Annotated in this window: 56 protein-coding genes (1 of these 56 cut by a window edge); 4 read left to right on the top strand and 52 right to left on the bottom strand. The window is 61.1% G+C overall.

Features of this window, described 5'->3' with window-relative positions:
• From gmk to pyrR, 8 genes are all read right to left on the bottom strand, one after another.
• Nucleotides 1-385 carry the 5' portion of a guanylate kinase gene (gene gmk / locus DW870_RS04550; protein WP_006236131.1) on the bottom strand. The gene continues 185 nt to the left of window position 1, outside the view, so 385 of the gene's 570 nt are visible here — the first part of the coding sequence; it begins with the start codon at nt 383-385; its stop codon lies beyond the left edge, outside the window.
• Nucleotides 386-694 carry an integration host factor, actinobacterial type gene (gene mihF, locus DW870_RS04545; protein WP_006236130.1) on the bottom strand — a complete coding sequence of 103 codons (309 nt, stop codon included), beginning with the start codon at nt 692-694 and terminating at the stop codon, nt 386-388.
• Nucleotides 695-933: 239 nt separating this feature from the next.
• A complete protein-coding gene (pyrF, locus tag DW870_RS04540; RefSeq protein ID WP_117770322.1) occupies nt 934-1,650 on the bottom strand; it encodes an orotidine-5'-phosphate decarboxylase in 717 nt (238 codons plus the stop codon).
• On the bottom strand, nt 1,644-2,552 hold the full coding sequence (locus DW870_RS04535; RefSeq protein WP_006236128.1) for a dihydroorotate dehydrogenase: 909 nt from the start codon (nt 2,550-2,552) through the stop codon (nt 1,644-1,646). The genes pyrF and DW870_RS04535 overlap by 7 nt, the downstream gene beginning before the upstream one ends.
• 14 nt (nt 2,553-2,566) lie before the next feature.
• Nucleotides 2,567-3,334: a dihydroorotate dehydrogenase electron transfer subunit gene (locus DW870_RS04530; RefSeq protein WP_117770351.1), complete on the bottom strand. Its 768-nt coding sequence runs from the start codon at nt 3,332-3,334 to the stop codon at nt 2,567-2,569.
• A gap of 116 nt (nt 3,335-3,450) precedes the next feature.
• Entirely contained in the window at nt 3,451-4,740 is a 1,290-nt protein-coding gene (locus DW870_RS04525; RefSeq protein WP_117770321.1) for a dihydroorotase, read from the bottom strand.
• Entirely contained in the window at nt 4,724-5,668 is a 945-nt protein-coding gene (locus DW870_RS04520; protein WP_035138537.1) for an aspartate carbamoyltransferase catalytic subunit, read from the bottom strand. Before DW870_RS04520 ends, DW870_RS04525 begins: the two co-directional genes overlap by 17 nt.
• A gap of 4 nt (nt 5,669-5,672) precedes the next feature.
• Entirely contained in the window at nt 5,673-6,257 is a 585-nt protein-coding gene (pyrR, locus tag DW870_RS04515) for a bifunctional pyr operon transcriptional regulator/uracil phosphoribosyltransferase PyrR (RefSeq protein ID WP_117770320.1), read from the bottom strand.
• A 452-nt stretch (nt 6,258-6,709) separates the two neighbouring features.
• Between pyrR and rpmB the strand changes: the two genes are divergently transcribed.
• The 3 genes from rpmB (at nt 6,710) to DW870_RS04500 (ending at nt 10,916) form a co-directional block, all read left to right on the top strand.
• A complete protein-coding gene (rpmB, locus tag DW870_RS04510) occupies nt 6,710-6,898 on the top strand; it encodes a 50S ribosomal protein L28 (RefSeq protein WP_022094725.1) in 189 nt (62 codons plus the stop codon).
• Between the two features lie 516 nt (nt 6,899-7,414).
• Nucleotides 7,415-10,063 (top strand): bifunctional acetaldehyde-CoA/alcohol dehydrogenase, encoded by a 2,649-nt coding sequence (gene adhE / locus DW870_RS04505; RefSeq protein WP_117770319.1) that lies wholly within the window; start codon nt 7,415-7,417, stop codon nt 10,061-10,063.
• Between the two features lie 88 nt (nt 10,064-10,151).
• The gene (locus DW870_RS04500) at nt 10,152-10,916 is read left to right on the top strand and encodes an aminoglycoside phosphotransferase family protein (RefSeq protein ID WP_006236119.1); all 765 of its coding nucleotides are present in this window, start codon (nt 10,152-10,154) and stop codon (nt 10,914-10,916) included.
• 172 nt (nt 10,917-11,088) lie between these two features.
• Here DW870_RS04500 and DW870_RS04495 read toward each other — a convergent pair whose 3' ends face one another.
• The 26 genes from DW870_RS04495 to rpsP all read right to left on the bottom strand — a co-directional run bounded on the left by DW870_RS04495 (nt 11,089) and on the right by rpsP (nt 37,806).
• On the bottom strand, nt 11,089-12,810 hold the full coding sequence (locus DW870_RS04495) for a proline--tRNA ligase (RefSeq protein ID WP_233502345.1): 1,722 nt from the start codon (nt 12,808-12,810) through the stop codon (nt 11,089-11,091).
• Nucleotides 12,811-13,893, bottom strand: coding sequence for a flavodoxin-dependent (E)-4-hydroxy-3-methylbut-2-enyl-diphosphate synthase (ispG, locus tag DW870_RS04490; protein WP_117564267.1), 1,083 nt, complete (start codon nt 13,891-13,893; stop codon nt 12,811-12,813). It lies immediately after the preceding gene.
• A 13-nt stretch (nt 13,894-13,906) separates the two neighbouring features.
• The gene (locus tag DW870_RS04485) at nt 13,907-15,268 is read right to left on the bottom strand and encodes an RIP metalloprotease (protein WP_117564266.1); all 1,362 of its coding nucleotides are present in this window, start codon (nt 15,266-15,268) and stop codon (nt 13,907-13,909) included.
• Between the two features lie 25 nt (nt 15,269-15,293).
• Nucleotides 15,294-16,481, bottom strand: coding sequence for a 1-deoxy-D-xylulose-5-phosphate reductoisomerase (gene dxr, locus DW870_RS04480; RefSeq protein ID WP_117564265.1), 1,188 nt, complete (start codon nt 16,479-16,481; stop codon nt 15,294-15,296).
• Nucleotides 16,481-17,395 carry a phosphatidate cytidylyltransferase gene (locus DW870_RS04475; RefSeq protein WP_233502344.1) on the bottom strand — a complete coding sequence of 305 codons (915 nt, stop codon included), beginning with the start codon at nt 17,393-17,395 and terminating at the stop codon, nt 16,481-16,483. Before DW870_RS04475 ends, dxr begins: the two co-directional genes overlap by 1 nt.
• 2 nt (nt 17,396-17,397) lie before the next feature.
• Nucleotides 17,398-18,192 (bottom strand): isoprenyl transferase, encoded by a 795-nt coding sequence (locus DW870_RS04470; protein WP_117876994.1) that lies wholly within the window; start codon nt 18,190-18,192, stop codon nt 17,398-17,400.
• A 1-nt stretch (nt 18,193) separates the two neighbouring features.
• Complete coding sequence (frr, locus tag DW870_RS04465) at nt 18,194-18,730, bottom strand: ribosome recycling factor (RefSeq protein WP_006236112.1); 537 nt, start codon at nt 18,728-18,730, stop codon at nt 18,194-18,196.
• A gap of 2 nt (nt 18,731-18,732) precedes the next feature.
• Nucleotides 18,733-19,455, bottom strand: coding sequence for a UMP kinase (pyrH, locus tag DW870_RS04460; RefSeq protein WP_040359955.1), 723 nt, complete (start codon nt 19,453-19,455; stop codon nt 18,733-18,735).
• A 117-nt stretch (nt 19,456-19,572) separates the two neighbouring features.
• Nucleotides 19,573-20,442, bottom strand: a complete 870-nt coding sequence (gene tsf, locus DW870_RS04455) for a translation elongation factor Ts (RefSeq protein ID WP_022094736.1) — start codon at nt 20,440-20,442, stop codon at nt 19,573-19,575.
• A gap of 45 nt (nt 20,443-20,487) precedes the next feature.
• Nucleotides 20,488-21,216 (bottom strand): 30S ribosomal protein S2, encoded by a 729-nt coding sequence (gene rpsB / locus DW870_RS04450; RefSeq protein ID WP_006236109.1) that lies wholly within the window; start codon nt 21,214-21,216, stop codon nt 20,488-20,490.
• Between the two features lie 219 nt (nt 21,217-21,435).
• Entirely contained in the window at nt 21,436-22,344 is a 909-nt protein-coding gene (locus tag DW870_RS04445) for a tyrosine recombinase (protein ID WP_369831641.1), read from the bottom strand.
• A gap of 8 nt (nt 22,345-22,352) precedes the next feature.
• Entirely contained in the window at nt 22,353-23,690 is a 1,338-nt protein-coding gene (gene trmFO / locus DW870_RS04440) for a methylenetetrahydrofolate--tRNA-(uracil(54)-C(5))-methyltransferase (FADH(2)-oxidizing) TrmFO (RefSeq protein ID WP_117803149.1), read from the bottom strand.
• Between the two features lie 14 nt (nt 23,691-23,704).
• Complete coding sequence (locus DW870_RS04435) at nt 23,705-24,640, bottom strand: DNA-processing protein DprA (RefSeq protein ID WP_369831640.1); 936 nt, start codon at nt 24,638-24,640, stop codon at nt 23,705-23,707.
• On the bottom strand, nt 24,637-26,160 hold the full coding sequence (locus DW870_RS04430; RefSeq protein WP_117803148.1) for a YifB family Mg chelatase-like AAA ATPase: 1,524 nt from the start codon (nt 26,158-26,160) through the stop codon (nt 24,637-24,639). The genes DW870_RS04435 and DW870_RS04430 overlap by 4 nt, the downstream gene beginning before the upstream one ends.
• A complete protein-coding gene (locus DW870_RS04425) occupies nt 26,160-26,645 on the bottom strand; it encodes a YraN family protein (protein WP_035138570.1) in 486 nt (161 codons plus the stop codon). The genes DW870_RS04430 and DW870_RS04425 overlap by 1 nt, the downstream gene beginning before the upstream one ends.
• Nucleotides 26,646-26,834: 189 nt before the next feature.
• Nucleotides 26,835-27,623: a ribonuclease HII gene (locus DW870_RS04420; RefSeq protein WP_117639929.1), complete on the bottom strand. Its 789-nt coding sequence runs from the start codon at nt 27,621-27,623 to the stop codon at nt 26,835-26,837.
• Nucleotides 27,624-27,716: 93 nt separating this feature from the next.
• The gene (gene rplS / locus DW870_RS04415) at nt 27,717-28,058 is read right to left on the bottom strand and encodes a 50S ribosomal protein L19 (RefSeq protein ID WP_006236098.1); all 342 of its coding nucleotides are present in this window, start codon (nt 28,056-28,058) and stop codon (nt 27,717-27,719) included.
• A 211-nt stretch (nt 28,059-28,269) separates the two neighbouring features.
• A complete protein-coding gene (ppdK, locus tag DW870_RS04410; protein WP_117876990.1) occupies nt 28,270-31,020 on the bottom strand; it encodes a pyruvate, phosphate dikinase in 2,751 nt (916 codons plus the stop codon).
• Between the two features lie 326 nt (nt 31,021-31,346).
• Nucleotides 31,347-32,222: a pyruvate, water dikinase regulatory protein gene (locus DW870_RS04405; protein WP_117876988.1), complete on the bottom strand. Its 876-nt coding sequence runs from the start codon at nt 32,220-32,222 to the stop codon at nt 31,347-31,349.
• A gap of 34 nt (nt 32,223-32,256) precedes the next feature.
• Nucleotides 32,257-34,353 (bottom strand): glycine--tRNA ligase subunit beta, encoded by a 2,097-nt coding sequence (glyS, locus tag DW870_RS04400; RefSeq protein WP_117876986.1) that lies wholly within the window; start codon nt 34,351-34,353, stop codon nt 32,257-32,259.
• Nucleotides 34,354-34,356: 3 nt separating this feature from the next.
• A complete protein-coding gene (locus tag DW870_RS04395; RefSeq protein WP_006236091.1) occupies nt 34,357-35,268 on the bottom strand; it encodes a glycine--tRNA ligase subunit alpha in 912 nt (303 codons plus the stop codon).
• A gap of 59 nt (nt 35,269-35,327) precedes the next feature.
• Complete coding sequence (gene lepB / locus DW870_RS04390) at nt 35,328-35,891, bottom strand: signal peptidase I (protein ID WP_117876984.1); 564 nt, start codon at nt 35,889-35,891, stop codon at nt 35,328-35,330.
• A 2-nt stretch (nt 35,892-35,893) separates the two neighbouring features.
• A complete protein-coding gene (trmD, locus tag DW870_RS04385; protein WP_089573450.1) occupies nt 35,894-36,652 on the bottom strand; it encodes a tRNA (guanosine(37)-N1)-methyltransferase TrmD in 759 nt (252 codons plus the stop codon).
• 10 nt (nt 36,653-36,662) lie between these two features.
• Nucleotides 36,663-37,184 (bottom strand): ribosome maturation factor RimM, encoded by a 522-nt coding sequence (rimM, locus tag DW870_RS04380; protein WP_089573449.1) that lies wholly within the window; start codon nt 37,182-37,184, stop codon nt 36,663-36,665.
• A gap of 4 nt (nt 37,185-37,188) precedes the next feature.
• Nucleotides 37,189-37,434 (bottom strand): KH domain-containing protein, encoded by a 246-nt coding sequence (locus DW870_RS04375; protein WP_171021534.1) that lies wholly within the window; start codon nt 37,432-37,434, stop codon nt 37,189-37,191.
• Between the two features lie 42 nt (nt 37,435-37,476).
• On the bottom strand, nt 37,477-37,806 hold the full coding sequence (rpsP, locus tag DW870_RS04370; RefSeq protein WP_117876982.1) for a 30S ribosomal protein S16: 330 nt from the start codon (nt 37,804-37,806) through the stop codon (nt 37,477-37,479).
• 201 nt (nt 37,807-38,007) lie between these two features.
• Between rpsP and dinB the strand changes: the two genes are divergently transcribed.
• On the top strand, nt 38,008-39,261 hold the full coding sequence (dinB, locus tag DW870_RS04365) for a DNA polymerase IV (protein WP_197032155.1): 1,254 nt from the start codon (nt 38,008-38,010) through the stop codon (nt 39,259-39,261).
• Between the two features lie 98 nt (nt 39,262-39,359).
• On the opposite strand, the gene rsfS is transcribed toward dinB, so the two are convergent.
• The 18 genes from rsfS to DW870_RS09485 all read right to left on the bottom strand — a co-directional run.
• Nucleotides 39,360-39,815, bottom strand: a complete 456-nt coding sequence (gene rsfS, locus DW870_RS04360) for a ribosome silencing factor (protein ID WP_117876980.1) — start codon at nt 39,813-39,815, stop codon at nt 39,360-39,362.
• 28 nt (nt 39,816-39,843) lie between these two features.
• Entirely contained in the window at nt 39,844-40,377 is a 534-nt protein-coding gene (yqeK, locus tag DW870_RS04355) for a bis(5'-nucleosyl)-tetraphosphatase (symmetrical) YqeK (protein ID WP_199409670.1), read from the bottom strand.
• A gap of 87 nt (nt 40,378-40,464) precedes the next feature.
• The gene (gene nadD / locus DW870_RS04350; RefSeq protein ID WP_055285119.1) at nt 40,465-41,142 is read right to left on the bottom strand and encodes a nicotinate-nucleotide adenylyltransferase; all 678 of its coding nucleotides are present in this window, start codon (nt 41,140-41,142) and stop codon (nt 40,465-40,467) included.
• A gap of 3 nt (nt 41,143-41,145) precedes the next feature.
• Nucleotides 41,146-42,612 (bottom strand): GTPase ObgE, encoded by a 1,467-nt coding sequence (obgE, locus tag DW870_RS04345; protein ID WP_199573599.1) that lies wholly within the window; start codon nt 42,610-42,612, stop codon nt 41,146-41,148.
• Nucleotides 42,613-42,697: 85 nt separating this feature from the next.
• Entirely contained in the window at nt 42,698-42,955 is a 258-nt protein-coding gene (gene rpmA, locus DW870_RS04340; RefSeq protein ID WP_006236075.1) for a 50S ribosomal protein L27, read from the bottom strand.
• A 33-nt stretch (nt 42,956-42,988) separates the two neighbouring features.
• Nucleotides 42,989-43,363 (bottom strand): 50S ribosomal protein L21, encoded by a 375-nt coding sequence (rplU, locus tag DW870_RS04335; RefSeq protein ID WP_035138585.1) that lies wholly within the window; start codon nt 43,361-43,363, stop codon nt 42,989-42,991.
• 67 nt (nt 43,364-43,430) lie between these two features.
• Nucleotides 43,431-44,243, bottom strand: a complete 813-nt coding sequence (locus DW870_RS04330) for a TIGR03936 family radical SAM-associated protein (RefSeq protein WP_117876974.1) — start codon at nt 44,241-44,243, stop codon at nt 43,431-43,433.
• Nucleotides 44,240-46,117, bottom strand: a complete 1,878-nt coding sequence (locus DW870_RS04325; RefSeq protein ID WP_117876972.1) for a TIGR03960 family B12-binding radical SAM protein — start codon at nt 46,115-46,117, stop codon at nt 44,240-44,242. The genes DW870_RS04330 and DW870_RS04325 overlap by 4 nt, the downstream gene beginning before the upstream one ends.
• Before the next feature lie 10 nt (nt 46,118-46,127).
• Complete coding sequence (locus DW870_RS04320) at nt 46,128-47,057, bottom strand: YcjF family protein (protein ID WP_117876970.1); 930 nt, start codon at nt 47,055-47,057, stop codon at nt 46,128-46,130.
• Nucleotides 47,058-47,075: 18 nt separating this feature from the next.
• Nucleotides 47,076-48,302: an FtsW/RodA/SpoVE family cell cycle protein gene (locus tag DW870_RS04315; RefSeq protein ID WP_117876968.1), complete on the bottom strand. Its 1,227-nt coding sequence runs from the start codon at nt 48,300-48,302 to the stop codon at nt 47,076-47,078.
• A 9-nt stretch (nt 48,303-48,311) separates the two neighbouring features.
• Nucleotides 48,312-50,381 carry a penicillin-binding protein 2 gene (mrdA, locus tag DW870_RS04310; protein WP_117876966.1) on the bottom strand — a complete coding sequence of 690 codons (2,070 nt, stop codon included), beginning with the start codon at nt 50,379-50,381 and terminating at the stop codon, nt 48,312-48,314.
• A 13-nt stretch (nt 50,382-50,394) separates the two neighbouring features.
• Nucleotides 50,395-50,961 (bottom strand): hypothetical protein, encoded by a 567-nt coding sequence (locus DW870_RS04305; RefSeq protein ID WP_117735138.1) that lies wholly within the window; start codon nt 50,959-50,961, stop codon nt 50,395-50,397.
• An 11-nt stretch (nt 50,962-50,972) separates the two neighbouring features.
• Nucleotides 50,973-51,914 (bottom strand): rod shape-determining protein MreC, encoded by a 942-nt coding sequence (gene mreC / locus DW870_RS04300; protein WP_082421788.1) that lies wholly within the window; start codon nt 51,912-51,914, stop codon nt 50,973-50,975.
• Between the two features lie 78 nt (nt 51,915-51,992).
• Nucleotides 51,993-53,024: a rod shape-determining protein gene (locus DW870_RS04295; protein WP_006236061.1), complete on the bottom strand. Its 1,032-nt coding sequence runs from the start codon at nt 53,022-53,024 to the stop codon at nt 51,993-51,995.
• Nucleotides 53,025-53,151: 127 nt separating this feature from the next.
• Complete coding sequence (locus DW870_RS04290; RefSeq protein ID WP_233547388.1) at nt 53,152-54,456, bottom strand: tetratricopeptide repeat protein; 1,305 nt, start codon at nt 54,454-54,456, stop codon at nt 53,152-53,154.
• An 11-nt stretch (nt 54,457-54,467) separates the two neighbouring features.
• Nucleotides 54,468-55,010 (bottom strand): peptidylprolyl isomerase, encoded by a 543-nt coding sequence (locus DW870_RS04285; RefSeq protein WP_006236059.1) that lies wholly within the window; start codon nt 55,008-55,010, stop codon nt 54,468-54,470.
• Between the two features lie 107 nt (nt 55,011-55,117).
• On the bottom strand, nt 55,118-56,260 hold the full coding sequence (locus DW870_RS04280; RefSeq protein ID WP_158551271.1) for a zinc ribbon domain-containing protein: 1,143 nt from the start codon (nt 56,258-56,260) through the stop codon (nt 55,118-55,120).
• A 103-nt stretch (nt 56,261-56,363) separates the two neighbouring features.
• The coding region (locus tag DW870_RS09485) for an HAD-IC family P-type ATPase (RefSeq protein ID WP_233547387.1) at nt 56,364-57,671 on the bottom strand (1,308 nt) is incomplete at its 5' end.

Here is a 57,671-nt window from a genome sequence, read left to right as displayed (position 1 = left end):
CAAGCGAAGGCGGCTTGATAAAGATCAACACGGCCTCGGGGAAACGCTCCTTCACCTGCAGGGCGCCCTGGACATCGATCTCCAAAATCAGAGATGCGCCAGAGGCGAGCTTGGATGTGACCTCGCTCACCAACGTGCCGTAGCAGTTACCGTGGACCTCGGCCCACTCAACAAACTCACCGTTTGCCACGCGGCGGTCGAACTCCTCGCGCGTCAGAAAAAAGTAGTTGACGCCGTCGACCTCACCTTTGCGTGGTGCTCGCGTGGTAGCCGAAACCGTCAGGCCCAGGTTCGAGCGGCGCTCGCGCACACGAGTGACGAGCGTACCCTTCCCTGCGCCTGACGGTCCAGAAATCACAAAGAGCTTGGAATCCTGAGCGCTCACTTATTTGGTCAGCTGCTCGAGGAGCTGCTCGCGCTGACGGACGCCGAGGCCCTGGACGCGACGGGTAGCGGAGATACCAAGCTCCTCCATGATCTTGGCGGCCTTGGCCTTGCCATAACCAGGAAGAGACTCGATGAGGGTGGAAACCTTCATGCGGGAAGCGATGGGGTCATCGGAGTTGAGCACGGACTCGAGGGACTTCTCGCCCTTCTTGATCTGCTCGCGAAGCTCAGCGCGGGCGTGACGTGCGGCAGCAGCCTTCTCAAGAGCCTGCTTACGCTGCTCATCGGTAAGCTGAGGGAGTGCCATTCGTACCTCCAAATAGTTGGGTTATATCTGATTCAATAATTGGCATTTTAGCACGTAGAACGTACAAAATGCCCAATCGCGGCTCCATAGGTTAGACGATACCCGCAAAAAGTGCAATATACTGCGCCCAAAGTTAAGCCCCTGACCTGCGATTCCACACAAAGGATGGGAAAGTTTACGCAGGCACAGGGGCTATTTTGTGCTAATGAGACCCAAAAGTGGTGACTTAGGGGAATCTTTTACGCGATGTTTTCGACCAGCTCGGCGACAATGGCGTCAAAGGCGGCAACCGGATCGTCGGCGCCGGTGATGGGACGGCCCACCACAATGTGGCTTGCGCCACGCTCGATAGCCTGGGAAGGCGTCGCCACGCGGGACTGGTCGCCTAAGGCGGCACCCACCGGACGCACACCCGGAGTCACGATCAGGGCATCAGGACCCAGCAGCTCACGCATGTCGTGAGCCTCCATCGGCGAGCACACGATGCCATCGATGCCGTTGGCCTGAGCGAGCTTTGCCAGGCGGGCGGCCTCCTCGGCCACCGGCGACTCGACGCCAATCTCGCTCAAGGCATCCTGATTCATGCTCGTGAGCACGGTGATGGCGACGAGCTTGGCGCGGTCCTCGCGCGCCTCCTCGGCACCCTCGCGGCAGGCAGCGAGCATGGCGCCCGAACCCAAGCCGTGAACCGAGAGCAGGTCGGCACCGGCAAGCGAGGCCGAACGGGCGGCACCGCGAACCTGATGCGGAATATCATGGAACTTAAGGTCAAGGAAGACCTTAAAGCCCAGGTCCTTAAAGGTCTTGACGATCTCGGGGCCCTCAGCGTAATAGAGCGTCATACCAACCTTAAGCCAGGCGGCATGGCCCGAAAGCTCGTGGGCAAGCTCGAGCGCACGCTCGCGGTCGCAGTCGAGAGCGACGATTACGCGGTCGCGGGCATCGGTCTCTAGCATTCGAAAGCACCTACCAGTTCGTTGATGTCCTTCACGCCTTGGGACTCAGCCCAGGCCTCGAGCTCGTGCGCGATCTTGAGCGAAGCGCACGGATCGACGAAGTTGGCCATGCCGACCGACACGCAGGTGGCGCCGGCCAGGATAAACTCAGCCGCATCCTCGCCGGTCATGACACCGCCGACACCGTTGATGGGGATATCGACGGCCTGGGCAACCTCCCAGACCATGCGCACGGCGATGTGGTGGCACAGCGGGCCCGAAAGGCCGCCCTTGGGCTTGGCCACGCGGGACTTGCGGGTATGGACGTCGATGGCCATGCCCTGGATGGAGTTGATGACTGAAAGGCCGTCGGCGCCGGCAGCCTCGAGGGCCTTGGCGATCTCGGCGACGTTGACCGGAGCCATCTTCACGAACAGCGGCTTATCGGTCACCTTGCGGCAGGCAGCCATAACGGAAGAGGCGCCCTCGGGCGTGGAGCCCATGGCGGCACCGCCGGCGGCGATATTAGGGCAGCTCACGTTGATCTCGTAGCCGGCAGCCCAGGGGCACAGCTCGACATACATCTCGAGTGCGCGGACAAACTCGTCAACGGAGTGGCCGGCAACCTGACAGATGACCTGGCAGCCGTCCTTGGACAGCTGTTCGAGCCACGGACCGGACTCGCGGGCAAAGGCGGCCACGCCGGGGTTCTGAAGGCCCACGGAGTTGATCATACCGCCGGGAATCTCGGCCATGCGGGGCGCGGGATTGCCGGGCCAGGGCTCGGCAGCGCAACCCTTGGTGGTGATGGCACCCAGCTGGGAGACATCAAAGAAGTTCTGGAACTGCCAGCCGTAGCCAAAGGTACCGGCTGCGGTGTTGATGGGGTTTTGCATCTTGACGCCGCCGAAATCGACGGCCATGTTCACGGTACCCACTAGAAGACCACCACCTTGGAAGCATCGAACACGGGGCCGCACATGCAGGCGCCCTTCATACCGTCGACCGTCTCGACATTGCAGGTGTTGCAGGCGCCAAAGCCGCAGCTCATCATGCGCTCGAGCGACACCTCGCAGTACGCGCCGGCCTCGGCGGCAGCGGCGGCGACCTTCTTCATCATGACGGCGGGGCCGCAGCTGGCCACATAGTCGTAGCCGCCCTCGCCGAGCAGCTCGGATGCCGGGTCGGTGCAAAAACCGTGCGTGCCCAGCGTGCCATCATCGGTGCACACGTTAACCGTATCGCACAGCGCGCGGAACTCATCGACGCCCACGGCCTTGGACGCGGTGCCAAAGCCCAGGCACACGTCGACGGCTACACCCTGCTCGGCAAGCTTGTCGGCAAGGCACAGCACGGGCGGAACACCGATGCCACCGGCGACGAGCAGGGCCTTCCTGGTGCCCTCGGGTACCATCCAGCCACGGCCACCGGGGCCCAGCAGGTTAGAGGTGGAGCCAGGGCCCATCTGGGACAAACGACGGGTATCGTCGCCCACGACGGCGTACCACAGCTCGACGGTGCCAGCCTCGGCGTCGGCGCGGTAGTAGCTCAGGGGCACGCGAAGCAGCGAGGACGCATCGCCGGGTACGGCGATGTTCACAAACTGACCGGGCTTGAGCGCACTTGCAAGCTTGGGGGCCGAGATGACGAGCGAGAAGATGCCGTCGGCAATCTCCCGGTTCGAGACGACCTCGAAGTCGTGCATGCGTGCAGTGGAAGGTGTGGGCATAGACGCTCCAATCCCCCATGCGGTTGCATGGTCCAAACGAACAGAAAGCGCGGCACCGCAAGGGCGCCGCGCACAAAAGCGATAAGGCTATGCTAGCAGATGCAGCCGTCGGCAAGCGTCTGCTTACCGCCGACAAACACATCGGTGGCACGACCGGTGAGCGTGCGGCCGGCAAAACCGGAGTTCTCGGCGCGCGACTCGTAACCGTCCTCGCCAACCGTCCAGGTGGCGGACGCGTCGAACACGGTCAGGTCGGCAACGGAGCCCGCCTTGACCTGAACCTGGTCGAGACCCAGGATCTCACGCGGCTTGATGGCCATGAGCTCGACCATGCGGCCCATGCTCATCTTGCCCGTGTTGACCAGCTCGGTGAGTACGAGCGACAGCGAGGTCTCGAGGCCGATCATACCAAAGGGCGCAAGCTCGAACTCACGGGCCTTCTCCCACGGGGTGTGAGGAGCGTGATCGGTGACGATAACGTCGACGGTGCCGTCGATGACGCCCTGACGGATGGCCTCGGCATCCTCCTCGGTGCGCAGCGGCGGATTGACCTTGAGCGAGGTGTTGTAGGTCTCGTCCAAGTCGTTCTCGGTCAGAAACATGTGGTGCGGGGTGGCCTCGCAGGTCACCTGGACGCCAGCGGCCTTACCGGCACGCACGAGCTCGAGACCGTGAGCGGTGGAGATGTGCTGGATGTGCAGCTTGGCACCGGTCAGCTTGGCGATCTCGATGTCGCGGGCGATCTGGAGCTCCTCGCCGGCAGCCGGCCAGCCCTCGAGAGCCAGACGGGTCGAGACCTTGCCCTCGTTGATCTGGCCGTGGCCGACCAGGTCCTCGTCCTGGCAATGGCTCATAAAGACCTTGCCGAACATCTTGCCGTAGTCCATGCAGCGACGGAGCATACCCGCGCCCTGCACGCCGCGACCGTCGTCGGTGAAGGCGACGGCGCCGTGGGCGACCATATCGCCCATCTCGGACATGGCCTCGCCCTTAAGACCGCGGGTCATGGCGCCCGACGGATAGACGCGGCAGTGACCGACCTCGGCAGCGCGGGACTTGACGAACTCCACGACGGTGCCGTTATCGGTGACGGGATCGGTGTTGGGCATGGCGCACACGCCGGTAAAGCCGCCCTTGGCAGCTGCGCGGGTGCCGCTCTCGATGTCCTCTTTGACCTCGTAGCCGGGCTCGCGAAGGTGAACGTGCATATCCACCAGGCCAGGGACGAGGTACTTGCCGGAAAGGTCGCGGACCTCGGCTCCCTCGACGGCGAGATTCTCGCCGACCTCGGCGATCTTGTCGCCGTCAATCAGGACGTCAACGACACCGTCAAGCTCGACGGACGGGTCGACGACGTGGGCATTCTTAAGAAGCAAGGCCATTATCGGCACCTCCAAGCAGCAGATACAGGATAGCCATACGCACGCAGATACCGGCGTAGACCTGCTCCAGGATGACGGAGCGTTGCGGGTGGTCGGCCATATAGGAGTCGAACTCGACGCCGCGGTTGATGGGGCCCGGGTGGCAGATGATCGCATCGGGCTTCATGAGCTTCTCGCGGTCCTTGGTCAGACCGAAGAGCTTGTGGTACTCACGAATGGTCGGGAACGGGGCACCCTCGAGGCGCTCCTGCTGCACGCGCAGCATGTAGACGACGTCCAGCTCGGGCAGGACGGAATCGAGGTCGCTCGTCACGTGGTCGCAGCCCAGGACCTCGGGCGCCGGCGGCAACAGCGTGCCGGGGGCGACGGCGTAGGTCTCGCAGCCCATGATCTTAAGGGCGGGAATCAGCGAGCCGCAGACACGGGAGTGCGCGATATCGCCGACGACAGCGACCTTCAGACCGTGGAAGTCACCCTTGTGCTCCCAGATGGTGTACAGGTCGAGCAGGGCCTGCGTGGGATGGTTGTGCTTGCCGTCGCCGGCGCAGATGACGCTCGCGGGCGAGTTCTGCGTGACGATGTAGGGAGCACCGGCGTGCTTATCGCGCACGACGATGCAGTCGATCTTATAGGCGTTGAGGGTCTCGACGGTGTCGACGAGGCTCTCGCCCTTGACCGTGGAGGTCGAGGAGCCGCCAAAGTTGAGGCTGTCGGCCGAAAGACGCTTCTCGGCGAGCTCGAAGGAGCTACGGGTGCGCGTCGAGGGCTCGTTGAACATGTTGACGATGGTCTTACCCTTGAGCGTGGGGACCTTCTTGATCGCACGCTCGTTGACCTCAGAGAACGCCTTGGCGGTCTCGAGGATGAGCTTGATGTCCTCTTCGGAGTACTCGGTAATGTCGATCAGGTGCTTATGGTTGAACGCCACGGTACTACTCACCTCCCAGCGGCGCGGAGCCCACGTGGGAACCCGGCGCGACGTCGTTAATCTCGACGGCGGTGTGGCCGTCGACTTCCTTCATATATAGGTGCACGTTCTCCTCATGCGACGAGGGAACGTTCTTGCCGACAAAGTCCGGCGAGATGGGGAGCTCGCGGTGACCGCGGTCAACGAGAACTGCCAGCTCAATACGGCTCGGACGGCCCAGGTCCATGACGGCGTCCAGAGCAGCGCGGATGGTACGACCCGTGTACAGGATGTCGTCCACCAGCACGACGCGCTTGCCGTCGACGCTAAAGGGAATGTTGGTGGCGTGGATCGCGGGAGCGAAATTGGTCGCATAGTCATCGCGGTAGAAGCTGATGTCCAGGCTGCCGAGCGGAACTTCGACGCCCTCGATCTCCTTGATCTCCTCGGCGAGCTTCTTTGCCAGAAGGTCGCCGCGCGTGACGATGCCGACCAGAGCGAGGTCTTCACAGCCCTCGTTGCGCTCGAGAATCTCGTGCGCGATGCGGGTCATCGCTCGATTGACGGCGGTCTCGTCCATGATGACCGCCTTGGGGGAAGTCGTGCCCATCGATCTCCTTCCTCACATGTCTTGACTGCTGACACAGTCAAAAAAATAGATGCCCGACCGCTTAAAGCGGACCAGACACCCACAGGAAAGGCTGCTCGCATGGCAGCTATGTAATTCCATGTGGGTATCTCGTACCCCTTTAATGGTCAAGGGATAGTGTAGCCAACCTCGAGCTTAATTGCGAGCATAAATACAGAGCAATCCGTAAACGGAGCCCAATGCTCCATAAACCTATATATATTTGTGGGACGAGCTTGAAAACGCACGCACGAGCTGGCATAATCCCCTCTGCTGCACGCAAATCGGATCTACGTCCAGGGCCGTGGCGTGGGCACTATCGCCAAAAGAGGAATATCTCTGTGTAGATTGCGCACAGGGAGCGACTTCTGTGCTATAGTTCAGGCTTGTTTGTTAACGCGACATGTTCGTTTGTCGCCCAAGGAGGGTCAGTTATGTCCAAAGTTTGCGAAGTTTGCGGTAAGCACCCCGTTGCCGGTCGCTCCATCAGCCACTCTCACCGCGTCACCAACCGTAAGTTCCGCCCCAACATCCAGCGCGTCTACGTTGTCGTCGATGGTCACCGTCGCAAGATGAACGTTTGCTCCACCTGCCTCAAGTCTGGCAAGGTTGCGCGCTCCTAAATAAGGTCTTACCAACAAGTACCTCGGACTCTCCGGGTCAAAGACCTCGCGTTCATATAGAACTTACCAAAGGCGTCCTCCCCTACGGAGGGCGCCTTTTTGCACTCATTGGGGACAGACTTACATGAGTGTTTGCAGATGTCAAAGGGATCGTAACCCAGCTGGTATGCCCTGTAGCTTGACCAGCGGTACGCCTCGATTGAGCCAAGCGCACCTTTCACGAGATTGAGACGAATATAGTCGAGCAGCTGCACCGCCTGCGTGTCTGACTCAACCGCGACCCGCGAATAGCAATTGTCAAGAAGATGCCCCGTTCTTCCCGTTTTCCGATTGAAATTCTCATGTAAGTCTGTCCCCAATGAGCGGGGCGATGCAGCAGGCAGATAGTTTTAGTTAAAGCGTTTCAGTTTATTGAAGCGTTTTAGTGTGCCTTTTACGGGAATCTTACCGTTCGCCGAATAATTTCTTGCTATCATGCAAGGCGTAGGGTAAATCTCCGATCGCAAGGAGACACAAATGGTGAAAAAGTCACCGGAAAACACTACTCCCGCAATTGTGGACAACGTAGAGGCGCTTGAGGCTAAGCTCGCTCAGATGCGAGAGGCCCAGGCGCTTTTTGCTACGTACACGCAGGAGCAGGTCGACAAGATCTTCTATGAGGCCGCCATGGCCGCCAACAAGGCTCGTATCCCGTTGGCGAAGATGGCCATCGAGGAGACCGGCCGCGGCGTTCTTGAGGACAAGGTCATCAAGAACCACTACGCCGCAGAGTACATCTACAACGCTTACAAGAACACCAAGACCTGTGGTGTCCTGGAGCGCGACGAGGCTTACGGCATCACCAAGATCGCCGAGCCCATCGGCATCGTGGGCGCCGTCATCCCGACGACCAACCCCACCTCCACCGCGATCTTCAAGACGCTGATCTGCCTGAAGACCCGCAACGCCATCATCATCTCCCCGCACCCGGCTGCCGCCAAGTGCACCATCGCCGCCGCCAAGCTCGTGCTTGACGCCGCCGTCAAGGCCGGCGCCCCCGAGGGCATCATCGGCTGGGTCGATGTCCCCTCCATCGAGCTGACCAACATGGTCATGCGCGACGTCGACATCATCCTCGCCACCGGTGGCCCGGGCATGGTCAAGGCCGCTTACTCCTCGGGCAAGCCCGCCCTGGGCGTTGGCGCCGGTAACACCCCGGTCGTCATCGACGACACCGCCGACGTGCTGCTCGCCGTCAACTCCATCATCCACTCCAAGACCTTCGACAACGGCATGATCTGCGCCTCCGAGCAGTCCGTGACCGTCATCGACACCATCTATGACCAGGTCAAGGCCGAGTTCCAGAAGCGCGGCTGCTACTTCGTCAAGCAGGGTGCCGAGATGGAGGCCCTGCGTGCCGCCATGTTCAAGAACGGCGCTCTCGATCACCGCATCCCCGGCATGGCCGCTGCCAAGATCGCCGAGCTCGCCGGCATCGAGGTTCCCGCCAAGACCAAGATCCTGATCGCCGAGGTCACCTCCACCGACCCCGCCAAGGAGGAGTTCTCCCACGAGAAGCTCTCCCCGGTCCTGGCCATGTACCACGCCAAGGACTTCCAGGAGGCCGTCGACAAGGCCGAGCACCTGGTGCTTGCCGGTGGCCCGGGCCACACCGCCTCTCTGTACGTGCACCCCGCCCAGGCCGAGAAGATCAGCCTGTTCGAGCACGTCATGAAGGCCTGCCGTATCGTCATCAACACCCCGTCCTCGCACGGCGGCATCGGTGACCTGTACAACTTTGGCATGAAGCCGTCTCTGACCCTGGGCTGCGGCTCCTGGGGCGGCAACTCCGTCTCCGAGAACGTTGGGGTGAAGCACTTGATCAACGTTAAGACTGTGGCCGAGCGCCGTGAGAATATGCTGTGGTTCCGCGCTCCCGAGAAGGTCTACTTCAAGAAGGGTTCCACGCCCGTCGCCCTCGACGAGCTGGGCAACGTCATGGGCAAGAAGCGCGCCTTCATCGTCACCGACCAGTTCCTCTTCAAGAATGGCAACACCCGCGCCATCGAGGCCAAGCTCGACGAGATGGGCATCGCCCACGACTGCTTCTACGACGTCGAGCCCGATCCGTCGCTGCAGTGCGCACGTCGCGGCGCCAAGCAGATGGCTCTCTTTGAGCCGGACGTCATCATCGCCGTCGGCGGTGGCTCCGCTATGGACGCCGGCAAGATCATGTGGATGATGTACGAGCACCCCGAGTGCAAGTTTGAGGACATGGCCATGGACTTCATGGACATCCGCAAGCGTATCTTCACCTTCCCCGAGATGGGCAAGAAGGCCTACTTCGTCGCCGTCCCGACCTCTTCGGGTACCGGCTCCGAGTGCACGCCGTTCGCCATCATCACCGACAAGGAGACCGGCATCAAGTGGCCGCTCGCCGACTACGCGCTGCTCCCCAACATGGCTATCGTCGACGCCGACAACTGCATGACCGCCCCGCGCGGCCTGACCGCTGCCTCCGGCATCGACGTCATGACCCACGCCATCGAGTCCTACGTCTCCATCATGGCTTCCGACTACACCAAGGGCCTCTCCGAGCGCGCTGCCAAGCTCGTCTTCGAGAACCTGCCCTCCAGCTTCACGAACGGCGCCAAGGATCCGCACGCCCGCGAGGAGATGCACAACGCCTCCTGCATGGCCGGTATGGCCTTCGCCAACGCCTTCCTGGGCCTCAACCACTCCATGGCCCACAAGCTCGGCGCTTTCCATCACCTGCCCCACGGCCTCGCAAACGCTGTCATCCTGACCCGCGTCATGCGCTACAACGCCGCCGAGGCACCCGTCAAGATGGGTACCTTCTCCCAGTATCCTTACCCCAACGCGCTGCACAACTACGCCGAGATGGCCAAGTACTGCGGCATCGAGGGCAAGGACGACAAGGAGGTCTTCGAGAACTTCATCACGAAGCTCGAGGAGCTCAAGGACTTCATCGGCGTCAAGAAGACCATCGCCGACTACGGTGTTGACGAGCAGTACTTCCTCGACACCCTCGACGAAATGACCGAGCAGGCATTCAACGACCAGTGCACCGGCGCCAACCCGCGCTACCCGCTCATGAGCGAGATCAAGGAGCTCTACCTGGACGCCTACTACGGCCGCGAGCCCCAGGATTACGCCGTCTGCTAGTTTTAGCACGGTTTTTAACGGCGGGGGTGCACGGGTGTTTCACACACCCCCGCCGTCGCTTCTATCGCATCGTTGAAAGGATGCAACCATGCTGCTACCCGATTCCAAGACCGAGCTCGTCCGCCGTGGCAACAAGGTCGTTTACGACCTGGGCGACAAGATTGTCAAGGTCTTTAACGAGACCAAGCCTGTCTCCGACGTGTTCAACGAGGCTTTGAATCTTGCCCGCATCAATGAGTGCGGCATCCGCAGCCCCAAGGCGCTCGAGGTTTCCCAGCTCGAGAACGCCAACGGCTGGGCGCTCGTGACCGAGAAGGTTCCGGGCACCACCCTTGCCGAGAAGATGACTGCCGAGCCCCAGCGCTTTGGTGAGTACCTCGAGATGTTCGTCGACCTCCAGATCGAGATCCACGGCTATACCTCCCCGCTGCTCAACCGTCAGCGCGACAAGTTCGCCCGCATGATCGACAGCCTTGATCAGCTCAATGCCACCACGCGCTACAACCTTCAGGAGCGTCTGGACGGCATGACCAAGGAGTTCAAGGTCTGCCACGGCGACTTCAACCCCTCCAACGTCATCGTCGGCGACGACGGCCAGCTCTATGTGTGCGACTGGGCACACGCCACCCAGGGCTCCCCTGCTGCCGACGTTGCCACCACCTACCTGCTCTTCGCCCTCAACAGCAAGGACCAGGCTGAGGCCTACTTGGAGCTCTACTGCGACCGCGCCGATATGCCCATGCAGGTCGTGCGTCAGTGGACGAGCATCGTCGCCGCTTCCGAGCTCGCTCGTAAGCGCAACGTGAACGATGAGTTCCTGAAGAACTGGATCGACGTCGTCGATTATCAGTAATATCTGAGCGATTTATTTCGCATCGGAGGCACAAGAAAACCCCGCAGCTCATATAGGCTGTGGGGTTTTCTTTACCCATCGAGTTTATTCCAACAAAATAGACTGCTCCGCATCTCATCCTAAGAGAGATACGGAGCAGCCCCGCAATTACATCTAATAGCAGAAACGTCGATTAACGGCGGGCCGCCTTAACAAGCTCGGCAATCTTGGCGACGACCTCGTCGATCGCCACGTCCTCACGCTCGCCCGTGGCACGGTCCTTGAGCTCCACAGTACCATTCTTGAGGCCACGCTTGCCAAGCACGACCTGATACGGGAAGCCCATGAGGTCGTTATCGGCAAACTTAAAGCCAGGACGCTCGTCACGGTCATCGACGACAACCTCGATACCCTCGGCGCACAGGCCCTCGACGATTTGGTCGCAAACGTTAGCGCACTCCTCCTTCTTGGGATCGAGCGGAATCACCGCGACCTCGTACGGGGCAACGGAGACCGGCCAGACGATGCCGTGTTCGTCGTTGTGCTGCTCCACGACGGCAGCAAGCGAGCGGGACACACCAACGCCGTAGCAACCCATGATAAGCGGCTTCTCCTTGCCGTCCTCGTCCATAAAGGTGGCGCCCATGGCCTCGGAATACTTGGTACCCAGCTGGAAGACCTGCGAGACCTCGATGCCGCGAGCAGCAGAGAGCGGCTTGCCGCAGTGCGGGCAGGGATCGCCGGCAACGACGGTTACCAGGTCGGCCCACTCGTCGACGGTAAAGTCGCGCTCGGGGCAGGCACCGGTAAAGTGATAATCGACCTCGTTGGCACCGCAGGCCCACTGCTTGGACTCGCGCAGGCTCTCGTCGCACACCAGGCGAATGCCCTCGGGCAGGTTAACCGGTCCGATAAAGCCCTTATGCAGACCGTAGGTCTGGAGCTCCTCATCAGTCATCATGCGATAGCCCTTGCCAAAGACATGCTCGGCCTTGCAATCGTTGAGCTCGTGGTCGCCCGGAACAATGGCCACGACGGGCTTGCCCTCGGCGTCGAGGAGTGCCAGAGACTTGCGCGTGCCGTTCTCGGGGAAGCCGAAGAACTTTGCAACGGCCTCGATGGTGCCCATGCCCGGAGTCTCGACCTTGGTAAGCGTACCGTCGCCAGGACCCTCGGTCACAACGACCTTGGTGCTTGCGGCCTCATCGTCGGCAGCGAAGCCGCAATCGTCGCAGTAGACGAGCGAAGCCTCGCCAGCGTCGGCCAAAGCCATGTACTCGACGGAGGTATCGCCACCGATCTCGCCGGAGTCGGCGACAACGGGCAGAGCCTTGATGTAGCAGCGCTCGCAAATGTTGGCATAGGCCTGCTTCATCTTGTCGTACTCCCCCTGCAGGCTCTCCTGCGTAGCAGAGAAGCTGTAGGCGTCCTTCATGATGAACTCGCGACCGCGCATCAGGCCAAAACGGGGACGGAACTCGTCGCGGAACTTATCCTGGATGTGATAGAGGTTCACTGGCAGCTGCTTGTAGGAACGCAACTCATTGCGCACCAGGGCAGTCACGGTCTCCTCGTGCGTGGGTCCGAGCACAAACTCGCGGCCGTGGCGGTCATCAAAGCGCACAAGCTCCTTGCCATAGGCATCGATACGGCCGGACTCACGCCACAGCTCGGCATCGACCATGATGGGCATCATGAGCTCCTGAGCACCGGCGGCATCCATCTCGTCGCGCACGATGTTCTCGATCTTGCGGATCGAGCGCCAAGCGAGCGGCAGATAGGAATACAGGCCGGCGGCCTCCTTGCGGATCATGCCAGCGCGAAGCAGCAGACGGTGGCTCGCTAGCTCGGCATCCGCCGGATCCTCTTTGAGCGTCGGCGCATAGAGCTTAGACATATACATTGCTCGGGTCATTTATTTCTCCTCAATAAGTTTGTCGACCTCGGCCATAAGCGCGTCGACAATTTGATCCTCAGCTACTTTACCAATGATCTGGCCATGCGAAAAGAGCAGACCCTGACCACGTCCGCAGGCAACACCCAGGTCGGCGTCAGATGCCTCTCCGGGGCCGTTGACCGCACATCCCATCACGGCGATCGAAAGCGGCGCGGAATAGTTCTTAAGCCGCTCGGTGACCTCCTCGGCGATGGGAATCAGGTTAACCTGGCAGCGGGCGCACGTGGGGCACGAGACAATCTCGGGACCACGGCGACGCAGGCCCAGCGACTGTAGAATTCCCCAGGCGACCGGCGGCTCCTCAACCGGATCGGCCGTGAGCGACACACGCATGGTGTCACCGATGCCTTCGGAAAGCAAGATACCCAAGCCTACAGAGCTCTTGATGGTGCCCTGAAGCTTGGTCCCCGCCTCCGTCACGCCCAGGTGGAGCGGAACATGCGGTATCTCGCGCGACAGGGCGCGATAGGTATCAAGTGTCGTCTGTACGCTATGGGCCTTGGCGGATAGCACGATGTTGGTAAACCCACGGTCCTCAAAGTGCCGCACAAAGCGTTCGCTCGACATCACGAGCTTTTCGGGCTGCGTGAGGTCGTCGCGCTCGGCAATATCTTGCTCAAGCGAGCCCGCGTTCACGCCAATGCGAATCGCGCAGCCCGCGGCACCCGCGGCATCGATGACGGCATCGACCTTAGCCCAATCGCCGATATTGCCGGGGTTGATGCGCAGCTTAGAGGCACCAGCCTCGACAGCGCCAATGGCAAGCTTATGGTTAAAATGGATATCGGCGACGATTGGCACCGGAGACTCGGCACAAATCGTGCGAAAGCCCTCGAGCGCAGCCTCGGTAGGCACGCTCACGCGCACGATATCGCAGCCAGCCTGCGCCAACGCGCACACTTGCGCAAGCGTTGCCTGGGCATCAGCAGTATCGGTGCAGGTCATAGACTGAACCACGACCGGAGCGCCACCACCGATCTGCACGCCGCCCACATGCACGGGGCGCGTCAACTCGCGAGGCAAAGGATGGGATAAAGACAATCCAAACACTCCCCTACAGAATAAATCGAAGGATGTCGGAACGAAGCATATAGACAAACAGCAGTGCAAAGAGCGCGATGCCGACATAGCTGACGATTGTCTGCACTTTGAGCGGCAGCTCGCGGCCCGCAATCTTTTGAATGATCTCGATGACCAGCTTGCCGCCATCGAGTGGTGGGATGGGCAGCAGGTTCATAAAGCCAAGCGAGAACGAAATGAGGGCGGCAAAGGAAAGGAACGTGGCAGGGCCGGCAGCAGCGGCCTGTGAGGACATAACGCTAATACCCACGATCGAAGAAGACTGATCGAGAATCTCCATCGTATGCTGCGGCTGGAGCAGGCGCATCACGCCATCCGCTGTCTGCACGACATAGGAGAACGACAGGCGAGCCGACGTGATGGGGTCTAAACGGACCACCTGCGTAGAGGCATACACACCTAGGCGCTCGTCCTCTTTGAGCGCAACCGTGGTCGAATGCTGCTTGCCGTCACGCTCGTACTCGATGGCGATATCGTCCTTACCGGCAGCCTTGCCGATGGCATCGTAGACATCCATCCAAGTGGAACATGAGACACCGTCAACCGAAAGGATCGCGTCACCGCCCTCGATACCCGCCTTGGCGGCAATAGACCCCTCGTCAACCTGACCGATCACGTTGGTATCCATCGGCACGGTGACACCCGCAATGGAATAGATGCTCATAAGGAGCAAAAAACCCGTCAAGATATTGACGATAATGCCCGCGAGCAGCATAAAGGCGCGCTTGAGAAAGCCTTGGCCAAGATAGGTGTGCGAGCGCTCTTGCGCAAGGAACTCGGCCTCGCCGCACGGCAGCTCCCACACATCGCCCTCGGCAGTCGCATGTTCGCGATCGAAACGGCGACCATCAAAGGTGGTATAGCCTGCCTTGTCTCGCGGCAACGTCTGATATTTGGTGGGATAGTAGCTCGGCGAGGGCTTCTCCCCTTCCTCATACCAGGGCGCGATGGAGCCCCAGCCCAGCAAAAGGGCGCATGCCTCGAGCACATCCTCCTCGGAAAGCTCGAGCTCGACAGCAAGGTCGGCCACGGTCACGCGACCATGACGATAGATAGCCGCGAGCACGCGGTCGGCGCACGAAACATCGGTCGGATCCATACCGCAGATGGCAGCGTAGCCACCCAGCAGCAGCGGGGTCACGCCAAACTTGGTTCCAATGCGACGCGACGTGTAATGGATGTCAAAGCGGCACGGCAGACCCAAAAAGAACTCGGTCACACGGACGCCGCAGGCACGCGCCGCCAAAAAGTGGCCGCCCTCGTGCAAAAACACGAGGACGGAAAGCATCAGCAGGCCCCAAAAGACCGATGAGAGAACGCTCAGAACAGTATCCATAAAACGAAAAAGCAATCCTTATGGGTTAGGAACGGGTTGCGGCGAGCACCTGCGCAGCCTTTTCACGCGCCCACGCATCGATGTCGCGAAGCTGCTCAAACGAATCGACCACCTGCATATCGTGGGCGTCCATGCAGGATTCCACAATGCGATCGATATCGGTAAAGCTGCAGCCATCGTGCAGGAAGGCATCGACGGCGACCTCGTTGGCGGCATTGAGCACGCACGGCATGGTGCCACCCGTCTTGCCGGCACGCTCGGCCAGTGCCAGACAGCGGAAGGTATCCATGTCGGCAGCATCAAACGTGAGCTGCCCCAGCTCGCGGAAATCGATACGAGGCGCCGGAGTATCCCAACGCTCGGGATACGAGAACGCGAACTGGATGGGAATACGCATGTCGGATGCACCGAGATGCGCCATCACGGAGCCGTCGGCGAACTCGACCATAGAGTGAATCTTGGACTGACGCTGCACGACCACGTTAATGAAATCGAGGTCGCAGTTAAACAGATGCATGGCCTCAATGCGCTCCAGGCCCTTGTTCATGAGGGTGGCGGAGTCAATGGTGATCTTGGCACCCATGGCCCACGTGGGATGCGCGAGGGCATCGGCACGCGTCACGCGATCGAGCTCGTCGCGCGTGCGGCCAAAGAACGGACCACCCGAGCAGGTGAGCCAAATGCAGTGGGCCTCGCGCGGGTTCTCCCCCAGATAGCACTGGTAGATGGCGGAATGCTCAGAGTCGACCGGAATAAGCTGGCCCGGTTGCGCCAACGGCATAAGCAAGTCGCCACCGACGACGAGGGACTCCTTGTTGGCAAGGGCAAGGCGCTTATTCGAGGTCAAGGCCGCATGGCTCGCCTCGAGACCGGCGGCGCCCACAATAGCGACGAGCACGCAGTCGACATCGTCGCGACGCGCGAGCTCGCAAACCGCCTGCGCGCCAACGCCGAGCTGTGTGCCCTCGGGCAACTCCTGCAGCACGGCGTCATCGCCATGAGCGACATCGGCAACGGCAACCGCCGGAACCGAGAACTCGCGGGCAGCGGCAACGAGCTCCGAGGTGCTGGAATTAACGGACAGCGCCGTCACCTGCAGGCGATCGGCATGCTGGCGGCACACATCGAGCGCCTGGGTGCCGATAGAGCCCGTACAACCCAGGATGGCAACGCGAAGGCGTCCATCGGGGCCATACGTCGTCTGGAAGGACATTACAGCACGCCTCCGATCATCAGCAACAGCTGTGCGGTGATGCAACCGAAGATAAGCGAATCGCTACGATCGAGCATTCCGCCGTGGCCCGGGATAAGGTTGCCGGAATCCTTGACGCCCACACCGCGCTTGATGCGCGACTCGATAAGGTCGCCGATAACGCCCAGAATGGACACGACCACGCCGCATAGCAGCGCATAGGGCAGGCTGAGCTTGTAGAAGTGCGTCGCCCACAGGATGAGCCAAATCAAAACCGAGCCCAAGATGCCGCCGGCAAACCCCTCCCAGCTCTTTTTGGGGGAGATCTTGGGAACCATCTTGTGCTTGCCGATACGGCTGCCCACGATGTAGGCAAACGAATCGGAGACCCAAAGGGACGCGCAAACGCCCACTGAAAGCAGGGCGCCGGCAAAACCGGGCACGGCATCGCGCAGCAGCACGATAGCCGACAGCATAAAGCCAGTGTAGATGGGACCCATGAGCGTCACGGCCACATCAGAGATGCGGGTACGCGGCGACCAGACATACCAAATGCCCACAGCGAGCATCAAGGCAAAAAGCAGGGCATTCAGCAACATCGAATCGCCCAACGCCGACAGCGGAAAGAGTACGGCGGCAGCGATACCCATGCGCTCGTTAGCCATCTTGCCATCGAGCCTTGTCATACGGAAAAACTCATAGCAGCACAGACCGCTCATGACAGAAACAAAGATGGCCGTGGGCACGATACCCAAAACCAGGCACAGGATAAAGACAACGGCGTAGACGATACCGGCGGCGGCACGGGTAATAAAGCCCGCCAGCCACGAACCGGTGCCGCTCTTCGCTGCAGGCGCTCCCGCAGTGGCAGCCTTGCGCGCAGGCGCCGCGGAAACTGGCGTCTTGGGAGCAGATGCCTTGGGACGATCGGACACGATTAAGCCTCCTCGGTCTTGCTCAGTCCACCAAACCTACGGTCACGGCCCTGATAGGCCAAAATGGCGTCGACAAGGCCCCAACGATCAAAGTCAGGCCAATAGGTATCGGTGACGTAGAATTCGGAATAAGCCACCTGCCACAGCAGATAGTTCGAAAGGCGCAGCTCACCAGAGGTGCGAATCACAAGTTCGGGATCGGGAAGACCGGCGGTATAGAGGTGGGAAGCCACCATGTCGTCATCAATTGCGGCAGGATCGATCTTACCGGCGGCAGCGTCGGATGCGATCTGACGGACAGCGCGGGTAATCTCGGCACGCGCGCCGTAGTTGACGGCAAGCGCCAGCGTCATACCGGTGTGATCGGCGCACTCGGCAAGACCGCGCTCAAAAACGTCGCGAGTCTTCTTGGGCAGCGCGGAAATGTCACCCAAAAAGACTACGCGCAAATTTTCGCGCTTCAGAAGCGGCAGCTCGTCGATAAACGTCTTGGCAAACAGGTGCATCAGAACGTTGACTTCGTGCTGTGGTCGATTCCAGTTTTCGGTCGAAAATGCATAGGCCGAAAGCACGTCGACGCCCAGGCGCACGCAGGCGGTAATGATCTCGCGCAGCGAGACGATACCCGCCTTGTGGCCCTCGGTGCGTGCAAGACCGCGCGACGTGGCCCAACGACCGTTGCCGTCCATGATGCACGAGATATGGTGCGGAATGTTATTGAGGTCAAGGTCGGAAAAACCGACGCCCGCAGGGGCGTCGGCAAAGTACTCGACCAGTTTATGCTCGTCGTATTGCACCTTAGATCTCCATGACCTCGGCTTCTTTTTCCTTCAGAAGCTCCTCGACCTTGGCGACATACTCATCGGTATGCTTCTGGACCTTGGCCTGCTCGCGACGGACGTCGTCCTCGGTGAGCTCCTCATCGCGCTCGAGCTTGTTGTTGAAGTCGCGACGGATGTTACGGATAGACACCTTGGCCTGCTCGGCGTACTCGCGGCACTCCTTGACGAGCTCGCGACGGCGCTCCTCAGTGGGAGCCGGGAACGGAAGACGAACGACGGTGCCATCGGAGTTGGGGGTAATACCCAGATCGGAAGCGCCGATGGCCTTGACGATAGCATTGATGAGCGCCTTATCCCACGGCTCGATGAGCAGCATGTGAGCCTCGGGGGTCTTGACGGCGGCAACCTGCGTGACCGGCGTGGGGACACCGTAATAATCGACGGTGATGTCGGACAGAATGTTGGCGTTGGCACGACCGGTACGGACCTTGGAGAAGTTATGCTTGAGGGACTCGAGCGACTTGTCCATATGGGCGGTGATGTTCTCTGCCATGCTTAATCCTCCTGATAGACGAGCGTGCCGACGGGCTCACCCGCGAGCGCGCGCTTGACGGTGTCCTCGCCATCGATGTTGAGGACCAAAATCGGCATACGGTTATCCTGGCACAGTGCCGTAGCCGTGGAATCCATAACCTGCAGACCGCGGACGAGAACCTCGTGATAGGTAATCTTGTCAAAACGGACGGCATCGGCGCACTTGACGGGATCCTTGTCGTAGATGCCGTCAACCTTGGTGGCTTTAATCAGAATCTCGGCGCCGATCTCGCACGCACGAAGAGCCGCGGCGGTGTCGGTCGTAAAGTACGGATTGCCCGAACCGGCAGCGAAGATGACGACGTTGCCCTTGGACAGATGGTTGATAGCGCGGCGACGAATATAGGGCTCGCAGATCTCGTTCATCTGGATAGCGCTCATCACGCGGCAAGGAACATCGTTGTGCTCGAAGGCATCCTGCAGGGCGAGCGCGTTCATAACGGTTGCCAGCATCCCCATGTAGTCGGCCTGAGCACGCTCCATGCCACCGGCAGCGCCTGCCATGCCGCGGAAAATATTGCCGCCGCCGACAACGACGCCGACCTCATGGCCAACGGCGAGCAGTTCCTTGACCTGCTTGGCAAGATGATCGGTAACCTTGGGGTCGATGCCATATTGGCCGTCGCCCATCAGTGCTTCGCCGGAAAGCTTAAGAAGCACGCGTTTATATCGGATGTCGGACAAAGCGATCCTCCTTTAATTAGACTCTCAATATGATATCAAAGGCTCTGATAAGAGCCATGAAAAAGCAGGCTGTGAGTAAAACCCACAGCCTGCTCATTACCAGCTACAAGAGCTTATTTACTCGCCACGGACCAGACGGTCAAAGGCAACGACGGTAATGGTGTCGCCGAGCTCCTTGGAGACCTGCTCAGCGTACTTCTTGATGGTGAGGGAGCTGTCCTTGATGAACTCCTGCTCGGTGAGCACGGACTGCTTGTAGAACTTCTCCAGACGGCCAACAGCCATCTTCTCCTGGATAGCCTCGGGCTTGCCGGACTCGGCAGCCTGGGCCATGTAGATCTGCTTCTCGTGCTCGACGGTCTCGGCCGGAACCTGATCGCGGGTAGCGCAGATCGGGGCGACGGCGGCAACCTGAAGGGCAACGTCGTGAGCGAAGGTCTTGAAGGACTCAGCCTGAGCGGTCTCGGCCTTCTCGAAGGCGAACTCGACGAGGACGCCGATCTTACCACCCATGTGGATGTAAGAAGCGAGCGCGCCGTTCTCGGCCTTGCGGGCAGCGAAGCGGGAGATCTTCATGTTCTCGCCCATGATGTGAATCATCTCGGTGAGCTCGGAGGAAACGGTCTCCTCGCCCATCGGCTTCTCGAGCAGAGCATCGACGTCAGCAGGCTCGGTGGTAGCGACAACCTCAGCGACCTTAGAAGCAAAGCCGGTGAACTTGGCGTTGGAGCCAACGAAGTCGGTCTCGCAGGAGAGCTCGAGCAGAGCGCCGGTCTTGCCATCCTCGGAGACGAACGCGGCGACAGCGCCCTCGTTGGTCTCACGGCCAGCCTTCTTGGCAGCCTTGGCAAGGCCGTTCTTACGCAGAACGTCGACAGCGGCGTCCATGTCGCCGTCAGCCTCGACGAGAGCCTTCTTGCACTCCATCATCGGGGAGTCGGTCATCTCGCGGAGCTGCTTGACCATAGCGGCGGTAATCTGGGCCATTGTGGTTCCTTTCAAAGAGATGAAAAAGAATTAACTAAGACTGATTTACTCGGCCTTGGGCTCAGCGGCCATCTCGGCCTCGGAGACCTGCTCCTTACCGGAGCCAGCGAGGCAGGCGTCAGCCATGAGCTCGCACATAAGGGTGACAGCGGAGATAGCGTCATCGTTGCAGGGGATGCCGTACTCGACCTCGTCGGGATCGGAGTTGGTGTCGATCAGAGCGACGACGGGGATGTTCAGGCGCTGAGCCTCCTTGATGGCGTTCTCCTCGCGCTTAGTGTCGATGACGAAGAGAGCCTGGGGCAGACCCTTCATGTCGCGGGCGCCACCGAGGTTGGTCTGGAGCTTGGTGAGCTCCTTGCCGAGCACAGCCTGCTCCTTCTTGGGGAGCACTGCCATGCGGCCGTCCTCGACCATGGCCTCGAGCTCCTCCATGCGGTTGATGCGGGAGCGGATGGTGACGAAGTTGGTCAGCATACCGCCGAGCCAACGCTGGTTGATGTAGGGCATATTAGCGCGCTCAGCAGCGTTCTTGACGGCCTCCTGAGCCTGCTTCTTGGTGCCGACGAACAGCACGTTGCCGCCCTTGGCGACGTTCTTGACGAAGGTGTAGGCCTGGTCGGCGTCGAGGATGGTCTGCTTAAGGTCGAGGATGTAGATGCCGTTGCGCTCACCGAAGATGAACGGCTTCATCTTGGGGTTCCAGCGACGGGTCTGGTGACCGAAGTGGCAGCCGGCCTCGAGCAGGGTGCGGATATTAATCTTGGTAGCCATGTTAAACCTCCTGTGGTTTGCCTCCGCGCGGGGTCATCCTCCAAAACCAACCCGGACATGTGCTACCAAAGCCCGGGCACCACGGTATGAAGTAGCCGCGCGTGCGTGATAAAAACATGTTGCCGTGAAGCAACCCGATGAATGATAGCAGGAATGCTTCTTCCTGCCAACCCGCAATCAAAACCACACACCTGAGTGCGGCGCGGGACGTCCCAGCCACTATTCGCCGCGGGGATGGGCTTGAGCCACAGCCCGCTTAAGCCGATCGGGTGTGAGATGCGTGTAGATCTGCGTCGTGGACAGGCTCGCATGACCTAGCAGCTCTTGAACCGAGCGCAGGTCCGCGCCGCCCTCGAGCAAGTCGGTCGCAAAGGTATGGCGCATCGCATGCGGGGCGATGTCGGCCGGAATGCCGGCGAGCGTCGCCAGCGTATGAAACCGCCGCCTGAGCATGGCGGCACTCATGCGATTACCGCGCGCCGATATAAGCAGTGGATGCGGCCCGGTAGCGGGGTCACGACGCTTTGCCTGAGCGAGCAACTCCGGCCTCCCCTCCTCGATATAGAGACGCGTCGCCTCGAGCGCACGACGATACAGAGGGACGATACGTTCTTTGCTCCCCTTGCCCCACAGGCGCAGCGTGCGTTCGGACCACGCAATGGACTCCACATTGAGTGCTGCGAGCTCAGAGATACGGGCGCCCGAGGCATAGAGCAGCTCGAGCATCGCCGCATCGCGCAGTCCCGCGGGTGTTGAGGTATCAGGCGTCTTGAGCAGCGCCTCCACCTGTTGGGTCATCAGCACACCGGGTAGATCGCGCGGGAGCTTGGGCGAGGAAATTGCCGAGACCACATCGCCCTCCACGACCCCCTCGGCAGCCATCCATCGATAGAGCGATCGGATAGCCGAAAGATGCGCCGCAAGCGTTCGGGGAGCCACCTGCTCACGCGAAAGCTCGGCAAGATAGCGACGAATGGTGCGCACGTCGGCAGCGAAAGCATCGATATCCTCGCGCTCGCACCAGGCAGCAAAGCGCTCCAGCCTCGAGCCGTAGGCCGTCACCGTGTTGGGAGAAAGTCCCTCGACACGTGAGATATAGGCGATAAACGAGTCGACGGTGTCGTACAGGTCAAAGGCTATGACCGGTCGCCTCCAAACAGATCAGGACGAGTGGCCAGATAGGCATCAAGGGCCTCGAGCGCACGGTCCGCATAGGCCTGGTAGCGGTCGCGCTTGCTGCGGCGCTTACCATCCTCGAGTGGCGGCACCAGGCCAAAGTTGACATGCATAGGCTGATAGCCCACGGTGGCAGGATCGGTCGCATAGCCCACGAGCGCACCCAGGGCGCCCACGCGCGGCAACTCGACGCCCGCGACACCGATAGCCTCGGCATAGGTGTTGAGCGCCGCGAGCAGACCGGTCGCCACGGCTTCCATGTACCCCTCGGTGCCGGTGATCTGACCGGCCAGGCGCACGCCGGTACCGGGCACGGCAAAGGTGCCATCGAGCACGTGCGGGGCGTCGACAAAGGTATTGCGATGCATGACACCGTAGCGGAAGAACTCAGCGTTCCCCAGGCCCGGCACCATATGGAAGACGCGCTTCTGCTCGCCAAAGGTCAGGTTTGTCTGGAAGCCCACCAGGTTATAGGCGGTCTTCTCCTTGTTCTCGGCACGCAGCTGAATCGCCGCCCAGGGGCGACGTCCGGTACGCGGGTCGGTGAGGCCGACGGGCTTCATGGCGCCAAAGCGAATGGCGTCCTTGCCGGTGCGCGCAACTTCCTCGGCAGGTTGGCAGGCCTGGAACAGATCGCCGCCCTCAAAGTCTTTGAGCACCACGCGGTCGGCCGTGGTAAGTGCCTCGATAAAGGCCTCGTACTCCTCCTTGTTGAGCGGAGCGTTGAGATAGTCGCCGCTCCCCTGCTCCTCGTAGCGCGACTGCGAGAACAGCACGTCCATATCGAGCGTGGAGGCATCGACGATCGGCGCCGCGGCATCGAAGAACGCAAGGGCGTCGCCGCCGACGAGCTTCATGACCTCTTCGCTCAGCGCCGGTGAACACAGCGGGCCCGCGGCAATGACCACGTGGCCCTCGGGAATCTGCGTGACCTCGCCGTGCACGACCTCGATATTGGGACGGGCGGCAACCTCGGCCTCGACAAGCTCGGAAAACTTGACGCGGTCGACCGCCAGGGCACCGCCGGCGGGAACAGCCGCGCGATGGGCGCAATCGAGCAGGACTGAACCCATGCGCTTAAGCTCGGCCTTCAGCAAACCAGCCGCGGAATCCGGACGGGTCGACTTAAACGAATTGGAGCAGACGAGCTCTGCCAAGTGATCGGTATGGTGAGCCGGGGAGCTAACCTGGGGGCGCATCTCGCACAGCCTAACGGCAAAACCGCGGTCTGCCAGCTGGATCGCGCATTCCGAACCCGCCAGACCGCCACCGATAACCGTCACCTGATCGAACTGCATCTGCAAACACCTTTCTAATTGACACGTTTTCCATTGTGACCGAAGGGCGTCTGGGCGTGAAGGGCAAACTTGGAGGGCGCATACCTTCCATCCATCATGCGCTCGATAAGGCCCTCGAGTTCAAGCGAACCCAAGAGTTTGAGTACGCCGACAGCATCGAGCGAGACGAGCGCCGCGATGTCGTCGACCTTGAGCGGAGAGGCGATGAGCGCATGCATCACGGTCTGCTGTGTTGGATCCAGGTCGGCAATGCCGGGAGCATCGGGGCGCGAGTAGCGCAGGGTGCCGTAGATGCGTGAGATAGCCATCTCGATAGATTCCTCGTCGATGATGCAGCAGGCACCGTTCGCAATGAGGTAATTCGTGCCACGCGACTCGGGCGATAGGATCGACCCCGGCACGGCAAGAAGTTCGCGCCCCAAATCCATAGCAGCCTCGGCTGTAGAAAACGTCCCGGAAGGCATACCCGCCTCGGAAACAAAGAGGGCTTGCGACAGGGCCGCGATCACGCGATTGCGGCGCGGAAAGGCAAACTTGCGCGGACCCATGCCCCACGGAGAGATCGACACGACCGCGCCACCCGTATCGAGCGTGCGCATAATAAGCCCCGCGCTCGAACGCGGGTAGACCACGTCGGCGCCCGTCCCCAGCACCACGACGTGTTTGCCGCCGGCGTTGACCGCAGCCCAACCCGAGGCCTGGTCACAACCGACCGCGCCACCCGAAACTACCGTCACTCCCGCCTCGACCGCCACCTTTGCCGCAAGCTCTGCCACGGCAAGACCATACGGCGAGGCCTTACGCGCGCCGATGATGGAGAGCGCGGGCGTCGAAAGCACCTCGGGGTTGCCGCGCACATAGAGCGTCTGGGTTACATCAGAAAGCTCCAAAACGGTCTCGGGATACAACGCATCACCTGGATGCAGCTCGTAGGTCCCCTCGGCCATCATTGGTCCCTCCTTCCCTGGTACATCGCTGCCTCGAGCACGTGGTCCTGCGTCACTTGCTCGCTCTCGGCGACGTCGGCGATTGTACGCGCGATACGCACCAGTCGCACGATGCCGCGACCCGTGAGATGTGTGCGCTTCGACAGGCCGAGCACACACTTCTCCGCCGCATCATCGAGCTCAAAGGTCGAAACGACGCCGTCAATGGACCGTGTCTCGTCATCCTCGGCCTCGGCATCCGCATCGTCCATACGGGATTCGCGCCAGGCGCGAAAAGCGCGACCGCGCACAACGTAGTCACGTAACTCGGCAGACGACATACCCTCCGCACCCTCGATAATCACTTGGGGGTCGGGACGGATCACATCGATCATCATGTCGATACGGTCGGCCAAAGGACCGCGCAGTTTAGACCGATAGCGCTCGACCATCGCCGCTGAGCAGCGACACGGTACCTCGCGATCGCCCAAAAAACCGCAGGGGCAGGGATTGCTCGCAGCCAGCAGCTGAAAGCGCGACGGGAAGGTAAAGGCCCCGTCGACGCGCACGATTCTCACATAGCCGCGTTCGATGGGCTGACGCAGCGTCTGCAGCACACCCGTGGGAAACTCAGCAAGCTCGTCCAAAAAGAGCACGCCGCCATGAGCAAGGCTGATCTCACCCGGGTGCACCGGGCGCCCACCGCCGATAAGACCTGCGGTCGAAATACTGTGATGGGGACTGCGGAAGGGCCGGTGCCCCGCCAACAAACCATCAATGTTCTCACCCAAAACCGAATGGATGCACAGCGCCTCCTGTTGATCCTCAACGGAAAGCTCGGGCAGGATGCCGGTCATACGACGCGCGAGCATCGTCTTGCCCGATCCCGGGGACCCGATCATAAGCAAACCGAGCTCACCCGCTGCCGCCAGTGCCATGCCGCGCTTGGCGACCTCCTGCCCCAGTACGTCGGCATAGTCGAGTTCGGGCTCAAAGGTCGCCTCGAGCACTTCAGAATCCAAGTAGTGCCGCGCGGCATCGCCCATGCCATGGGCAAGCTGAGACAAATGATCGATAAATCCGCAATCCACGCCCGCAAGCGGCACATGCTGATCGGACCTGCCGGCGATAAAGGACAGCCCCATATCACGCGCCAATAACTGAAACGCCACCTCGCCCTTGACGGGAAGCACCGTACCGTCCAAGCCGAGCTCGCCGGCGATAAGGCAGCGATCGAGGTTGTCACGGGGAATCTGCCCATCGGCCGCCAGAACCGCGATGGCGATGGGCAGATCAAAGCCGCTACCGGTCTTGCGAATATCGCCGGGCGCTAGGTTGACCGTAATGCCCGAGCGTGGGATCTCGAACCCGGCGGAGCGCATCGCGCAGCGAATACGACCGCGTGACTCCATCACCTCCATACTCGGAATGCCGAGCATTTGGATGCCCGGAACACCACCGGCAAGCGAGACCTCGACCGTGACGTGAATCGCCTCGACGCCACGGATGCAGGCCGCGTGAACGGCAAACGTCTCGAACGCCATCACGACACCTGCCAATCGAACGCGTTGTACTGATGCTCGATCTCAGCGATATGCCCGCCACGAATGGTGACACCCACGGCATCGAAGCGAATCGCCTTGAGCGGATAATGCTCCATGAGATAGCAACTTGCGATGCGGCGGTAGCGGCGTTGCTTTTGAGCGTCCACGGCCTCCTCGGGAAAGACCCGCGTGCTGCAATCCAGTGCAACGCGTCTGGTCTTGACCTCGGCCATCACCACGACATCGTCGAGCTCATCGAGCAGCACCAGATCGGCCTCGCCCTCGGTGCAACGATAACCCTGCTCCAGCAAGGTGTAGCCGCGCTCGTTAAAGTAGTCGATGGTGATCAGCTCGCCCAGCATGCCCAGCTCGCGGGGACTGAGTCCCTTGATAAACTCGGGCGTCATCGCCCCGCAGTCGAGCTCGCCGTTTTCCCAACGCTCCTTGAGCTGCTGCGTCTTGCTCTTTTTGCTTGCGGCACTCATGGGGTCTCCTTTCCCGCACGCTGCATTGCCCCGATGATGAGGGCACCTTTCATGCGGGTAAGTACCGGAAGCAAACCAAAAGCTGACCAAATGCCGTCAAAAAACGGGCCGTACGCAGCAATGGTGTTGCATACGGCCCGCTACCAGCAGGTTTATAAAACCCCTGAGGTCCCTGTCTCCACAATTGACCTAGAAAAGGCGCTCAGTCTGCAGAAAGTTTCCGCAAAAGCTCACGCGGTGCAGTGGACAAAGTCCATGTTTGCGAATGGCCTCGATGTGCTCGGGGCTTGCGTAGCCTTTCGATTCGGCCAAATGGTACTCGGGATACTCGGCATCGTACTCGACCATCATCTCATCACGCGTGACCTTGGCCATGATGGACGCCGCGGCGATACAGGCGATCTTGGCATCGCCCTTCACCACGTCGCGCTCGTTGGGAACGGCGCCCAAGGGGTTACCGTCCATAAGCACGCAATCGGGCTCGAGCCCCGTATCGGCCACGGCGCCCGCGACAGCGGCTCGAATGGCGCGGGCCATGCCCATCTCATCGATATCCTTAGGCGCGATATGGCAAAAACCAATTGCCGTCGCCACCTCGGCAATCTTCACTGAGAGCAACTCGCGGCGCGCCGGCGTGAGCTTTTTGGAATCGTTGATGCCCCAGACGCGCGGCTCCATAGGAAGGCAGACGGCGCATACCGTCAAAGGACCGGCCACCGATCCGCGACCTACCTCGTCGACACCAACGACTACCCCATCGCCGCCAAGCTCATGCATAAGCTCGTACATGTCATTGACGCGCTCGCGCTCGGCAAGTTCCTTGGCATGGCGCTTAAGAGCACGCTCGCAAGCCTTGATCACCTGCTGGCGCGGGTCCTCGCGATAATGCTCCACGAGGGCGGGGATCTCCTCAAACGTAGCGCTCGCCAACTCACCGGCAACCTGCGATGCCGAAACCGAGCTCGTCATATTGGCCATACCAGGCCCTCCTTGCATGCAAATCAGATAAAAAGAAGGGCCACCCGAAGGTGACCCTTGTGTCCAAACGAGTGGACAGACGCTGCGATCTTCTTAGCGCTTCTCGGGGATGCGAGCAGCCTTGCCCACCTTGTCGCGGAGGTAGTACAGCTTGGCGCGACGGACGCGACCATGACGAACGACCTCGAGCTTGGCGATCTTGGGGCTGTGAAGCGGGAAGGTACGCTCAACACCGACACCGAAGGACATCTTGCGGACGGTGAAGGTCTCGCGGGCACCGGCGCCGGCCATGCGGATGACGTCGCCCTGGAAGACCTGAATGCGCTCGCGGTCGCCTTCCTTAATGCGGTAGTGAACCTTGACGTTGTCGGCGACGCGAACCTGAGGAATGTCCTCGCGGATCTGCTGACGCTCGATTGCGCGGATGTAATCCATGTGCAATTCCTTACTCTTCTAGAGGTGCCGTACCATCTTGGCCGGCACGTAGTTGAACAAACGTATTCGAGTATACACGCGCGGGTTTCTGCTGCAAGAACAATTTTTTACGCAGACAAAAAGACAAAACCCGCACATGATAACCGCCCGCCTCGCGAATGAGACGGGCGGCATGAGGGGGGGGCTACACTAGGCGTCTACACCCAAAACGTTAGGCGTTGCGCTTGGCCTCGAGCTTGGCCTGAGCGGCAGCCAGGCGCGCGAGGGGCACGCGATAGGGCGAGCAGGACACGTAGTCCACGTCGGCCACGTTAAACAGGCCCTTGATGGACTTGGGGTCGCCGCCGTGCTCGCCGCACACGCCAAAGTGCATGTCGGGATTGGTGGCGCGGCCCTTCTCGACGGCCAGGCGCACGAGCTCCAGCACCGCCGCGTCGATGGTCTCGAAGGGGTTGTCTTTCAGGATCTTTTTATGCATGTACAGCGGGATGAACTTGGCCTCGGCGTCATCGCGCGAGAAGCCAAAGGTCGTCTGGGTGAGGTCGTTGGTGCCAAAGCAGAAGAAGTCGGCATGATGGGCGATCTCGTCAGCGACCATGCAGGCACGCGGCAGCTCGAGCATCGTGCCCACGGGAATATTGAGCCCGACGCCCTCTTCGGCGGAAACCTCGGCGATTACGCGCTCAATGACCTCGCGGGTCTGGACATGCTCGGCCGTGATGGAAACGAGCGGAACCATGATCTCGGGGCGCGGGTCGACACCCTCCTTGATAAGGCGGGCAGCGGCCGTGGCGACGGCGCGAACCTGCATGAGCGGCAGATCGCCAAAGACGACGGACAGGCGCACGCCGCGCAAGCCCAGCATGGGGTTGGACTCGACCATGCCGTCGATGCGACGCAGGCGGGCGCGCAGGGCAGTGAGCTCCTCCTCGGGAGCGCCGGCGGCCTCCTTCTTGGTGATGGCGACCTCGAGCTCGCGAGGATTATCAAGGAACTCATGAAGCGGCGGATCGAGCAGGCGGACGACCACATCGCGACCGGACATGGTCTTGAACATCGCCAGGAAGTCCTCGGTCTGAACCTTGAGCAAGTCGGCCAGGGCCTGCTGCTTCACGGCCTCATCGTCAGACAGGATAAAGCTCTGGATGATGTTCTTGCGATCGCCCAGGAACATGTGCTCGGTGCGGCATAGACCGATGGCCTCGGCGCCAAACTCGAGCGCGAGCTCGGCATCCTCGGGGTTGTCGGCGTTGACGCGCACGTGGTTGGCGTGACCGTCGGTCTCGTCCAAACGGATCTCATCGGCCCAAGACAGGATGGTGTCCAGGTCGCCGGTGAGCTCTGCAGAGACCAGGTCAACCGCGCCGTCGACGACGATACCCTGGGTGCCGTCGATGGAGATGACATCGCCCTCGCGCAGCACGCGGTCGCTGCCCTCGATGCGCACGACCTTCTCTGCCGCGTCAATGTGGAAGCGCTCAACGCCGCAAACGCAGGGCGTACCCATGCCGCGGGCGATAACGGCGGCATGGCTCGTCTTGCCACCGTGGCTGGTCAGGATGCCCTCGGCGGCGACCATGCCCTTCAGGTCGTCGGGGTTGGTCTCCCAGCGGACCAGAATGACCTTGTGGCCCTCGTTGGCGCGCGCGACGGCGTCATCACTCGAGAACACGACCTCGCCCACGGCGGCACCAGGGCTGGCGTTAAGGCCGCTGGCCAGGGCCTCGTACTTCTTGGAGGCGTCGAACTGCGGGTGCAGGAGCTGGTCGAGCTGCGCGGGATCGATGCGGCTCACAGCCTCCTCGCGGGTGATGAGGCCCTCCTCGACCATTTCGATAGCAATGCGCAGGGCGGCAGTGGCGGTGCGCTTGCCCACGCGGGTCTGGAGCATCCAGAGCTTGCCCTGCTCGATGGTAAACTCGATATCGCACATATCGCGGTAATGATCCTCGAGCGTCAGGAACACGCGCTCGAGCTCCTCGCCTGCGGACTCGAGGCCCGAGGTGGTCTTGAGGTCGGCGATGGGCTCGGTGTTTCGGATGCCGGCGACGACGTCCTCGCCCTGGGCATTCACCAAAAAGTCGCCATAGAACTCCTTGGTGCCGTCGGCCGGGTTGCGCGTAAAGGCGACGCCGGTCGCAGAGGTCTCGCCCTTGTTGCCAAAGGCCATGGCCTGGACGTTGACGGCGGTGCCGAGCTCGTCGGAAATGCCGTGCTGTTTGCGGTAAATGCAGGCACGCTCGTTCATCCAGCTGCCAAAGACGGCCTGGATGGCAAGGCGCAACTGGAGCTCCGGATCATGCGGGAAGACGGGCTTGCCGTCGGCAACCTCAAGCTCGGGATACAGGGTCGCCTCGACGTTATCGGAGAAAATACCCTTGAACGTCTCGACAAGCTCCTGCAGGTCCTCGGCCGAAAGCTCGGAATCGACGCGAACGCCGGCGACCAGGCGGGCCTGGGTCAGGGCATTCTCGAACAAGTCGGCGTCGACGCCCATGACGACGTTGGAGAACATCTGGATAAAGCGACGGTAGCTGTCCCAGGCAAAGCGCGGGTTCTGCGTCTGCGCGATAAGGCCCTGGACGGAATCGTCGTTGAGGCCCAGGTTGAGGACCGTGTCCATCATGCCGGGCATGGAGAACGGAGCGCCCGAGCGAACCGACACGAGCAGCGGATCGGAGGCATCGCCGAGTTTCTTGCCGCAACGGGCCTCGAGGTCCGCCTCGGCGGCAACGATCTCATCGAGTGCGCCTTCGGGCCAGACGTTGCCGGCACCGGAGTACTCGACACAGGTCTGGCAGGTAATGGTAAAGCCACCGGGAACCGGCAGACTGATGCGGCTCATCTCGGCAAGGTTTGCGCCTTTGCCGCCAAGCACGAAGTTCATGGATTTGTCGCCCTCAGTGACACAGGTGCCCTGGGCGTCGGTTCCAAAACGGTAAACCCTCTTGCAATCGCTCACGATACTTCCCCTTCCATGCGCTTACGCGCACGACCGTGGTAACGAATCGACCCGCCGGATGCGGGCCGTGAGGGAACTATACGGCGGGTTTTGGACAGGCTTGAGCAGAGGGTGCGCGGTTTGGTAAACGTGCTAAAACCGGCGGTAAACGGTAGGTAAAGGTGGTTACCTTATGAAGATACCACTACAAGGAAAGTGCAGGTCGGATGCGATGTTTTTGCTAAATCGCTTTACCATTTATCAGCATTAATTCCAAGTATTCTCTTTGGTTAGCTAAAAGAGCCCCGTCCCAAATTAGCTACCCAAACAACCTTGTCCCAAGTGAGCTACTTTTGTTGAGCGCGGCGGGCGGCACGGCGGGCTCTTGCCTCTTGAATCTCTTCGAGGTGAGCAATGATCTCGGCAGCGCTTTCCTCGATGGCTTTGCCGTCGGTACGCACTACAAAGCAGCCCAGGCGTTTCATGAGCGCGCGGGCTTCCGCAAGCTCACTACGCACGCTCTCGGGCTCGGCATAGGAGCCTGCGACGGCGCGGGCGTAGTCGTCGCCCAAGCGGCTATCGCGAATCTCGGAAATCACATCGACGGTCGAAATCAAGCCGAACAGGCGCATCGGGTCAACCTCGTAAATCGACTTGGGCGGCTCCATGCCATGCGCCAGTGGGACATTGGCGACCTTGTAGCCCTGATAGGCTAAATACATCGACAGCGGCGTCTTGGATGTACGCGACACACCCAGCAGCACGATATCGGCACCCGACAGATCGTCGCAACCACGACCGTCATCGTGCTCAACGAAATACTCCATGGCCTCGATACGATGGAAATAGCGGTCATCGGTCTTGTGAATCACGCCCGCAACGCACTTGGGCGGCACACCGATGAGCGACGACAGCACGGCAAGCGTCGGGCCGATCAGGTCGACCGAACGGATATGCAGCATACCCAGGTAATCGAGCACGCGGGCGCGAAGCGCCGGATCGACAATGGTATGGAACACGGCGACATCGCGATGGTCGGCATCGACGCGCGGCCCCACAAATGACTTGACCTGCTCCACGGAGGTCACCTTGGGCAGGCGCAAGAGACGAAAAGCCCCTTCATCAAATTGCCCGGACGCCGCGAGCACCACCTCACAAGCGGTATCGCCGAGCGAGTCGGAGATAACGATAACGGTGGGACGAGCGGTGACCGGGCAATCCATGCGGGGCTCCTTTTGCGCTTATGCGCAGGCTGGCTTACTTTTTGCGGGCAAGCTCACCGATGTTGGCAATGCCGGAGAAAACGGCCTCGAAGCGGTTGAGCAGCTTAAGGCGATTATCGCGAAGCTGCTCGTCCTTGTCCATGACCATGACCTCGTCGAAGAAGCGGTCGATGGGGGCACGCAGGGCGGCGAGGGCAGCAAATGCGGCCGGGTAGTCCTCGGCAGCAAGGGCGGCATCGACAGCGGTCTGAGCAGCCTCGGAGGCGTCGGCGAGCGCGAGTTCGGCCTCGCCCATCAGGGCGCGGTCGTACTCCGCACCCAGCTCGGGCTTCGAGATATGCGCGGCACGGGCATAGGCGGTAGCCAGGTTGTCGAACGTCTCAGCGTCGTTTTTGCGGGCCTCGTCGAGGGCGGCGCAGCGGGCGAAGAAGACGGACGGGGCGATAATGTGCACCGCGGAGACGGCGGCAACGGTATCGGCCGGGATCTTTTCGTCGCGGGCCATGCTCACCAGGCGGCCATGGAAGAAGTCACGAACCTGCTGCGCGACCTCGGCGGCGTCGAACTCAATGCCCTGCTCGCTATAGAGCTCGAGCGCAAAGTCGATGAGCGACGTGGGATCGATCGGCAGACGGTCGCGCAGGATGTTGATGATACCGATAGCGGCACGACGCAGCGCGTAGGGATCGGAGGAGCCAGTCGGGGGCTCGCCGATGGCAAAGATACCGGCGATGGTATCGAGCTTGTCGGCGCAGGCCACGATGCAGCCAGCGGTGCCCTCGGGCAGCTCGTCGCCGGCAAAGCGGGGACGATAATGATCGCGAATGGCGTGGGCAACCTCGTCGTTCTCCCCCATCGCGGTCGCGTAATAACCGCCCATCACGCCCTGTTGGCTCGTGAACTCGACGACGGCGTTGGACACCAGGTCGGCCTTGCACAGGTGAGCGGCGCGAGCGGCGTCGGCGGCCAGGTGGGCGCCCAGATGGGCCTCACGGGCAATGGCGAGCGCGAGCTGCTCAACACGCTCGGACTTGGCGAGCACGCTGCCGAGCTTCTCCTGGAAGGCGACCTTGGCCAGACGCTCGCGGAACTCGTCGAGGGAGATCTTCAGGTCCTCCTCGTAGAAGAACTTGGCGTCGTCCAGGCGGGCGCGCACGACGCGCTCGTTGCCGTCGATCACACGCTCGGCGTTCTCGGGCTTGCTGTTGGAAACGACCACGAACTCACGCGTGAGCTTGCCCTCGCCGTCATAGATCGGGAAGTAGCGCTGGTTGGTGAGCATGGACTCGCAGATAATCTCGTGCGGGACTTTGAGGAACTCCTCGTCGAAGGTACCGACGAGCACTGTCGGCCACTCGCAGAGGTTAATGACCTCCTCAAAGACCTTCTTGGGCGTATCGACATGGCAGCCGGGGCGAGCGGCCTCGACCTCGGAGATACCGGCAAGGATGGCCTCGCGACGGCGCTCGGCAGAAAGCACGCCGGCGTCCTCGAGTACCTGCTCGTAGGCGGCGGGGCTGGCGACAACGTGGTCACCGGGGCCGAGCACGCGATGGCCGCGCGTGGTGTTGCCGCTCGTCACGTCGGCAAACGACACGGGCACAACATCCTCGCCCAGAAGGCAGCAAATCCAGCGGACCGGACGCACGAACGTCGCGTGCTCGTGGCCCCAGCGCTGGGAGCGGTAGTTGGGCCACTGCAGGCCGGCAATGGTCTTCTCGCACAGGGCCGTCAGGATCGGGGTTGCCGGTGCGGAGGGAATGTTCTTCTCGGCAAAGACATACTCGCGACCGTCGGTATCCTCACGACGGACCAGGTCCTCGGCAGCCACACCGCACTTGCGGGCGAAGCCCTGGGCGGCCTTGGTGGCGTTACCGTCAGCGTCGAAGGCGATGTTTGCCGCGGGGCCACGCTTGACCTCGTGAACCTCATCGGTCGCGGTGGCAACGTCGGCAACGAGCGCAGCCAGGCGACGCGGGCTCGAGATCACGCGGACCTCGCCGTGGGCCAGACCGGCCTCGTCGAGACCCTTGGCGATCATGGTACCAAGCTGCTTGACGGCATTGTTCAGCGGTGCAGAGGGCATTTCCTCCGTACCGATCTCAAACAGGAAATCCTTAGCGTCTGCCATGGCTTACGCCACCTCGCCTTCCTGGTCGGCATTCTCGTTGACTCCGGCGACCTCGGCCATGTAGGCCTCGCAGCACGCCTTGGCGACGGCGCGGACGCGCAGGATGTAGTTGGCACGCTCGACCGCGGACAGGGCGCCGCGGGCATCGAGCAGGTTGAAGGCGTGGCTGCACTTCATGACACAGTCGTACGCCGGCAACGGCAGCTTGCGCTCCAGGCAGGAATGGCACTCGGCCTCGTAGTCGTCAAACTTCTGACGCATCATCTCGACGTTGGCGACCTCAAAGTTATAGGCACTGAACTCGCGCTCGTTCTCGAGGAACACGTCGCCGTAGGTCATGGGCGTGCCGTCGGGCAGATAGCTCCACACCAGATCGTATACCGAGTTGACGCCCTGAGCGTACATGGCGATACGCTCCAGGCCATAGGTGATCTCGACGGGCACGGGGTCGACCTCGATACCGCCCACCTGCTGGAAGTACGTGAACTGCGTGACCTCCATGCCGTTGAGCCAGACCTCCCAGCCAAGGCCCCAGGCGCCCAGGGTCGGGCTCTCCCAGTCGTCCTCGACAAAGCGGACGTCATGGTCGTTGGGGTCCAGGCCAATGGCGGCAAGAGACCCCAGGTAAAGCTCCTGGGCGTTGACCGGCGAGGGCTTGATGAGCACCTGGAACTGATAGTAGTGCTGCATGCGGTTGGGGTTCTCGCCGTAGCGACCGTCGGCGGGACGGCGGCAGGGCTGCGCATAGCAGGTGCGCCATTCGGCAGGACCGAGCGAGCGCAGCGTGGTGGCGGTATGGAAGGTACCGGCACCGACCTCGGAGTCATAGGGCTGCATAATGACGCAGCCCTGCTCGCCCCAGTACTGCTGGAGGCGCAGGATGATGTCTTGGAAGGAAAGCGATGAAGCGTTCATGCCTCTAATATCCCCTCGTCGAAACGATTACACGGTTAGGTACTGTACTATAGCGGTTTTTAGTCGATAGCGCCGATGCGGTTGAGCGGCCAGTAGCGCACAAGCGCCACAGCGATCAAATCAGAGCGATCGACGGGACCAAAGTAGCGCGAGTCGGCAGAGTTTTCGCGGTTGTCGCCCATCACCCACACGCACCCGTCGGGAACGGTGTAGGGATAACTCACCTGGGCGGCGGGCGCCTGGACCGAAAGCGGCCAGCTCATGCCCGTCGTATAGTCCTCGTCGAGCGCTTGGCCGTCAACGACGACCTTGCCGTCCTGAAGGTCGACCGTCTGGCCGGCCGTGGCGATGACGCGCTTTACCAGCACGTCATGCTCGGATGTGGCATCGGGGTTGTGAAACACCACGATATCGCCCTGTTTGACGGGCTGTCCGAGTTCGAGCGTCACCTTCTGCGCCAGAATCTGATCGCCGATCTCGATCGTGTCCTCCATGGAACCGGTGGGCACTACAAAGGGCTCGACCACAAACGAGCGAATCAAGAAGGTGGCGACCAGTGCGATCGCGATGACCGCGATCCACTCAAAAGCGCCCCTCAACGCGGAATGTTGCGTAGGAACCATATTCACTCCTCGCTCTGCGAATACGAAGCGTCAAGGATCACCTGCGCGTAAGCGCGCTCCTCGGGCGTGAGCCGCGCCGTCTCGATCAAGTCCGGACGCCAGCGGCAGGTGCGCTCGATGGCGTTCTTGCGACGCCAGGCATCGACCTTGGCGTGATCGCCGCTCACGAGCACCGGAGGCACGCCCTCGCCGTTGAACTCGGCGGGGCGGGTGTACTGCGCGTACTCGAGCAGGCCTCCGTCCTCGGCGGTCGAGAACGACTCGTCCACGTTGCTCATCTCGTCACCAAGGGCGCCGGGGATCAGGCGTACGACGGCATCGGCAACGACCATAGCGGGAAGCTCGCCGCCCGTGAGCACGTAATCGCCGATCGACAGGCGCTCGTCGGCATACGCATAGGCACGCTCGTCGACACCTTCGTAACGGCTGCACACAAACAGCAGGCGCTCGCTTTTGAGCAGGCGCTCGGCCACATGCTGCGTAAAAGGCTCGCCGCACGGGGTGAAGAACACCACCGTCGGCTTGGGGCCCTCCGCGCTAATGGCCTCGATGGCCTCGGCGATAGGCTCGACCTTCATGAGCATGCCCTGCCCGCCGCCGTACGGCTCGTCATCGACGGTACGATGACGGTCGTGCGTCCAGTCGCGCAGGTTATACGCCTTAAAATCAAAAAGGCCGGCCTTGCGGGCGCGGCCCAAAATCGATGTGGACATGACGGGCTCAAACATCTCGGGAAAGACCGAAAGGGTCTCAATCAGCATGTTGTCCTCCCTACTTGTCCATATCGATCAGGCCGTCCATAACGTGGACGGAAATTGTTCCTGTGTCGGGAAGATCGAGCACAACCTGCTCGATCACGGGAATCAGTACCTCGCCGTACCGATCGCCCTCGACAACCCAAACATCGTTAGCGGGCGTCGACATGATCTCGACGATCGTACCGAGTGAACCGAAGCGCTCGTCGACCACCTCGCGACCCATCAGGTCGGAATAGGCGGCGTCGAGTGAATCGAGCTCAAAATCGTCACGATTTGCCAACACATAGCATCCCGTGATGCCCTCGGCGGCCGTCAAGTCGTCAATGCCCTCAAACGAGACCAGATCGCCATCGCCCGTATCGGTGACGGACACGACCGTGCAAAAGCGGTCGCGCTTGAGCGCCGGCGGCGTCAGGGCGACGCGCATACCCGGCTCTAATACAGAAGGAAGCCCCCGCAGCGGCTGCGCGAGGACCTCCCCCTTCCTTCCGTGCGGCTTGACCACACGGGCGATGTTTTTGTACTGGGACCTCAAGGTCCTAGCCCAGAACCTCTACCTCGACAGCAGTGTCGAGGCGAGCGGCCAGTGCACGGGCGAGCGTGCGAATGGCCTTGATGGTACGGCCACGACGGCCGATGACCTTAGCGACGTCATCCTCGGCGACCGAAACCTCAATCGTGGAGGCGTCGTCACCATCGATGACCTCAAGGCTCACGGAATCCGGGTCGTCGACGATCTGAACAACGAGATATTCGACGAGATCGGCGATGCGATCTGAGAGCATTGCCTCACCCTCGAGCTGTGCAGCGTCAACCTCAGGCACGATTTACTCCTCGGCGCCCTCAGCGGCCTCAGCGGCCTCGGCCTCTTTGGCGAGCTGCTTCTTGGACTTCTTGACGACGGTCTCGGTCTTCTCACCCTCGTTGGCGGCCTTGACCAGAGCGGCGACGGCGTCGGTGAGCTGAGCGCCCTTGGACTGCCAGTCGGCGATCTTCTCGAGGTCGAGATTGATGGTCTTGGGGGCGGTCATCGGGTTGTAGCGGCCAACCTCCTCGATGATACGACCGTCACGCGGGGCGCGGGAATCGGCGACGACGACACGGTAGTACGGACGCTTCTTAGCGCCGTGACGAGCAAGGCGAATCTTGACTGCCAAAGGAAACTCCTCCAACCAAGCAGCTTTAGGCTGCAACTACAAACAAACAGTTGAACATAATACGCCATCGACGCGGGCAGGTGAAGTCCGTGAGACCAACTTCTTCGGTGTAGTCGAGGGCAAATCCATATCTTAGACAAGAATTCGGGATTTGCAAGCACATACACGCACCCCACATGAGCTGCGCGGTATACTCATGACATGGAAAGACGCGAACATACATACGGTTATGAGGATGCCATGGGCGTCACGCCGCCGCCCTGGACGGGTCCGGCGGTGGGCCTCATGGACCTCGATGCGTTTTTTGCGAGCGTGGAGATGCTCGATCATCCCGAATGGCGCGGAAAGCCGCTCATCGTGGGCGGAGACGCCGATTCGCGTGGCGTCGTGTCCACGTGTTCGTATGAGGCACGTCGCTTTGGCGTGCACTCTGCCATGGCCTCGGCCGAGGCGCGGCGCTTGTGCCCGCAAGCCATTTGGACGCACGGGCACTTTGATCGCTACCGCGAGGTGAGCGCGCAGGTCATGGCGATTCTTGCCGAGGAGACGCCGCGCGTTGAGCGCGTATCCATCGACGAAGCCTTTATCGATATCACACCGGGTCGCTTTGCGCCCGAAGACCCGCTACTGGTTGCGCGGCGTATAAGCGACCGCGTGGCAGCGCTGGGAGTGACCTGCTCCATTGGCGTGGGCTGCAACAAGACGGTCGCAAAGATCGCAAGCGAGCGGGATAAGCCGTTTGGGCTGACCATCGTGCGCCCCGGAACCGAGCAGCGCTTTTTGGCCGCGCTGCCGGTATCTGCCATGAGCGGCATCGGGCGCTCGGCCGAGGAGCGACTGCGCCGCATGCGCATCTACACGCTCGGCGAGCTGTCACGTTCACCGGAATCAACCTTGGCCTCTATTTTTGGCGTCAACGGCGAACGCATGCGCCAGCGTGCGCTGGGACTCGAAATATCCGAAGTAACAAGCCTCGATGAGGAACGCGAGGTTAAATCCGTGAGCAATGAGCGCACCTTTGCGAAAGATTTGACTGAGCGTGGGGACATCGAAGCGGCGATTGCGCTGTTGGGAGAGTCGGTTGGACGCCGCCTGCGCCGTCAGGGACTGACGGGCGGCACGGTAACGCTCAAGCTTAAGTATTCGTATGGCAGCGGACGCACGGCGCAGCGGCGGCTTCCCCACCCCACCGACGATGAGAACATCTTTGTGGCGGTTGCGCTCGAACTGCTCGACAACATCTGGCAGGAAGGCATGCATGTGCGTCTGGCGGGTATCGGGATGAGCGACTTTGACCATCAGGGCGGCATCCAGACCGACCTGTTCTGCGAAGTCGACGACCGCGGAGCCCAATCAAGCGACCGTCGCGACCTCTCAGTCGCGATCGATGCCGTCCGAGACAAGTTCGGCGACACCGCCCTATCTTTCGGCCGCCAATCCCGCTTCAACGATTAACCGCCTTTGGGCAAAAAGAAAGCCGGGCAGGTACGGAAAACCGCAACTGCCCGGCAAAATGCGCGAGGCTAACTAAAAGCCCCGTATCAAATGAGCCACTAGAGGAGGTCGAGGGGGAGCTGGGGGGCGTCACCCCAGAGCTTTTCTAGACGGTAGAAGTCGCGGGCTTCGGGAGTGAAGACGTGAACGACGACCGAGCCGTAGTCCATGAGCATCCAGGTCTTCTGCTCACGGCCCTCGATGGAGAACGGATGCTCGCCGCAAGCCTCGGCGACCTTCTCCTCGATCTCGTCGACGATCGAATCGACCTGACGGTTATTGGTACCGGTGGCGAGCACAAAGTAATCGCACACGTCGGAGAGCTCGGTCAGATCGAGCACCTGCACGTCCTCGCCTTTCTTGTCGTAGGCGGCCTGCGCGGCGGCGCGGGCGACATCCTCGGCGGCGACACCGCTCGTGGACAGCGAGGCAGCGGTGCGGTCGGACGTGGCAACGAAGCTCTTGTGCTCCACACCTTCAAGAATCTGCTCGTCGGTCATGGTCTCATCGGCCATGGAATACCTCTTTCTAGACACACCCGAGCTAGCGCAGCTGGGCGTAATGGTTGTAAATCGTAATAGCCGTGGGATAAAGATAACGCCCGGACTGGATCACGTAGACCAGACCCTGCGCAAAACAGGAGAAGAACAACTCGTCAAGCGTCGACTCCCCCACCATCTTGCGCAGCGCGATGGCATAATCACCATGGCGGTTGGGCTCGATGGCATCGGCCACAAAGACCACCATATCGAGCGGCGTCATGTCGCAGGCGCCAACGGTGTGACGGTCGACAGCCTGGAAAACAGCAGGCGACAACTCGGGGAAAAGCTGCGGAAGCTCATAGGCGGCAACAGGACCATGCAAAAGCGGCGTCGCGGCGGAAGGAGAGCCGGCAATCTTAATGCCGTAATGCAGAGCGCGCGTAACCAGCTCGTCGTCGGAGAGCACTTTGTCCCAGTCGTGGATCAGACCGGCAGCAGCGGCATCAAAGCGGTCAACGCCGTAGACCTCGGCCAGATGAAGTGCGGTCTCGGCAACACCCAGCGAATGCACATAGCGCTTGCGCTTATCCTTCATTCGAACATCGAGCAGCTCTTGAATGCGCTTGAGCAGCGCGTGCTCATCGCCCTCAAACTGATCCTCTACCGACAACGTAGACCCCCATCACTCAAAATCTTCTTGGCCCAAATCGGCATATAGCCTGCGTTTGCGAATGTAGCCGAGCACGGACTCGCTCGTAAGATAGCGCACGCTCATACCGCGGGCAACTCGCTTGCGAATGTTCGTCGAGCTGATCGCCAGCGCCGGAATCTGAATATAGCGCACGTCGAACGGCAGCCCCGACTCTTTGATTCGGGCACGCGCCGTATCGATATCAAAGCCCGGTCGTGTCGCCGCAATAAAGGTAGCAAGCTCAGCGATTCGTTCGGCATCATGCCAGGTCACAATATCGATAATCGCGTCGGCGCCCGTAATAAAGTAGAGCTTTACCTGCGGCGGGTAAAAGTCGCGAAGGGCATGAAGCGTATCGGCCGTATAGGTTACGCCCGGACGGTCGATCTCGAACCGGCTCGCCAAAAAGGCCGGGTTCGCGGCGGTGGCGAGGACCGTCATGGCGTAACGGTCCTCGGCAGGCGTCACCGGCTTGTCAAGCTTAAAGGCAGGAGAGCCCGCCGGCATAAAGAGCACAGCGTCCAAGTCGAGCGACTCGCGCGCCTGCTCGGCGGTCACCAGGTGCCCGTAATGGATGGGATCAAAGGTGCCACCCATAATGCCAAGCCTAAACTCCTGCCCGTCCTCTAGAGGAAGCTCGGGCAAACCGATTCCACCGCGCAGCGACATGGCTTACTCGCTCTCCGAGGTCTCGGCATCGTCCGCGGCATCCGCCGCATCAACAACCTCGACGCCCTCATCCGCAGCATCGGCCACGTCAATGGCCTCAACGGCAACGTCCTCGCCAGCATCCTCGAGCTCCTCGTACTCCGAGAAGTCCTCGGCGCCCTCAAAGTCAAAGGCGCGCTGGCAAATGCGGACCTCGTCGCCCGCACGGCAACCGGCCTTCTCGAGCGCGTCGTCAACACCCATACGCGCAAACTTATGCTGCAGGTAAATAACGGCTTCCTCGTTTTCCCAGTCGGTCTGGATGACCATGCGCTCGATGGCACGACCGACCACGCGGAAGGCACCGGGCTCTTCCTGGACAATGCGGAAACGCTTCTCACGCTGCAGGCGGCGGCGCTCCCACTCATCGTCGCGCAGGTCGACCGGTTCATCGGAGACCGCCAGCTCGGCGCGGAGCTTGGCCACCTGCTCACCTACGGCAAGCAACAACGTATTGAGACCGGCGCCCGTCACGGCAGACACGGCAAAGAACATATGTCCATCGTCGAGCGCTGCGCGCTTGAGGTCGGCAATCTTATCGGCCGTGCCCGGCGCGTCGCACTTGTTGGCGACAACGATCTGCGGACGCTCCGAAAGCTCGGCGCCATACTGCTCGAGCTCGCGGTTGATGATGCGATAGTCCTCAACCGGATCGCGATCCTCAAAACCGCCCGTCATGTCGACGACATGCATGATCAGGGCCGTACGCTCAATGTGGCGCAAGAACTGGTGACCCAGGCCCTTGCCTTCGCTCGCGCCCTCGATAAGACCGGGGACGTCGGCAACGACATAAGAATATTCGCCGGCACGCACCATGCCCAGATTGGGCACGAGCGTGGTAAACGGGTAGTCAGCAATCTTGGGGCGGGCGGCACTCATGCGTGCAATGAGCGATGACTTACCCACCGAGGGAAAGCCCACGAGTGCGGCATCGGCCATAAGCTTCATCTCGAGCTCAATCCAGTGCTCCTCTGCCGGTTCGCCCAGCTGAGCAAACGCGGGCGCGCGGCGCACCGACGTCACAAAGTGCGTGTTGCCCAAGCCGCCGGCGCCACCAGGGGCCACGACAACGCGCTCGCCATCGTGCACCAGATCGGCAATCTCGAACATCGGGGTCTGCGTCTCGGGGTCGAGCTCGCGCACCACGGTACCCATAGGGACCTTGAGAATCAGGTCCTCGCCGCTCTTACCGTTACGACGGGCACCCTGCCCGTGCGTGCCGCGCTCGGCGCGGAAGTGATGCTTAAAGCGGTAATCGATCAGCGAAGACAGCTGAGCATCGGCCTGGATGACGACATTGCCGCCACGACCGCCGTCGCCGCCATCGGGGCCGCCCTTGGGGACAAATGCCTCACGCCTAAACGACATGCATCCGGCTCCGCCGTCGCCGCCGCACACGTTAATGCGGCTGATATCGGTGAACTGTGACAACAGAATCGCCTCCTACAAAAAAGAGGGAGACCCTTGAATCCTAAAACTCAAGTGCCTCCCACATATGTGCTCTATGAAGGGTGAATTACGCGTTCGCGAGCGGGCGTACGCTGACCCTGTGCTTGATACCCTTGTGGAACTCAACGGTACCGTCGACCAGCGCGAACAGCGTGTCGTCCTTGCCACGGCCAACGTTCTCACCCGGGTGGATGTGAGTGCCGTGCTGACGGACGAGAATCGTGCCCGTGGTTACCGTCTGGCCGGCATAGCGCTTCGTGCCAAGGCGCTGACCGCGGGAGTCACGGCCATTACGGGAGGAACCGAGTCCTTTTTTGTGTGCCATTGTGTATACCTACTCTTTCGTTACGAGTGTAATCTACTCGGCGACGGGAGCCTCGGCAACAGCCTCGGCCTCTGCCTTGACAGCCTTCTTGGCGCGGGACGTAGCCTGGACCTTCACGATCTTCAGCTTGGTGAGCTGCTGACGGTGACCCTTCAGACGACGATAGCGCTTACGCTTGTGGAACTTGAAGACCAGCTGCTTCTCGCCCTTGAACTGCTCAACGATCTGAGCGGTAACCTTGGCCTTGGCCAGCTTGTCGGGATCGGTGACGATCTTCTTACCATCGTTGAGGAAGATAACCGGCAGGGTGACCTTGTCGCCCTCATTGCCCTCGATCTTCTCGACGGTGATGACATCGTCGGTGGCGACCTTGTACTGCTTGCCGCCCGTGTTAACGATTGCGTACATGTTTACTTGCCCTTCATGCATCAGTTAGTGCAACAGCCGAATATAGTAGCAGGCGAAAATACCCCCGTCAACGAGTATGTGGAGCAAATCCACAAGTTCGCACAGGTATGGGGCTGACGAGTCGGCCCTCGTCGTCCTCGCATGCTTGATTCTGACGCTCGACATCGTAGGAGCAGATGGTCACGAGGTCTTGCATACCGGTGGAAACAATAGGTGCATCCACGCCCGGGGTCAAGCCCTGCAACAAAACATCAGCAGCGGAAAGCAAAATTTCCGGACGCATGGAGCCCTCGTTGTCGGCATGGGTGTCGAGCATGAGCACCAAATGGTCCGGGCGCTCCCCCGCCGTGAGCTCATAGCCCACGAGCGTGTGATCCAAATCCAAGCGCTTGCTCTTTTTGCCGCGCGCGTAGTCGATGCTATGGTCCGCGCGCAGCGTGTCAATCGCACGACGCACCTCGTCGGCGCTTACGGGCGCCTCGGGATCCAAGTGCAGGTCGATGCGATACGACAGACGCGTGAGTTGCGCCGTCAACGCCGGCGTGCGCACGTCGATGTACGCCGCCTCGATGGGCGCCAGATCGGCCGGAGACGCCGCAGCTAGGCGCCCAAACGCCTCGTCGAGCGCCACGAACTCGGTCATAAACAGGTCATACCACTCGCAGATCGACGACGTACCCACCGGTAGCGCCGAAGAGAAGCCCACTCGCATGTGCGGAGAGAAGCCCTGCGTGACGGCATAGGGAAGTCCCGCACGGCGCACGATGCGCTCAATGGTATGGATTACTTCGAGATGGCCCAGGTACTTAAGGCGATCGCGCTTGCCATAGCGAACACGAAGTCTAAAGAGCGTGGGGTTGTCGGTCAGGCGCTCACTCATGCGCGATCACCCATCAATACATTCTTGGCGTGGAGCGTGGGGCAGATTCCGCAGCCGGTGCACGACGTGCGGGTGCAGTCGGGAGTCGTGACACCCTCGAGCGAGCGACGGTACTCGCGCTCGAGGAAGCCGCGCGTGCAGCCGGGGCTCACATGCTCCCACGGCAGACGCCAGTCCAACTCGTAGGGCAGGTGCACGAGCTCATTGAGGTCGATGCCGTTTTTGGCAGCAGCCTCCTTCCAGTTATCGAGCGAGAAATGCTCTACCCAGGCGTCAAAGCGAGACCCCGAGCGCCAAGCATCGATGATGACGGGCGTCATGTCACGACCGGCGCGGGAGAGCGCGGCCTCGATGAGCGAGGTCTCGGCATCGTGGTAATGCACGCGGACGGCACGGTTGCGAACGCTCGTGATGAGCAGCTTCTGGCGACGCTTGACGTCGTCGTAGTCGAGCTGCGGGCACCACTGGAACGGCGTGGCAGCCTTGGGGATAAAGACCGAAACCGAGATGGACACCGAGATCGAGCCGCGACGAGCCTTGGGCACCACGGAACGACCGAGCTCCAGCACGTGATCGGCCAGATTGGCGATGGCCACGATGTCCTCGTCGCGCTCGCCGGGAAGGCCCATCATAAAGTAGAGCTTCATGCGGTTCCAGCCGGCCTCGAAGGCCGCCTTGGCCGCACGGTCCAGGTCCTCCTCGGTCACGTTCTTGTTAATGATGTCGCGCATGCGCTGGCTGCCGGCCTCGGGCGCGAACGTCAGGCCGCCCTTCTTTTCGCCGGCGACCGACTCGGCCATATCCACGCCAAACGAATCCAAGCGCTGCGACGGAATAGACACGCGAATACCCGTATCCTCCAGGCGACGGTTGAGCCTGCCGAGCACGTCACGAATGCAGGAGTGGTCGGTCGTGGAGAGCGAGGTCAGCGACACCTCGTCATAGCCGGTCTTTTCCAGACCCTGAATCACCGACGAGACGATCTGGTCGGCCGAACGCTCGCGCACCGGGCGATACGTCATGCCGGCCTGGCAAAAACGACAGCCGCGAGCGCAGCCGCGCAGAATCTCGATAGACAGGCGGTCGTGAACCAGCTGCGCATAGGGCACGCACGACTGCGACAGCGGATTCGTGGCGCCGAAATCCTCGACGACGCGCTTGTAGACCACGGCCGGAGCATCCTTGCCCTCGCGCGGCACGGTGTAGCCATGCGGCGAGCAGAGCTCGTCGTGACGAACCTCATAGAGCGACGGCACGTAGTTGCCGGCAATGGATGCAAGCTGCTCAACAATCTGCGCGCGCGGGACTCCTTCGTCGCGCAGGCGCCGATGCAGCTGGCAGGTCTCGAGCAGCGATTCCTCGCCCTCGCCGATGAGGATGGCATCGAAGAAGGCCGCGTACGGCTCGGGGTTGTACACCGAGGGGCCGCCGGCGATGATGATGGGGTCGTCTTCACCTCGGTCGGCCGCCAACAGCGGAATGCCAGCGAGATCGAGTGCCTCGAGGAAGTTCGTCACCGCCATCTCGTGCGGCACATGCAGACCGACGATATCAAACGAAGCAACGGGGGCAGCACCTTCGAGCGACAGCAGCGGAATGCCCGCCTCGCGCATGGCGTCACCCATATCGGGCCACGGCACATAGCCACGCTCGCAGGAGATGCCCTCGGCCTGGTTAAGGATGTTGTAGAGGATGGCGATGCCCTGGTTGGGCAAACCAACCTCGTACACATCCGGGTAGATCAGGCAGCAACGGTAGTCGGCATCGGCCTTGGAAAGCGTGCCCCACTCGTGATCGATATAGCGGCTCGGCTTTTCGACCTTGGCGAGCAGCGGCTCAATTAAATGAAAGCAGTCTTGATACGGAACGCGCAACAGAAAACCCCTAAGCAGCGAGATCGGATGCGTCTTGGTAGGACGCCATAGGACGGGTAGCGCCCGCGACCGTGGTCACCAGATCGCGAACGCGGGAGAACGTGGCAGTGACCACCTCGTTGGCACGGCTGTAGTCGACATCGCGCTCGTAGAGCGAAACAAGCGCACGGCCCATGCCATAGGTGCCCGCGGCAGCAGTGAGCGCCTTAACGGCAAACCCAATATGCGGCGTCTGCTTGACGAGCGCGCGGGTGACCGCGCGGATCACAAGACCGCCGGCAAGCACGCCCGCGACCTCGTAGCCGCGCTCAGGCTTAATGCCGCGTCCAAAGACGGCAGCGAGCTCAAAGAGCATGCCCACCTGCGCCAGCGCCATAACGGGATAATCGGCGCCCGGCAAAAACACCAGCGCACCGGTCGCCATATTGGTGAGCGCGCACGAGGTGATGATACGATTAGCTGCCGCGATGCGCATAAAGGCAAAGTTCGCCGCAAAAGCCGTTTCCTTGTCGGTGCGATCGAGAATCCAGCGGGCAAGCGTCTCGAGGAGATACGTCTTATCGGTTGCCGCCACCACGCCGAGCATGGGCGTGGACTCCTCGATAAACGGCACCTCCACAGCAGACTCGGCAAGCACGCACACGGGCGCGCCGGCGATCACGAGCTCCTGCACGGCACTCTCCAGGCGGTCGGAACCACACGAGAGCACCAGTACCACATCGGTATCGGTCTTTGGAGCAATTCGCTCCTCCCCCAGACGCTCGACGCGCACAATGCCCGAGGTCGCCTGCGGCACAAAGGCGTCACGCACCGTCTCAGCAAGAAAGCGCGAGGCGGACGAATCCAGATAGACCGAGACGCGCACCGGCGTATCGGAATCCTTCTTAACGGACGCGCCCATCTTAAAAGCGCGGGTCAGCTTATCTACGGGAATTTTCATAGCAAACCCCTCCAGCGGTTACGCGGCGCCCGAACGATGCCGCCATATAGATTGTACGATACCCACCGTCAGCAGCTGAATCATCATCGAAGACGAACCGAAGCTAATAAACGGTAGCGGAATACCGGTAATCGGCATCATGCCGATGCACATGCCGATGTTTTCGAAGGTCTGGAACGCCCACATGCCAACGATGCCCACACACGATAGGCGCAAGAACAGCGACTCACACTTAAAGGCGACGCGAATCGTCGAAAAGATCAGCAGCACGTAGAGGCACAGGAGCAAAAAGGAACCGCAAAAGCCAAAGGTCTCGGACAGGAAGGCGAAGACGAAGTCGGTGTGGAACTCAGGCAGAAAGCCGCCGGCCGACTGCGTCGCATGGCCCAAACCCTTACCAAAGAAGCCGCCCGAGCCAACGGCGATAAGCGACTGCTGCAGGTTGTAGGCATCGTCCGAATCGGCATTATCGGGGTCGATAAAGACCGTCAGACGGTTCATCTGATACTGCTTGATGAGCACATCGTGGCCGAGCAACGAATCAAAGACCGAATCGAGCGCCAGGACGAGGGCCACCAGGCCCACGAGCAGGGCCAGGGTCGACAGCACCCATTCGCGGCGTGCACCGCTCATACAAATGACGATGGCGCCCGAAACCAGCACGACCAGGCCCGAGCCCAGGTCGCCCATGGCAACGACGGCCAAAAACGGAATGGACAGAATGCCGCAGAGCTTGACGTAGTCGCGAGCGGTATCGATGCGACCGTTATACTGCGAGCCAAGCGTAGCAATAAAGAAGATGGTGATGAGCTTGGCAAGCTCAACCGGCTGGAATGTCAAGCCGATAGCGGGAATCTTGATCCAGCCCGTCATGCCCAGACCGCCCGTATAGGACAGACCTGGAATCTTGGGCGAAAAGATCACGATCAGGTCGATGACGAGCAACGCCGTCGAGAAATTGGAAATACCGCGCAGGTCGGTACGCCAGACGAGCACCGCCAGCACCGCCCCGATACCAATTCCCAGCAGATGGCGTGAGAACGAGGCATCGGCCTTAAACTGCGAAGCCGACCAGATAATGATGGCACCGTAGGCGACGAGCGCCACTGTAGCCACGAGCACACCGATATGCACCTTTTGGCGAAACGTGCCGCGCGAGGCCGAAAGTTGCTTGTTGACGCGGTCCAGGCTGCTGCGAGAGCCGGTCTTGGTTGAACGGAACAGATCCGCCGGAGAAAAATCCATCGCAACCTCCTATCGAACCGAAGAATCGCCCGAGGCCGAAGAGGTATCGGGCTCGTCATAAATCACGCCGAGCACGTCGCGCACGACATGCATCGCGGTATCTGAGCCGCCGCCGCCCTGCTCCAGGACAGTAGCGATGACATACTTGGGGTCATCGGCCGGTGCATAGGCGCAGAACCACGCGTATTCGTCCTCGCCGCTTTTCTCGCCCGTGCCCGACTTGCCGTATACCTGCGGCGTCAGGGTGCCAAAGTGAGCCGCCAGGGACGTCGATGCCGTGTAAATCACGTCGTGCATGCCGTTGCGAACAAGAGCCAAATCCGAATCGCTGTTAATCTTGGCCTCCAGGCGCTTCTTCTTGCCCTTGCCGTTGTACTTATAGGCATCGCCGTCGCCATCGCGCGACACGGCAGACAAAAACACGTGAGGCACGTACTGTTTGCCGCCGTTGGCAAGACCCATATAGGCGCACGCCATCTGCAGGGGCGTCACCAGGATGTCGCCCTGGCCGATAGCAATGTTGGTCATATCGCCGGCATTCCACTTGCGGTCCTCGGCAGAGGCGTCGGTGAAGTACGACTCTTTCCACTCGGCATCGGGAATACGGCCCGCGCCCTCACTCGGCAGATCGATACCGCAGGTCTTGCCTAGACCCCAGCGACGAAAGACCTCCTGCAGGCCCTCGGGATGTTGCTCGTCATAGAAGAACGCCTTGCCCATGTCGTAGAAGACGGGGTCGCACGAGTTGGCGATACCCGACTGCAGCGTCATGGTGCCGTGGCCAGACGTCAGCCAGCAGCGCTTGCCCCAAGCCTTGCCCAGGCCCGTCCAATAGCCCGTGCAGTTGGTTGTCTGCGTTGAGGTGTAGGTTCCAAACTCAAGACCGGCCAGTGCCGAGAGCGGCTTGATGGTCGAGGCCGACATGTACTGTCCGCTAATGGCGCGGTTGAGCAGCGGGTGCGAACCCTTGTCATCATTGAGCTCGGTCCACACGTCATTTGAGACGCCGCCGATAAAGACGGACGGATCGAACTTGGGCTCGCTCGCCATGCCCAGGATCTCGCCATTGTTGGGATCGAGGCACACCACAGCGCCGTTGCCGGCATTGCTGTAGCCAGTGGTCTTGGCAAGCTCGATAGCACTCGACAGTGCCGTCTCACAGGCCTGTTGGATTTTAAGGTCGAGCGTGAGCTTAATGTCGGAGCCGGCCTTCGCGGGCACCGCGCCGGCCTGACCGGTCACATTGCCCGAGGCATCGACCTTGACGGTCTGCTCGCCACGAATACCCTGCAGCAGGTTTTCGTAGTAGCTCTCAACGCCCGCCTGGCCCACGATATCGCCCGACTGGTACGTAATCCGGCCAGCAGAAGCATCATCATCGCCAGAGGTTTTCTTATTCTGGGCCTCGAGCTGCTCTGAGGTAATGGTGCCGGTATAGCCCAAAATGTGACAGGCCGTCTCGCCGTACGGGTACTGGCGCTCGGTACGCTCGGCAATCTTGACGCCCGGGAACTCGCCGGCGTGCTCCTGAATATAGGCGACCGTGGAGCGACGGACGTCCGTCGCGATGGTATGCAGGCTCTGGGCGCCCTCGGAATTGTCCTGGATATTGCGCAGAACCGCCACGTAGGGCATACCGAGCACGTTGGCAAGATGGCGAACCAGAACCTCATCCTCGGCAAGATCGCGGTAGGCCACGACAGCAAGTGAGGGACGGTTCTGGACAAGCGCCACGCCATTGCGATCGAGGATGCGGCCGCGCACAGCGGGTGTGGTAACGGTGCGAGTCTGATTGCTATTAGCCTGCTTCTCGTAATAGTCCGACGAGACCATCTGCATGCCCCACAGCTTGACGGCAAGCGCCGCAAACATCGCGCCCACACCCGCGGTGAGGATGGAAAAACGGCCCTTAAAGGCGGTCGCCGCGGTATTGCCCTCGCCCTCGGTGGCGCGCGGGGCCGTTCCATGCTGCGTATCGTAGGTAAAACGGGAATCGCCCCGACGCATGATGACCAGCGCGACCACGATGGCCACGACCAGCACGACACCGGCGATAATAACCGTCATCTGGGAAGACATCTACGGGCCTCCCCTATTTGAGCTTGCGGGTCTTGGGCTTAAAGCGCATACCCGTCTGGCGTCCGCCACGTGCGGAGAATCCATAGCCGGACTGCGGCACGACGCCGGACATCAAAAATGGAATGGCAACCAGACCCGTCAGGATCGAAGACGGCAGCGCATGACCGAAGATCGCCACGACAAAGCTCGTCTCCAAACCCATAAACAGCAAGATGATGCTGTAAATCACATTAATGACGAGCGCGAAGGTGCCCACCGTGATGCCGCGCGCACTCGGGGTACCGCCCGTCTGACCGGCGGCGCTATGCACCAGGGCAAAAGAACCCACGGTCAGCAGGAGCGACATAACGCCCACCGGCACGGCAGCGGACAGGTCATAGAACAATCCGCTGCAAAAACCGCACGCGACGGCACGGGTCGGGTCGCCCGAGAACACACTCAGGCACACAAGAATAATCATAAAGTTGACGCGACCGCCCGCAATGGAGATCTGCGGTGCGAGGCCTGCCTGCAGCAGCACGCACACGATGGCGGCGATTACAAACGTGCGGGAGCTCATCCCCTGCTCGTGTAGATCCATGGACATGCCCCCTATTCGCTCGAGCCGGAATCGGTCGTCTCGGACGTGTCGGAACTGTCATCCGAGCTCTCGTCCTTCGTCTTGGTCGCAGCATCGCGCGACGTTCCCTGCGGCGTGCTGTTGGCCGTGCTCACATCCTCATCCGAGGCCGACTGTTCGTCGGTCAGCGAGGTAATGACCAGCACTTCCTCGTTGTTCTCGGCCGTGGTCTGAGCGCGCACCACAATGGTGTAGTACACGTCGTTTGCCGATTTCTCGACCGACGAGACGGTGCCGAGCGGTAGACCCTTAGGGAACACACCGCCAATGCCCGAGGTTACGATGATGTCGCCAACCTTAACATCGGAGTCGACGCTCACGTACTCAAGGCGCAGGGTGCCGTCAGCCTGACCCTGAAGCATGCCCTGGGCGCGCGTGTCCTGCACCATGGCGGACACGCCCGAGTTCTCGTCGCCAATCAGGCGCACGGTGGACGTCTTTGCCGAGACCTCGATAATCTGGCCTATGACACCGGCAGAACTCGTCACAGGCATGTTGATGGTAAGACCGTCGGCAGAACCCTTATCGATGGTGACGGTCGAGGTCCAGGCATCGCCCGAAGCGCCGACGATACGAGCTGCGGTTGATTTGAGGTTGTAGGTCGACTGCAGGCCGACCAGCCCCTCCAGTCGCTCGGCGGTCTTTTGAGCCTCGGAGAGCTCAGCAACCTTAGAGGTCAGTTCCTCGTTTTGCTTCTTAAGCTCGTCAAGCGTGTCCTGCGACGCCGTAAGGTTAGAGAACACGTTACCGATCGCATTGAAGGGAGCCGCCACAGCCGAGCCCACAAAGCGCACCGGCGAGGTAATCGTCGTCACGCCCGAGCGCACGGCATGAATCGGTCCTGCCTCGCCCTCGCGGATGTAAAACGTGAGCAGCAACACCGAAATCAGGCTGAAAACAATCAACGGGCGCATACCCGTTGATTGTCGCTTGGTATTCAGATTTGTGGAGAAACCCGAAGATCGTGCCAAATGGAATCCACCTTTTGGAAATTAAGCATTGGTCTGGACGAAGCCGCCATCAAACGCATTGGCCTCGAGCACGCGGGCACAGCCGTTAACAACGTTATCGAGCGCCGTGGGGCTGACGTTGACCGAAACGCCGGTCTCATCGCGCAGGCGCACATCGAGACCGCGCAGCAGCGCGCCGCCACCGGTCAGCAAAATGCCATAGTACATAAGGTCCGAGGCAAGATCGGGAGGCGTAGCGTCGAGTGCGTCCTTGACGGCCTTGGCCATCTCGTCGAGCGGCTTGTTGAGTGCGCGACGAATCTCCTCGCTCTCGATGCGCACGGTCTTGGGCAGACCGGTGATCACGTCGCGGCCGTTGACCTCGACGTCGAGCTCATCCTTGAGCGGCACGGCGGAGCCGACCTTGATCTTGATGTCCTCTGCCGTACGCTCGCCGATGGCCAGGTTGTAGGCATCGCGAACGTGCGTGAGGATGGCCTGGTCGAACTCGTCGCCGGCAATACGGATGGACTGCGAGACGACGATGCCGCCCATAGCGATAACGGCGACCTCGGTGGTACCGCCACCGATGTCGATGACCATGGAGCCGGTGGGCTCCTCGACGGGCAAGTCGGCGCCGATGGCGGCAGCCATAGGCTCTTCGATCAGATAGGCCTGGCGGGCACCGGCCTGGATCGTGGCCTCAAAGACAGCGCGCTTCTCGACCGACGTGACGCCGGAGGGAACGCAGACGACAACACGCGGACGCGGAGTCCACGGATAGCGCTTCTCGGACGCCTTGTCGATAAAGTAGCGAAGCATGGCCTCGGTAACGTCGAAGTCGGCGATGACGCCGTCCTTCAGGGGACGAACGGCCACGATGTTGCCGGGCGTACGGCCGAGCATGCGCTTTGCCTCGATACCGACCGCCAGGATGCGCTCGTCATTCTTGTCGATGGCGACTACAGAGGGCTCGCGAATGACGATGCCCTTGCCGCGCACGGAGACAAGCGTATTGGCGGTGCCGAGGTCGATGGCAAGATCGCCCGCATAGCTACCGAAGAACATATCCATCAAAGAAAACAACGCAACTCCTGATGTGTTGGATGATTGCTGGAAAACTACTAGCTCATCATACTAGCGCAAGCCCGGCACCTCACTTGCGGTGAAGCGCCGGGCAAAGCTAAATCCCATAAGGTCACTACTGGTTGTCAGCAGCCGAGAAATCCATATCGAGCGAGGAAACGGCCCAGCCGATATGGTTGTCGGAGCGCACGAATTTGACGGTGTACTCCTGCTCGCCGCCCTTGGACAGCGATGCCTTCACCTTGGCGGTCGTCTCGGTCATGGACTGATCCATGCCCTCGACGGACACGGTGGCACCCTGCGGAATTGAGGAGATGATCATCGACTTGGCGTCCTCGGACAGGTTCGAGGCCAGGCAAGACTCGGCCTTTGCGGCGTCACCGTCGCCGGCAGCCTGGAACAGATCGGTAACGACAGACTCCTGAGACGGGAAGCCAAAGCCGCGCGTGTAGGCAAAGCCCAGACCGCCCGCGGCGATCAAAATGAGCAGAAGCAGCACGATGAAGACTTTGAGACCCGTGTGGCGATGGCGGCGACGAACCTTGGCCTGTTTACGATCCTGACGGTCCTGCTGGACCATCTCGGACTCGGACAGCGTAAAGAAGCCGGTGTCCGAGGGATCGGGCATAAACTGACCGGTCGCGCCCGTAGGATCGAGCGGATCGACGGCGGGAGCGTCCATCGCGGGCGCCGGAGCCGTGGCCATAGCCGTCTGGGCAGACAACGCGGCAAGCGAATCGTGCACGCGGGCAAGCTCGTCGGCCTGCTCGGAGGTGAGCTGATAGATGCCATCGGCAGTAGCGGCGTTAAAGGCGTCGAGTGCGTCGGAGGGACGGCCGGCGGCAGAAAGCGCCTGACCCATGCCGGCGTTGAGCGCACGCGTGTCATCGCGGGGGCCGGCAAAGTCGATAGCCGTGCGGTAGGTCTCCACGGCATCCGCGGGACGGCCGAGCTTAATGAAGCAACGACCGAGCTCGCCGAGTGCGGCGGCAGGAGCCGGATTGGCGCCGTCGATGGCAGCCTGACGGAAGGCGGTTCCCGCGTTGGCATAGTCGCCCGACTGGAACAGCGCATTGCCCAGGCCCAGATAGGCCTTAAACGGCGTGGCATAGGAAGCATCCTGCGTAGCGGCAGAGAACGCCTGGGCGGCCGTCGTGTAGTCACCCACGGCGGCGAGCGCCTTGCCGCGGTTGGTGAGCAGCGCGCCGCGCTTGCCGTAGGTGCCGTCGTTGAGGGCGGCGGCATAGGCCTCGGCGGCCTCGGCATACATGCCCAGGTGCATCAAGGCGTTGCCACGAAGGTGGTCGGCCTCGCCCATAATCTCATCGGGAGTCTTTGCCGCCCCAAGCATCTGGGCTGCAGCGGAAAAATCACCCGCGCGGTAAGCGGCGCGGCCCTGTTGGATCAGCTGGCTATTCAAGGAAGTCCCCTTTACTCGTGAACGATCTCGACATGGACGATCTCGTCGCCGGCACGCAGCTGCGAAATCACGTCGAGACCCTCGACCGTGGTACCAAAAACGGTGTAACCGGAATCGAGGTTATGCTGGGCACCCAGGCAGAAGTAGAACTGCGAACCCGCGGAATCGGGATCCATGGAACGCGCCATGGCAAGGGCGCCATCGACATGGCTGTTGCGCGGATTGGTGGCAAACTCGCCCTTGATGCAGTAGCCGGGGCCACCGGTACCAGGCATGCCGTCGGGGCCCTCAAGACCGGCAGCGACGTCGGCGCCGGACATGTCGCGAGTATTGGGGTCGCCGCCCTGGATGACAAAACCGGGCACATAGCGATGGAACTTAAGGCCATCATAGAAACCCATCGTGGAAAGCTCGCAGAAGTTCGCGACATGAATGGGAGCGCCCTCGCCGTCAAACTTGACCTTGATGGTACCCTTCGACGTCTCGATTACGGCGCACTCGTCGCCGGCAAGCTGATACTCGGGCGTGTAGAGCTCTTTCTTAAAACCAAACATGTGGTTCCTTCCTCGTGCGTTTAAAGCATATTTGTACGAATTGTAGCAATAAGCACGGGTTTACATCAATTGCGCACGTAGGTTATGCCGACTATGGCGAACTAATTTTAGGAACGCTGCTGCGGCTTCCAGGAACCCACATTGGCATCGTACTGGTTCAGCGCGCTGTTGCCGCCCTGCGCGATGGGCGCCAGGATCTCGCTTTGGTGGGAACTCATCGACTCGCCATCGGGAATGGCCAGCGAGATATCCCAGCTCTGGCAGATCACGTCGACGCGCTCATACATCCACTCGGCAAGCTGCTTTAAGTGGGCGATGTCATCCGCATAGACCGTATCGTCCTGTACTTTCAGGTTGTTGAGCTCATCTTGCGTCTTTTTGATCTGGTCGCGCAGGGCGTAGGCACTCTGCGACAGCTCCTGACGGGTGGACAGCGGCGTTCGGAGATAACCGTTGTTAAAGGAATCGATGACCTCGCCGATCTGGTCCTCGTCAGCGTAGGACACGATGGTCTGATACAGACCGTCGAGCCTGGTATAGAGCTGATCATCGGTGAGCACGGTTTCTTCCTGAACCACCTCGGCAGAATCGCCCTGCTTGGTATCGTCCTCAGTCGCCTCGCCCTTTTGACGCGTGGGGAAGGTGGTTTGTGCAGCTTGGCCAAACTGGTCGTAGAAGCCAGGCATAACACCCATGGGATCGGTCGTCACGAACCAATAGGCACCACCGCACACGACGGCAAGGACCGCGATGATAATGAGCGGCTTGGGAATATGACGCTTATGCTTGTGATAGGCGTCCTCGTCGGGGTGCACCTTGCGCTTGGGTTTTTGAGCATCGTCATGCAGGGAAACGGGCGTGGGAATATCGACCTTGGGGATACCGAAATCCTTATCGAAAGCTGGCAGCACGCAGGTCTCATTGGGGTCGGCGGCGTCCGAAAGCACCGCAGCGGCAGAGGCCGGCGCATGCGGCACCTCGGTATCGATCTGCTCTTGCGTTAGGCGCGGAAAGCCCGCCGTGCGGCCCGCTGCCAGGTCGGATGCCGCCGCATCCTCGGAGAGGATACCCGGAGCGGGGCGTCCGCATTTGGGGCACGTACGATCATGCGGAGAAAGACGAGCACCGCAGCCCTCACAGAACACGAACTCGGTGTGCTCGGGACCATCGCCCGGACCCACATAGGCGTTGCAGTAGGGGCAGAACGAGGCGCCGTCCTCGATAGTCTTAAGGCAATGCGGGCAGATCACGGCATCCTCTTTTCGAAGCAATTCAAATAATCGAGGTTAGAGCATAACATCGCCACGGCCCCACAGGAGCAAGGCACCAATTCAACATCGCCAGGGCGCGTAGTTACTTCTTCTTTTTGCTCGGCATCGAGACTTTGATGCCTTGGGCGGACTTGGTCACGCGGGAGCGCTTGGCGCCGCTACCCTTCTTTTTCTTGGGCTGGGCCTGGGCCACGCCCTCGAGTGCGCGGGCCTCGGCCTCGCGAGCGGTGCGATCTTCGCGGCGCTGCGCCATGTCGGCGGCGACGCGCTTGGCAAAACGCTCCGCCGTCGAACCCGTCGAGCTCACCTTGCCGCCACCGCGACCCAGGTGGACGCGCACACCGCGTCCAAAACCAGTTGCGGCATGACGACGACGCGGCTTGAGCGAATCCATCATCGTGGCGAGCTTAAAGAACACCGAGCAGGTAAAGACCACGATGACAGCCAAGATAACCATCTGGCCCATCGACAGGTTGGCAATAGACAGCAGCTCCGGGAATCCGATAACGCCCACCAAGATGCCAGCGACTACAAAAACAAAGAGCACCACGCGCAAGGGCGTGAGAGGCTGCGAGATGCGCCAGATCAGGCTGACGCTCGCCGCGCACGACGTAAGCAGGCACATCGTAGACAGCGTGAGCTGGCTAAAGCCAAACACGCGCGCCACAAAGATATCGAGCGCCGCAGCCAAAATGACCGCAATCGACGCCGGCAGTGCACGCTTGAGCACGTTGGTCAAAAACGCACCCTTCACGCGAGCATTGTTGGGCTCCAGGCCCAACACAAAGCCCGGCGCGCCGATGCAGAAGAAGTTGATGAGCGTCATCTGAATCGGCTCGAAAGGGTACGGCGGCAGCGCGATGCACAGCGCCGCCAGGCCCATCGAGAACAGCGTCTTGGTCAAGAACAGCGAAGCCGAACGCTGCAGGTTGTTGATGGAGCGACGGCCTTCGGCCACCACGGCGGGCATCGAGGCAAAGTCGTTGTCGACGAGCACGATCTCGGCCACGTTGCGCGCGGCATCGGAGCCGGCCGCCATGGCGACGGAGCAGTCGGCCTCCTTGAGCGCCAACACGTCGTTGACGCCGTCGCCCGTCATGGCCACGGTGTGCTCGCGGCGCTTGAGCGCCTGCACGAGCTCGCGCTTCTGCTGCGGGGTCACACGACCAAAGACATGGTAGCGGTCCACTGCGGCATCGAGCTTGGCCGGCGTATCGAGCGTCGTGGCGTCCACATAAGCGTCCGCCCCCGGCACGCCCACCACGCGCGCGATCGACGACACCGTACGCGGGTCGTCGCCACTGATCACGTTGAGGGTCACGCCCTGCTCGTTAAAGTAGCCGATGGTCTCGGCCGCCGAGGTACGAATCTCGTCGCGGATGGTCACAAA

This window comes from Collinsella sp. AM38-1BH (assembly GCF_003467545.1).
Taxonomy (GTDB): domain Bacteria; phylum Actinomycetota; class Coriobacteriia; order Coriobacteriales; family Coriobacteriaceae; genus Collinsella.
Note: the sequence above shows the minus strand (reverse complement) of the source record. Positions and strands in the feature narration are given on the sequence as shown.

Coding starts and splice junctions, on each gene's coding strand:
- mihF (WP_006236130.1), bottom strand. CDS start 694: ATGGCACTCCCTCAGCTTACCGATGAGCAGCGTAAGCAGGCTCTTGAG.
- pyrF (WP_117770322.1), bottom strand. CDS start 1,650: ATGCTAGAGACCGATGCCCGCGACCGCGTAATCGTCGCTCTCGACTGC.
- DW870_RS04535 (WP_006236128.1), bottom strand. CDS start 2,552: ATGGCCGTCGATTTCGGCGGCGTCAAGATGCAAAACCCCATCAACACC.
- DW870_RS04530 (WP_117770351.1), bottom strand. CDS start 3,334: ATGCACGACTTCGAGGTCGTCTCGAACCGGGAGATTGCCGACGGCATC.
- DW870_RS04525 (WP_117770321.1), bottom strand. CDS start 4,740: ATGGCCTTGCTTCTTAAGAATGCCCACGTCGTCGACCCGTCCGTCGAG.
- pyrR (WP_117770320.1), bottom strand. CDS start 6,257: ATGGGCACGACTTCCCCCAAGGCGGTCATCATGGACGAGACCGCCGTC.
- rpmB (WP_022094725.1), top strand. CDS start 6,710: ATGTCCAAAGTTTGCGAAGTTTGCGGTAAGCACCCCGTTGCCGGTCGC.
- adhE (WP_117770319.1), top strand. CDS start 7,415: ATGGTGAAAAAGTCACCGGAAAACACTACTCCCGCAATTGTGGACAAC.
- DW870_RS04500 (WP_006236119.1), top strand. CDS start 10,152: ATGCTGCTACCCGATTCCAAGACCGAGCTCGTCCGCCGTGGCAACAAG.
- DW870_RS04495 (WP_233502345.1), bottom strand. CDS start 12,810: ATGACCCGAGCAATGTATATGTCTAAGCTCTATGCGCCGACGCTCAAA.
- DW870_RS04485 (WP_117564266.1), bottom strand. CDS start 15,268: ATGGATACTGTTCTGAGCGTTCTCTCATCGGTCTTTTGGGGCCTGCTG.
- dxr (WP_117564265.1), bottom strand. CDS start 16,481: ATGTCCTTCCAGACGACGTATGGCCCCGATGGACGCCTTCGCGTTGCC.
- frr (WP_006236112.1), bottom strand. CDS start 18,730: ATGGCAGAGAACATCACCGCCCATATGGACAAGTCGCTCGAGTCCCTC.
- tsf (WP_022094736.1), bottom strand. CDS start 20,442: ATGGCCCAGATTACCGCCGCTATGGTCAAGCAGCTCCGCGAGATGACC.
- rpsB (WP_006236109.1), bottom strand. CDS start 21,216: ATGGCTACCAAGATTAATATCCGCACCCTGCTCGAGGCCGGCTGCCAC.
- trmFO (WP_117803149.1), bottom strand. CDS start 23,690: ATGCAGTTCGATCAGGTGACGGTTATCGGTGGCGGTCTGGCGGGTTCG.
- DW870_RS04435 (WP_369831640.1), bottom strand. CDS start 24,640: ATGATGGCCGAGGGGACCTACGAGCTGCATCCAGGTGATGCGTTGTAT.
- DW870_RS04430 (WP_117803148.1), bottom strand. CDS start 26,160: ATGGCGTTCGAGACGTTTGCCGTTCACGCGGCCTGCATCCGTGGCGTC.
- DW870_RS04425 (WP_035138570.1), bottom strand. CDS start 26,645: ATGAGTGCCGCAAGCAAAAAGAGCAAGACGCAGCAGCTCAAGGAGCGT.
- DW870_RS04420 (WP_117639929.1), bottom strand. CDS start 27,623: ATGGCCAATATGACGAGCTCGGTTTCGGCATCGCAGGTTGCCGGTGAG.
- rplS (WP_006236098.1), bottom strand. CDS start 28,058: ATGGATTACATCCGCGCAATCGAGCGTCAGCAGATCCGCGAGGACATT.
- DW870_RS04405 (WP_117876988.1), bottom strand. CDS start 32,222: ATGGATTGCCCGGTCACCGCTCGTCCCACCGTTATCGTTATCTCCGAC.
- glyS (WP_117876986.1), bottom strand. CDS start 34,353: ATGGCAGACGCTAAGGATTTCCTGTTTGAGATCGGTACGGAGGAAATG.
- DW870_RS04395 (WP_006236091.1), bottom strand. CDS start 35,268: ATGAACGCTTCATCGCTTTCCTTCCAAGACATCATCCTGCGCCTCCAG.
- lepB (WP_117876984.1), bottom strand. CDS start 35,891: ATGGTTCCTACGCAACATTCCGCGTTGAGGGGCGCTTTTGAGTGGATC.
- trmD (WP_089573450.1), bottom strand. CDS start 36,652: ATGCTGATTGAGACCCTTTCGGTCTTTCCCGAGATGTTTGAGCCCGTC.
- DW870_RS04375 (WP_171021534.1), bottom strand. CDS start 37,434: ATGCTCTCAGATCGCATCGCCGATCTCGTCGAATATCTCGTTGTTCAG.
- dinB (WP_197032155.1), top strand. CDS start 38,008: ATGGAAAGACGCGAACATACATACGGTTATGAGGATGCCATGGGCGTC.
- rsfS (WP_117876980.1), bottom strand. CDS start 39,815: ATGGCCGATGAGACCATGACCGACGAGCAGATTCTTGAAGGTGTGGAG.
- yqeK (WP_199409670.1), bottom strand. CDS start 40,377: ATGAAGGATAAGCGCAAGCGCTATGTGCATTCGCTGGGTGTTGCCGAG.
- nadD (WP_055285119.1), bottom strand. CDS start 41,142: ATGTCGCTGCGCGGTGGAATCGGTTTGCCCGAGCTTCCTCTAGAGGAC.
- rpmA (WP_006236075.1), bottom strand. CDS start 42,955: ATGGCACACAAAAAAGGACTCGGTTCCTCCCGTAATGGCCGTGACTCC.
- rplU (WP_035138585.1), bottom strand. CDS start 43,363: ATGTACGCAATCGTTAACACGGGCGGCAAGCAGTACAAGGTCGCCACC.
- DW870_RS04330 (WP_117876974.1), bottom strand. CDS start 44,243: ATGAGTGAGCGCCTGACCGACAACCCCACGCTCTTTAGACTTCGTGTT.
- DW870_RS04320 (WP_117876970.1), bottom strand. CDS start 47,057: ATGAAAATTCCCGTAGATAAGCTGACCCGCGCTTTTAAGATGGGCGCG.
- DW870_RS04315 (WP_117876968.1), bottom strand. CDS start 48,302: ATGGATTTTTCTCCGGCGGATCTGTTCCGTTCAACCAAGACCGGCTCT.
- mrdA (WP_117876966.1), bottom strand. CDS start 50,381: ATGTCTTCCCAGATGACGGTTATTATCGCCGGTGTCGTGCTGGTCGTG.
- DW870_RS04305 (WP_117735138.1), bottom strand. CDS start 50,961: ATGGATCTACACGAGCAGGGGATGAGCTCCCGCACGTTTGTAATCGCC.
- mreC (WP_082421788.1), bottom strand. CDS start 51,914: ATGCGCCCGTTGATTGTTTTCAGCCTGATTTCGGTGTTGCTGCTCACG.
- DW870_RS04295 (WP_006236061.1), bottom strand. CDS start 53,024: ATGGATATGTTCTTCGGTAGCTATGCGGGCGATCTTGCCATCGACCTC.
- DW870_RS04285 (WP_006236059.1), bottom strand. CDS start 55,010: ATGTTTGGTTTTAAGAAAGAGCTCTACACGCCCGAGTATCAGCTTGCC.